The sequence below is a fragment of the Mycoplasma sp. AC157 genome (genome assembly GCF_054343415.1).
The window spans coordinates 1-43507 of the sequence record NZ_JBTGVE010000007.1 but is presented as its reverse complement, the minus strand read 5'-3'; the positions used below and the strand labels follow the sequence as shown (position 1 = coordinate 43507).

Here is a 43507-nt window from a genome sequence, read left to right as displayed (position 1 = left end):
TGTTATATTGATCAATAATTTCATTCTTTTTTCTTGAAATTATTTCTCTTAATTGTTTGTTTCAGGTACGAGCCATCATAATGAATTGAAAATCGTTTTCTACTATAAAATCAAGGTTTTTGGATGAAAAATATCCTCTATCAAGAACAAAAATATGTTTTCTTAGTTCAAAAGAATTCGCTTTTTCCATTAATGAAATACATTGAGATTGGTCTGTTATTGATCCTGAATAAACCTCGTGAAACACAGGAATACCAGTTGATTGTTCGACAATCATATTAATGTTTACAATAGGTTCGCTCTTGTTATTTTTTGAATAACCATATTCAGCCATTTCAATATTTTTAGCTTCAGTTGCGACATTTGTAGAATCAATATTTAGATAAACATCTTTATTTTTCAAATGAAATAATTCTTTTGATTTATTAATTCATTGAAATGAAAAATCGTTAATATTTTGGTTTGTTATATCATTTGTAATAAATTTAGAAATAGATGCTAATGAGTATTGTTTTTGTAATTTTATATAGTTATCAAATGTTCAATCTAAAAATCCTTGCGAAGTTGAATTAGAATCTAATGAATAAAAACAAGCTAATCCTTGCAACAAATCAGATTTCACACCATACATATTTTTTAAGATTGAATCAATCCCAAGTTTCTTAAAAACAAACTGATACACAAAATATTGTCCAATACTCATAGACTCAGAAAATTTTTGTTCTGATTCAACTTCAATCAAAGTTTCTTCACCAAAATAATTAAAGTAATTATCATTTGGTATTAAAAATTTCTCATCTTCTGTTGCTTTTCCGATTAAAACTTTTTTGTCCACTTGGTATTTTTTTACTTTATCATATTTGCTTTCTATCACTAACTGAACATATTTAACATTTTTTTGTCTAGAAATTTTTGCATTTTTAATAGGTAATTTTACTTTAAAATCATTAAAAAACATATAGTTCCTCCTAAGTATTTATATTATACTAAAATTTTGAAAAAATTAAAGAAAAAAATCAAAAATTTTGATAAAAAAACACATTTTTTTGTTGAAAATGTGTCATTTTTTGCTAAGTATAGAAAAATAGTAAAAATTTAGGTTTTGTTCAAATATTTTCACAAAGTGAAATAATTATATTGTATATACATTATGGTTGTATATAAATTAAATAAACAAACAGGAGAATTATGTACCAAGATAAAAAGAAAATTTTAGCATTAGGTTTTCTTTCAAATTTAATGTTAACAATATTTATATTTTTTCTAATTTTATTTATAACATTTAGTGAAAAGCAATTGCATTATTTAGATGGAGGATGACAATTTGTATTAACTCTTTGTATAATTTACTATTCTTTATTCAATTATCTAATTTTCATTATCTATAAGTTTTTGCTTATTAAAAATGCAAAATTAGGTTTTAGCAAAAAAATTATTTTTATATTTTTCACTATGTTATTTTATTTTTTAATTTACAAAAAAGAAAATTTGAACCTAAGTTTAAATGTAAAAAACAAAAAAATAATATTAATTGCTTATGCAGCAATAGTTTTTATTGTTTTTGGTATATTAATGGGCGTTTTATTTATAGGTATACTTAAAATTGGTTTATTTGTTTTACAAATCCCATTTCATTTCACTATTTTTCCTGCCGCTATCAGTGTTTTAATTATTTCAATATTGGAATATTCTAGTTCATCAAAAGAAAAAAGTAAAATAAAAAAGGTTGTTGATAACAAAATTTAAAAAAGTTTATATCCGCTATTTAGTTTTTTAAAATAGCGGATTTTTTATTCAAAAGAATTTTAAATAAAAATTTAAGTAAAAATAATCCCTAATTTATTCAAAATTTTTTATTCTTTTTATAAAAAAAGTGAATTTTTTTAAATAAAATGATATAATTAGAATATATGAGTAAAGTAGTTATCAAAAATGTGAGTAAAATTTATAAGGACAAGAAAATATTAAACAATATTTCACTTAACATCGAATTTAAAAGTTTTTATTTAATAGCAGGAAATAATGGTTCTGGTAAAAGTACACTTTTAAAAATAATTGCTGGAAATGATTCAGATTATGATGGTGAAATTTTTATAGACAATGAGTTTTTAGAAAAAATCAAAGGTAAAAAAGATGTTTTATATTTCAACACTGATTTGAAATTTCCAAGCAACATGAGTGCATTGAAATTTATTGAACATTTTTATTATTATTTTCATCAAAAGAAAATTTCAAAACAAGCAATAAAAGATAAAATGCAAGAATATAAAATATCCTTTAATAAAAACCCAAATAAATTTTCTTCAGGAGAAAAACAAAAATTAATTTTGATATTAGTGGAATTTATTAAGCCAAAATTACTACTAATTGATGAATTAGAAAGTAATTTAGATATTTATTGAAAAGAAAAGTTTTACAAAACTATAGATAATTTAAGAGTTGAAAACGATATGACTATTGTAATCGTTTCCCATGAGATAAATAATATCTTGCCTTATGTTACAGATTTTGTATTGCTTGATTCAGGTGAAATTAAAGAAATCAATTTAAAAGAAAATAAAAACAAAAAAGAAAATTTTACAAAAGTAATTATAGAAACACTCAAAGGAGAATATGAAAACAATTTTAAAAAATAATTTTAAGTATTTATTTAAAACACATACAATTTGAATATTGTTGGTATTTTGTTTTTTATCTTCGTTTTCAGTAATTCCTGTAATTTTAAGTAAGAATAATTTAATAAACTATAATTGATTTATCTTTTATATTAATTTTGTCATTTGTGCAATTATTTCTTTTACTTTGATTTATTTACTTTTTATAGGAACTAAAAGAAATTTCTACGATGGTTTTCAAAACACTTTATTTTCTAGTAAAAGAGTAATTTTATTTTCTAAAATAATAACTATTTATATATTATTTAGTGTTACAAATTTCCTTGTAATATTAAATCAAATAATAATTTCTCTCGCCACCTCTAGTGAGTTAGTTGTAATTTATATTACTTTATTAAATTGACTAGTTAATAACTTTGTTTTTATATTATTTTCCTTTATTTTTCTTTTAATCATCAAAATTTTTAAATCATCTATGAAAAATATTTTGATCAATTCAATGATAACTAGTACTTTTATTTTAATTCCTGTTATAACAAGAAGTACTATTAACTATTCAGAAAATTATAAAAATCCAAATATTTTTCAAGCTATAGAGTTATCAAAAGAAAATAAAATGAATTATTATAATGTTTCTGAAAAGTTTTTAAACTATAAAAATAAAGAATATTTTGATTTTATTGAATCGCTATATTTACTTTCAATTTTAGTATTTAAAGAAAATATGCACAACAATATAAAACATATAGAAAATAAAGGAAATTATAATACTTTATATCAAATAAATCAATTTGACAAGCATGATTGAGATACTACTAACAATGAATATTTTTTATATAAAGAAAATCAAGAAGCACTTTTAATCTTAGATAGAAATTCATTATTGTCTACACTAAATTTTTCTAACATAAATAAGAATATAAATTATGAAAATCTAAAAGTAAAAATAAATAAAGATTTATGAGATGAAAAAGATTTTAGTGATGATGAAATTTTGTTTATAAGACAACTAAATGGTTTAGATAATATAAATATTCAAACTTTTAAAAGAGATTTTATCTATTTTCTAAAAGACCAATTTTTTATAAAACAATTTATTGAACAAAATTCACAAGAATTATTTGATTTTCTGAATTTATTGTTTATAAAAAGAAGATTTATAAATGATAAATTTGTAAATAATAAACTGAGCAAATTTTATGTAGAATCTTTGATTTTAAATAATAAAGAAATAGATTTAAATTCAAAAATAGATAATCAAGATTTTGAATTTATATCTCAAAAATATTTAATATTCAAGGATAATAAAGTTTGAATATTAAATAGTGCATTTAAATATTTTGAAGTAGATTTATCACAATTTCATATTTATTATTCAAATATTAACACAATCGATGATTGAAAAAATTATTTGATTTCTGAGTCATTTTCAATTCAAAATTTATCTGATAAATTGAAAAACTTTAAATATCTATCAAACAATGAAAATAAAAATTATGAATTTGAATTTTTAGCAAATAAACCAAAAATTACTGATTTTCAATATGTTGTAACTAATAAAATATCAGTAAAAAATAAGTTTAATTATTTAGGTTTAACTTTAATAATATTAGTTACATTACTAAATGGTTCATTTCTAATATTTTATTGGGTAAAAAGGAGTAAATAATGAAAAAATATATTAAAAATTTAGGTTTTGGTGCAATAGCAACAGTTTTAGTAGGTTCAGGAGTTGCTGCTGCCATTTTAATGCCTATAAATAAAGAAAATAAGAAAACAATTAATGAAGAAGAACAAATCAAAAGTAGTATTTTAGAACAATTAAAACAAGAAACACAATATCAAAGCAAAGATGTTTTTGTTTCAAAAACATTAGATAAACTAATCGATAATTTTAGTGATTTAAATGTAATGTTAGATCAAAAAATAGAAGCAGTTGAATTCTTTTCTAATAAAGATATTCAAGAACTTGAAAAACAGATTTTACCAAGTAATGAGTTAAATTCTAATTTATTTGGACCAACTCTTGTAAGAAAAGATGAATTAGAAAATAAAGAAGTTTTTCTTGGAAAAGATAATCAAGTTTTTACTGATGAATTAGAAGCAAAACTTTCATATTTTAATGTAAATTCCTTTTATAAATATGAAACAACTTTAGATAAAAATAGCGGCAATGCTAAAATTTTTCAAACTAAAGCCGAATTAATTAATTATTTTGAAAATCTTTATCAAGAGATTGCTACTAAAAATATATCAGATAAGCAAAAATTAAGTGAATTAAAATCAAAAATTAAGTTTGCTAAAACTAATAAACATATTAAAGCACCAAATGATTTAATTTCTTTTTCTGATATTTCAATTAAATCTAATTTAGATAATTTTGTAAAAAATAATTACAAAAAATACATTTATTTTAAAAACAAAATTTATGAATATGATAACTTTATCAAAAATCAAGTATTTGATTCATATTTAAGTGAATTACCGATTTTAAAATTAAATTCAACTAACGGACAAAATAAATTTATTGTTGATTTAGATAAATCAGTAAAAGAAAATTTCTATGGGAAATTATTTTTAGATAGTCCATCAGGTTCTATAAATGACATTGTTGATGTAAATAATTGAAATAAAAAAGAGAGAGAAGAAAAATTATTTACAAACCCAATGGAAGAAACTAAAAAAAGTCTTGTAAATAATTTTGTCTCTCAAATTATTAAACAAAAAAGTGATGCTAATTTTGACAAATTCCTTTTAAATTCCCATTTAAACGAAAATGATAAAGAAAAATTACAAAAAGATTATAATCAAAATTTCTCAATTTTAAATAATTATTTATTAAGAGAAGATCTAGAGAATTTGAAAGAAGAATTTTCTAAAATTAAATATGCTAATTTAAAAGACGTTACTCTTTGAGACAAAATTCAAGATGCAAATAAGATCCTTTTAAAAGGAAAACACGGAACTATATTTAATCAAATTTATTCCTTTTATATTTCTTCTATTTCAGCAATGTTTGAAAGTAAAATTAACTTTAAAACAGTTTATGTATTTAAGAAATATATAAAATCATTTTTAAATACTATTAATACAACTTTAAAAGAAATATTCACAGATGAATTTTATGTTACAGAAAACAACGAACACATTGATTTATTAAAATTGTATGGTTTAAAAGATGATTTAAATATTTCGGTATCAACAAGTCCTGACTACTTTTTAGGTTCGCTTACACAAAGTACTAAATTTATGAATGCAATTAATTTAATAAATTTTGCAACCGCTTCTTTAACTAACACAAATTCAAGTGAAGAATTTGATAGAATCCTTTTATTAAAAGACACTAATAGCGAAGAAGAATTAAGAAAATACAAAGAATTTTTTGAATTGTATTCTTTAACTTCAAAAACCAAAAATGCCTATAATTACAACGAAAACACTTTAGAATATGTTAAAAATGTTCCTGTTTTTAACTCTTTAAACAAAAGCCAACAAGAATTTATTGATGCTACTATTGCAGTTTCAAAAAGCATTAAATTTGTTTTAAAATCTTCAATAGAACAATTATTAACACTACCTGATGTTGATATATTTAACATTGAATATGAAGAAAGTAGTAGTGCTTATATTCCATCCAAAGAAATTAAAACATTAAAAGATCAATATAAAGATTATTTTGAACTAATTAGTTTTGTTAAATTTGCTTCAAATGATTTTGCAAATCACACTTCTTTAATTGATTCTCCAAAGTTTTATGACACTGTTCTAACTTTAAGACAAGAAAAAGATAAAATACTAAAAAAAGTGGATCAAAAAACTCATTGAAAATGAACAAAAAAATTCAAAAGTACGGGAAAATACACAAAACCAACTAAAAAACATATTAGTGAACAAAATCAAAAATTTTTAAATAAAAGTGCAGCACTTTTAGGTCTTGCAACAGATTTCATCTTCTTTGCAAGTACAGAAAAAACACTAGAATCCACCTTATATTTTATTAAAAATGCAGCAGGAGCAATTAAAAACTTAAGTCAAGTTTTAGGACCTTGAGCTTTTGGTGTTGAAATCCTTTTTGACTTTATTATTCAAGCAATAGGAACAGAAGAATTTCATGAATATGTTTTTAAACCAAATTCAGAAGAAGATTATATTTGACAAGGCGGAAGTTCCACAAAACGTTTTTGAGGATTATGAAATAAAGTAAATTCTGACATTAGCAAGATCAAAGATAAAATCTTAACACCAGTAAAAATTTTAAATGCAACAGTAAAAGATGAATTTTATTTTAATAATAAAAAATATGATCAGTATATGTTTGAATACCTTAAAAAAGAAGTAATTCAAGAAATTGAAAAAGGAAATTTACAATTAGAATATATCGATGATTTAAAAATATTATATTCCTTTGAAAAAGAAATTCCTACATCAAATTTTGATAAAAACACTATGCCTTTCTTTGAGAGTGTTGAAGAATTGCAAAATTATTTAGCAAACGAAAATAATCGCGCTAGATACTTAACAGATATTACTTATTTAAAATTTGACTCTGATAATTTTCAATATAAAGTAGATAACTATAAAGAATTAATGAAAAAATTCATTAACTATTTAAATATTAATTTAAAACCAATTTATTTATTACAGGTTCCTGAACTAAAAGATTCTTATCCATTAGAACAAGAAAAATTTTTAGAAAATCTTTCACTAGAAAAATATGATAATTCTTATTTAAGTAGAGAAGAAATTGAAAAATTATTATTAAATAATGATTTAAGTAATAGTGAAAGATTTGTTGTACTTGATACAAATATTCGTTCTAATTCTAAATATGTCTATTTAGATGTTAAAAAAGAAATAGAGCAACTGCTTACTAAATATGCAGACAAATTTAAAGTTAGATCAAAATTTGTCTTAAGAAGAGATATTGACGGTCAATATAAATATAGCGAACTTAAAAGTTATCAAAAAATTATTCTTTATAAAATTTTTGATAAAGAAAATAATGTTAAATACTTTTTAAATTATGACCAGGCAAAAGAGTTTTTAAAAACAGATAAAAGTTTAGATATCAGAAAAGAAGTCTATCGCTATAATCCAAGAACTGTATATTCTTATTTAGGAAAAGAATTTGACTCCAAAGAAGAATTAATAAATTACTTCATAGAAGAATATAGAAAAAACAAAATAAAAGGAGAAAACAATGAAAAAAATAATATTTAGTTTAACAACAGCAGCTTATGTTTCTTTACCGGTAATTTCTGTCTCTGCTTCTGGTGATTCAGAAACAGGACATTTATATGTAATAGAAATAAATGGTGTACCTAAATCATTTAGAAATCATCAAGAAATTTTAAATGAATTATTAAAAATAGGAAACAGAAGATTTACAAGTGCAATTGGTTTAAAAGACACAAATAATCAATATGGTCAAGTTTTTCTTGAACCAGAAAAACTTTATAAATACGATCGAGAAAAAATAAAACCTGCATACAGAGATATTTTTGGAAATTATGTTGATAATCAAAGACTTGCAATTGATTCATACATTTCTGAAAACAGAATAGTTAAAAAATACTTTGATAGTTTCAACAATCCTTTTGATACACAAGAAGAAGCACAGTTAAGTATAGTTGAAGGGATTAAAGAAAATTTAACTTATAATCCGTTTTATGAATTTAAAGTTAAGGAAGTAAATCAACCAGAATACGATTTAAAAATTAATCCATTTATACAAGATGATATAGATAAATTGAGAGATATTTTAGCTAAAGAAAATGTAATTTTACGTCATAAAGACGATTTAGAAAATGTAAAAATTAATCAGGAAAAACAAGGAATTACACTCAATGGAAATGACTATATTTATCATAGAGATAATACTGATTTAGAAAATTATTTAAAAAATATTATGAATAATTTTATTGATGATTTATTTGATATGAAAAACGAAAACGTTTTTAAATTGCAATTTAAATTAGTTGAAACAAAAGGAGATAAAAACAAATCAAACAATGGTTTCGAAGTTTCTATTAATGATGATGAAAGTAATTGATCTATTATGCAAAATGATGAAAATGGTCTTACTTTAGAAAAAAATGTTAGTCAAAATTATATTGATAAATATAATGTTGAAAACGTTTTAGAAACAATGAAAAATTCTGATGACTACTTCACAACAGATTTAGAACAGAAATATAATTTTTTTGTAAATAAAGTTGGAGATGTTACTCTTAGATTAAAAGATAAAAACTTTTTATCAATAAATAATATGAATATAAAAACAAAGACTAAATGAAAACTAGATGAACGAGCAATTGTAAGATATTTTGGTTTTTCTAAAGCCCAGTAAGTATTTTGGATTCTTATGATTCAGCAAGAGCATGAAATAATTTTGATATAGAAGTAAACTTAAAGTTGGATAAATATAAATTAAAAAGAGTTTTTGAAAATAGAGTTAAAAATTTAAACATACAAACTATAAATAATCAAATAGTTTTAACACTCAATAAAATTTTGAAAAACAATCCTGAATTAAAAGAAAAATACAGAGAACTAAATAATGATTTAATCTTAGATATGGAAAGTAAAATTTTATTATTACAAAAAATAAAAGAAACCCCAATATCTATTGATAAAATTTATTATTATTCTCTAAATGAAATTTCTAAGGAATTTATTAAAAAAGATTTTAAAAAAGAAAATAATTTTAATAAAATCATAAAAGATCAAGTTAAGGAATATTTAATTAACTCTTTTAATGCTTTAAATAATTATTATGTCAAAAACAAATTCTTTTCTATAAATGATAAATTTGTTTATAAAAATCAAAATAATATATCAATGTTTGAAAATATAGAAAAAAATGATTATACAATTATTAATCATAAAAAAATAGTAAAAAATCCATTTAATAATCAAAAAATAAAATACATAAATAAAACAGATTCAACCATAAATGGATTAAATCAATTAAGAAGCATTTGATTAGATTATTATAAAAATAATAAAGACAAAAAAGATAAAAAATTATTTAACATTTTGGAAAATTTTAGTGAATATTTTAGAAAAAACAAAGAATTTTTATTCTTAGAAAATACTAAAATAGGAATTTTAAAAAACTTTATTTCTGTAGATGATGCTGAGAAAAAAATCTATAACTATAATTCAAGGTATACAAACATTACAGAATTAGCAAATCAAACCGAAGAATCTAATTTAGAAGAATATCTTTTAAAAAGAATGAAACCTAAAGAAAGATATTACATACCAGGACTAAAAAGTACCCTTATCTCTCGTGGACAACCTTTTAGAGAAGAATTATTTGAGTTTAATGACCCTAAAATTTTTCAATTAAACTATAGACTAATCCTAGGAAAATTAATTCTGCCTGTAGCAGAAAGAAGATTTTATGTAGAAAATAACAAATCTATCGAAATAAAATCTAATTATTATAACTTGTGAACCATAGATTTAAATAATCAAGAACTTTTCTTCGATTCTCAAGAAGGTATGATGTCATATTTAAAAGATTACATAAAATATAGAGCTAAAAAAATAGAAGGGACTAAATAATGAAAAAGAAAATATTATTAACAAGTGCAGCAATCGTAACTTTTGCTTCTGTAAATTTGGTAGTAAGTTGTAATTATGAAGAAAAATCCAAAGAACCAAATTTCCCAAAAACACCTGAAGAGCAAAAATATGATGAACTTTTTAGCAAATATAAAGAAAAATACGTAGGAACTGATAATTATGTATTTGATGATTTTGAAGAATTTGATTTTAATAATATAAATCATTATCAAATAGTTAATGCTAAAAAATTAGTAGAGTTAAATCCTGTATTTCAAATAAAAAATATTAAAATAGAAAATAATCAAAATATTTATTTATTTTTTACTAAAGAAAGTGAAGAAAAATTTTATACATGATTTAATGATTTTGAATTTAAATATAAAGTATATAAAGATGTTATAGATAAATTAGCGCCCGAAAAGAAAATAAAGTATTTAAATAATAAAGATGTCTATTTAGTTAAAGAAAGTAATTATAATTTTACTTTATCTAAAACGAAAGATTATTATAGTGAAATAATGGCTGTTAGTTATTTTGTTATGAACAGACTAGTTCAAATACCTAATGTAAAAATAGAAGGCTTATTTGCTTTAACTTCTGCTATGACTTTTGGTGTAAACGATGAACATAGTTACTTTTCATCACTAGATATAAAATCAAATTTAACTTTCGGAGAAAGAGGATTCAGAGATCATTTCAAAATTTTTTCTATACCTAAACCAAAAATAGAAAAATTATTTCCAAATATGACAAAAAAAGAAATGGAAAAATTTAATGTTACTGCTCCAAACATAAAATTATTAACAACCATAGATTTTGAATTAGATTCAGACAATTATTTAAATGATTGATATAATATTGAAAATGATTTAAGTGCAAGAGAAAATGTTGAAACAATTGCAAATCAATACTCAGAAAACTTCTTTGATTATGATTTAACTTTTTCTAGAGAAAGAAAAGTACAAGATTATGATGTAAAAACAGATGAAAAAAGAGAATATATTAAAAAAGATTCTATTCACTTTATATTGTCAAGACCTTTAAAAATCATATCTACTGAAGGAAAAAATCAAAAACAAAATTAAAATTCTAAATGAATTGTTAAAAATAGGAAACAGAAGATTCACAAGTGCAATTGGTCTTAAAGACATAAATAATCAATATGGTCAAGTTTTTCTTGAACCAGAAAAACTTTATAAATATGATCGAGAAAAAATAAAACCTGCATACAGAGATATTTTTGGAAATTATGTTGATAATCAAAGACTAGCAATTGATTCATACATTTCTGAAAACAGAATAGTTAAAAAATACTTTGATAGTTTCAACAATCCTTTTGATACTCAAGAAGAAGCACAGTTAAGTATTGTTGAAGGAATTAAAGAAAATTTAACTTACAATCCGTTTTATGAATTTAAAGTTAAAGAAGTAAATCAGACAGAATACGATTTAAAAATTAATCCATTTATATAGGATGATATAGATAAATTGTATGAAAAATTATCAAAAAAAGATGTAATTTTACGTCATAAAGACGATTTAGAAAATGTAAAAATTAATCAGGAAAAACAAGGAATTACACTCAATGGAAATGATTATATTTATCATAGAGATAATACTGATTTAGAAAATTATTTAAAAAATATTATGAATAATTTTATTGATGATTTATTTGATATGAAAAACGAAAACGTTTTTAAATTGCAATTTAAATTAGTTGAAACAAAAGGAGATAAAAACAAATCAAACAATGGTTTCGAAGTTTCTATTAATGATGATGAAAGTAATTGATCTATTATGCAAAATGATGAAAATGGTCTTACTTTAGAAAAAAATGTTAGTCAAAATTATATAGATAAATATAATGTAGAAAATGTTTTAGAAACAATGAAAAATTCTGATGATTACTTCACAACAGATTTAGAACAGAAATATAATTTTTTTGTAAATAAAGTTGGAGATGTTACTCTTAGATTAAAAGAAAAAAACTTTTTATCAATAAATAATATGTATATAAAAACAAAGACTAAATGAAAACTTAATGAACAAGCAATTGTAAGATTTTTTGGTACTTCAATAGCACCAGTAAGTATTTTGGATTCTTATGATAGAGCACAAGCGTGAAATAATTTTAATATAGAAGTTAACTTAAAATTAGATACAAATAAATTAAAAAGAATTTTTGAAAATAGAGTTAAAAACTTAACCATACAAACTCTAAATAATCAAATAACTTTAACACTCAATAAAATTTTGAAAAACAATCCTGAATTAAAAGAAAAATATAGAGAATTAAATAATGATTTAATGTTAGATGTGGAAAGTAAGAAAAAGTTTATATCTGAATCAAATAATCAATTTATTTCTTGACTCCCTGAATATATTTATAGTTATGAAAATTCTATTTCTAAACAAAATAATAAAAAAACACTGAATAAAAATTTTAATTTTAATTCACTATCAGTTTTGATTAAATATAGATTATTGGGAATAAATTTAGATATTTATAACATTTTTATGAAAAATAAATTCTTTTCTTTAAATGATAAATTTGTTTATAAAAATCAAAATAATATATCATTATTTGAACATATAGAAAAAGATGATTATACAATTATTAATCACAAAAAATTAATAAAAAGCCCATTTAATAATCAAAAAATAAAATATATAAACAAAACTGATTCTACTATAAATGGATTAAATCAATTAAGAAGTATTTGATTAGATTATTATGAAAATAATAAAACTAAAAAAGATGAAAAATTGCTTAAGATTTTAGAAAATTTTAATGAATATTTTTGAAAAAATAAAGAATTTTTATTTTTAGAAAACACCAAAATAGGAATTTTAAAAAACTTTATTTCTGTAGATAACGCAGAGAAAAAAATCTACAACTATAATTCAAGATATACCAATATTACAAAATTAGCTAACCAAACAGAAGAGTCTAATTTAGAAGAATATCTTTTAAAAAGGATGAAACCTAAAGAAAGATATTATATCCCAGGATTAAAAAGCACATTAATTTCTCGTGGACAACCTTTTAGAGAAGAATTATTTGAGTTTAATGATCCTAAAATTTTCCAATTGAACTACAGATTAATTCTTGGAAAATTAATTCTTCCTGTAGCAGAAAGAAGATTTTATGTAGAAGATAACAAATCTATTGAAATAAAATCTAACTATTATAATTTGTGAACCATAGATTTAAATAATCAAGAATTATTCTTTGATTCTCAAGAAGGAATGATGTCATATCTAAAAGATTATATAAAATATAGAACTAAAAAAATAGAAGGAACTAAATAATGAAAAAGAAAATATTATTAACTAGTGCAGCAATCCTAGCTTTTGCTTCTGTAAATTTGGTAGTAAGTTGTAATCATGAAGAAAAATCAAAAGAACCAAATTTTCCAAAAACGCCTGAAGAACAAAAATATGAAGAACTTTTTAACAAATATAAAGAAAAATATGTAGGAACTGACAATTATGTATTTGATGATTTTGAAGAATTTGATTTCAATAATCATGAACATTATGAAATTGTAAATATGAAAAAATTAATTGAAATAGATGAGTATTTTCAAGATACTTACCCTTCTGAAGAAAATAAAAATATCAACAACAATAATAATATTTTTTGATATTTTAAAAAAGAAGAATTTCAGAAACTTTATGATTGAATAAAAGATTACAATTTTAAATTTAAAGTATACAAGGATGTAATTGATCAATTTGCTCCCAGTAAAAAAATTAAACAAAATAATAAAGAGGATATATATTTAGTTAAAGAAAGTAATTTTGATTTCACTTTTTCTAAAAAACAAGATGATTATTTAATTGTTGTGGCAATGTATCCATTTATTATGGAAAGACTTTTATTAATACCAAATGTTAAAATAAAAGGTTATTTTTATTTTAATTCTAATTTAGTATTTCAAGAAGAATTTAAAAATAATTATTTTTCTGAATTGTCTATATTTTCTAATATAAATTTTAGAAATTTAATTAATTCAAAATACAAACTATTTTCAACTCCAAAACCAAAATTAAACAAATTTTTAGAAGATATATCTAAAGAAGATATTTCTAAATTCAATTCAAATATTCCTAAAATAAATTTCTCTTCTATTTTAGATATTAGCAATAAATCAGAAAATTATTTTAATGATTGATATAATATTGAAAATGATTTAAACTCAAGGGAAAATGCTCAAATAATTGCAAATAAAGATTTAAATAATTTTTACGATTATGATTTAACTTTTTCTAGAGAAAGAAAAGTACGAGATTATGATGTAAAAACAGATGAAAGAAGAGAATACATTGAAAAGGATTCTATTCACTTTATACTTTCTAGACCGCTTAAAATTATATCTACTGAAGGAAAAAATCAAAAACAAAATTAAAATTCTAAATGAATTATTAAAAATAGGTAACAGAAGATTCACAAGTGCAATTGGTTTAAAAGACACAAATAATCAATATGGTCAAGTTTTTCTTGAACCAGAAAAACTTTATAAATATGATCGAGAAAAAATAAAACCTGCATACAGAGATATTTTTGGAAATTATGTTGATAATCAAAGACTTGCAATTGATTCATACATTTCTGAAAACAGAATAGTTAAAAAATACTTTGATAGTTTCAACAATCCTTTTGATACTCAAGAAGAAGCGCAGTTAAGCATAGTTGAAGCAATTAAAGAAAATTTAACTTATAATCCGTTTTATGAATTTAAAGTTAAAGAAGTAAATCAACCAGAATATGATCTAAAAATCAATCCATTTATACAGGATGATATAGATAAATTGTATGAAAAATTATCAAAAAAAGATGTAATTATACGTCATAAAGATGATTTAGAAAATGTGAAAATTAATCAGGAAAAACAAGGAATTACACTTAATGGAAACGACTATATTTATCATAGAGATAATACTGATTTAGAAAATTATTTAGAAAATGTTATGAATCATTTTATTGATGATTTATTTGATATGAAAAATGAAAACGTTTTTAAATTACAATTTAAATTAGTTGAAACAAAAGGAGATAAAAACAAATCAAACAATGGTTTTGAAGTTTCTGTTAATGATAATGAAAGTAATTGATACATTATGCAAAATGACGAAAATGGTCTTACTTTAGAAAAAAATGTTAGTCAAAATTATATTGATAAATATAATGTGGAAAACGTTTTAGAAACAATGAAAAATTCTAATGATTATTTCACAACAGATTTAGAACAGAAATATAATTTTACAGTAAATAAAGTTGGAGATGTTACACTCAGACTCAAAGATAAAAACTTTTTATCAATAAATCATATGCATATAAAAACAAAGACTAAATGAAAACTAGATGAGTATGCTTTTCTAAGACTTTTGGGTTTTTCCAAAGCACCAGTAAGCATTTTGGATTCTTATGATTCAGCAAGAGCATGAAATAATTTCAATATAGAAGTCAACTTAAAATTAGATACAAATAAATTAAAAAGAGTTTTTGAAAATAGAATTAAAAATTTAAACATACAAACCCTAAATAATCAAATAGTCTTAACTCTCAATAAAATGTTTAAAAATAATTCTCAATTAAAAGAAAGATATAAAGAATTTAATAATGATTTAATGTTGGATGTAGAAAGTAAGAAAAAGTTTATATCTGAATCAAATAAACAATTGATTTCTTGACTTCCAGAATATATTTATAGTTATGAAAATTCTATTTCTAAACAAAGTAATAAAAAAACAGTAAATAAAAATTTAAATTTTAGCTCTTTACCTTTTTTAATTAAAGATAGACTTGCAGATAATAAATTACTTATATATCGAATTTTTACTAAAAATAAATTCTTTTCTTTAAATGATAAATTTGTTTATAAAAATCAAAATAATATATCATTATTTGAAAATATCGAAAAAAATGATTATACAATTATTAATCATCAAAAATTAATAAAAAATCCATTTAATAATCAAAAAATAAAATACATAAATAAAACAGATTCAACTATAAATGGACTAAATCAACTAAGAAGCATTTGATTAGATTATTATGAAAATAATAAAACTAAAAAAGATGAAAAATTGCTTAAGATTTTAGGAAATTTTAATCAATACTTTTTAAAAAACAAAGAATTTTTATTCTTAGAAAATACCAAAATAGGAATTTTAAAAAACTTTATTTCAGTGGATGATGAAGAGAAAAAAATCTACAACTACAATTCAAGATATACCAACATTACAGAATTAGCCAACAAAACTGAAGAATCTAATTTAGAAGAATATCTTTTAAAAAGAATGAAACCTAAAGAAAGATATTACATACCAGGATTAAAAAGTACATTAATTTCTCGTGGACAACCTTTTAGAGAAGAATTATTCGAATTTAATGATCCTAAAATTTTCCAATTAAACTATAGATTAATTCTAGGAAAATTAATTCTGCCTGTAGCAGAAAGAAGATTTTACGTAGAAAATAACAAATCGATTGAAATAAAATCTAACTATTACAATTTGTGAACAATAGACTTAAATAATCAAGAGTTATTCTTTGATTCTCAAGAAGGAATGATGTCATATCTAAAAGATTACATAAAATATAGAACTAAAAAAATAGAAGGAACAAAATAATGAAAAAGAAAATATTATTAACCAGTGCAACAGTTTTGACCCTTGCTTCTGTAAATTTGGTAGCAAGTTGTAATGAAGAGAAAACTAAAGAACCAGATATTCCAAAAACGCCTGAAGAACAAAAATATGAAGAACTTTTTAACAAATATAAAGAAAAATATGTAGGAACTGACAATTATGTATTTGATGATTTTGAAGAATTTGATTTCAATAATCATGAACATTATGAAATTGTAAATATGAAAAAATTAATTGAAATAGATGAGTATTTTCAAGATACTTACCCTTCTGAAGAAAATAAAAATATCAATAACAATAATAATATTTTTTGATATTTTAAGAAAGAAGAATTTCAGAAACTTTACGATTGAATAAAAGATTACAATTTTAAATTTAAAGTATACAAGGATGTAATTGATAAATTTGCTCCAAATAAAAAAATTAAACAAAATAATAATAAAGAAGATATATATTTAGTAAAAGAAAGTAATTTTGATTTCACTTTTTCTAAAAAACAAGATGATTATTTAATTGTAGTTGCAATGTATCCATTCATTATGGAAAAACTTTTATTAATACCAAATGTCAAGATAAAGGGTTATTTTTATTTTAATTCAAATTTAATATTTCAAGAAGAAATGAAAAATAATTACTTTTCTGAATTGTCTATATTTTCTAATATAAATTTTCCAAATTTAATTAATTCAAAATACAAATTATTTTCAACTCAAAAACCTAAATTAAACAAATTTTCAGAAGATATATCTAAAGAAGATATGGTTAAATTCAATACAAGTAATCCTAAAATAAATTTCTCTTCTATTTTAGATATTAGTAATACATCAGAAAGTTATTTTAATGATTGATATAATATTGAAAATGATTGAAACGCAAGGGAAAATGCTCAAATAATTGCAAATCAAGATTCAGAAAATTTTTATGATTATGATTTAACTTTTTCTAGAGAAAGATTGGAAAAAGAATATGATAGTGAAATAAAAGATTATAGAAAACACATAGAAAAAGATTCTATTCATTTTATATTGTCAAGACCTTTAAGAATTATATCAACTGAAGGGGAAAACGAAAAAAGAAGACGTTAATTCTTTTTTTGAAAAAACAAAGAATTTTTATTCTTAGAAAATACCAAAATAGGAATTTTAAAAAACTTTATTTCTGTAGATGATGCAGAGAAAAAATCTATAATTACAATTCAAGATATACAAATATTACAGAATTAGCAAACCAAACTGAAGAATCTAATTTAGAAGAATATCTTTTAAAAAGAATGAAACCTAAAGAAAGATATTACATCCCAGGACTAAAAAGTACCCTTATCTCTAGAGGACAACCTTTTAGAGAAGAATTGTTTGAATTTAATGATCCAAAAATTTTCCAATTAAACTATAGATTAATTCTTGGAAAACTAATTCTGCCTGTAGCAGAAAGAAGATTTTATGTCGAAAATAACAAATCAATAGAAATAAAATCTAATTACTACAACTTGTGAACAATAGATTTAAATAATCAAGAACTTTTCTTCGATTCACAAGAAGGAATGATGACATATCTAAAAGATTACATAAAATATAGAGCTAAAAAAATAGAAGGAACATAATAATGAAAAAGAAAATATTATTAACTAGTGCAGCAATCTTAACTTTTGCTTCTGTAAATTTGGTAGCAAGTTGTAATGAAGAGAAATCTAAAGAGCAAGATTTTCCTAAAAGTCCTATTAGACAAAAACACGATGAGCTTTTTGACAAATATAAAGAAAAATACGTAGGAACTGACAATTATGTGTTTGATGACTTTAAAGAATTTGATTTTAATAATATAAATTATTATCAAATTGTTAATGCTAAAAAATTAGTAAAATTAAATCCTGTGTATGAATTAACTCACCTTGAAACAGAAAATAATCAAAATATTTATCTTTATTTCACTGAAGAAAGTCAAGAAAAATTTGCTCAATGAATGATAGATTTTAATTTTAAATACAGCGTATATAAAGAAGTAATAGATAAATTTGAACCAAAGAAAAAAATTAAACAAAAAAATAATAAAGAAGATATATATTTAGTTAAAGAAAGTATTTTTGATTTTTCTATTTCTAAAAAACATGAAGAATATAGTGAAATAATTGCTATGCATTATTATGTTATGGATAAAATTATACAAATACCAAATGTAAAAATAAAAGGATTATTTGCTTTAACAACATCGTTTGCTTTTGGACCAAGCGAAGAACATAGTTATTTTTCTAATTTAGATATAGAATCTAATTATTCATTTGATGAAAGGGAAAAATGAGATCATTCCAAAATATTTTCAATACCAAAACCTAAAATAGAAAAATTAATACCAAACATTCCTAAAAAAGAAATTGATAAATTCAATTCCTCTAAACCTATAATAAACTTAAAAACAACACTTGATTTTGGTTTGAAATCAGAAAACGATTTAAATGATTGATATAACATTGAAAACGATTGAAGAGCAAGAGAAGATGCTCAAATAATTGCAAATCAAGACTCAGAAAACTTCTATGATTATGATTTAACTTTTTCTCGAGAAAGAAAAGTACGAGATTATGATGTAAAAACAGATGAAAGAAGAGAATATGTAGAAAAAGATTCTATTCATTTTATACTTTCAAGACCTCTTCAAATTATATCTACTGAAGGGAAAAACAAAAAAAGAGAATATTAAAACAATTATAAAAAAGAAGCCACAAAATTAAAATATACATTTTAAAAAACTTTATTTCTGTAGATGATGCTGAGAAAAAAATCTATAACTATAATTCAAGGTATACAAACATTACAGAATTAGCAAATCAAACCGAAGAATCTAATTTAGAAGAATATCTTTTAAAAAGAATGAAACCTAAAGAAAGATATTACATACCAGGACTAAAAAGTACCCTTATCTCTCGTGGACAACCTTTTAGAGAAGAATTATTTGAATTTAATGATCCTAAAATTTTCCAATTAAATTATAGATTAATTCTCGGTAAATTAATTCTGCCTGTTGCAGAAAGAAGATTTTATGTAGAAAATAACAAATCTATCGAAATAAAATCTAATTACTACAACTTGTGAACAATAGATTTAAATAATCAAGAACTTTTCTTCGATTCACAAGAAGGGATGATGTCATATTTAAAAGATTACATAAAATATAGAGCTAAAAAAATAGAAGGAACAAAATAATGAAAAAGAAAATATTATTAAATAGTGCAGCAACCTTAACTTTTGCTTCTGTAAATTTGGTAGCAAGTTGTAATTATGAAGAAAAGTCTAAAGAACCGGATTTTCCAAAAACACCTGAAGAACAAAAATATGATGAACTTTTTAACAAATATAAAGAAAAATACGTAGGAACTGACAATTATGTGTTTGATGACTTTGAAGAATTTGATTTTAATAACAGAGATTATTACGAAATAATAAATGTTAATAAATTAATAGAATTAAGACCTACTTATGAAAGCATAAAATTAGAAAATTTTAATAATGAAAACATTTTTATATATTTTAAGCAAGAAAAAACAGAAATTTTCTTTAAGTGATTATTAGACTTTCAATTTAAATTCAAGGTTTATAAAGATGTTATTGATAAATTAGCTCCAAATAAAAAAATAAAATACAAAAACGGAAATGAAATTTATTTAGTAAAAGAGAGTAATTATAAATTTAAATTTAATTTTTCTAAAAGTGATAAAGATTATAATGAAATTTTTTCCATTAATACAACAATAATGGAATACTTATTATCAATTCCAAATTTACATTTAGAAGGACGCTTTGCTTTTAATAAAGCTTTATATTTCCCTGAAGATTATAATAATAACTATTTTTCTAAAATAAATTTATTGTCTAATTTTGGTATTTTTCAGTATAAAGCAAATGAAAATTATAAATGATTTTCTACTCCAAAACCTAAAATAGAAAAAATATTTCCAGGTATTTTGCAAAAAGAAATTGATAAGTTTCACTCATCTTCGCCTATAATAAATGTATTTACAACAGAAAATTTAGGTTTCACATCTCGAAATTATTTAAACGACTGATATAACATTGAAAATGATTTAAGTGCAAGGGAAAATGCTCAAATAATTGCAAATCAAGACTCAGAAAACTTCTATGATTATGATTTAACTTTTTCTAGAGAAAGAAAAGTACAAGATTATGATGTAAAAGCAGATGAAAAAAAAGAATATATTAAAAAAGATTCTATTCATTTTATACTTTCTAGACCACTTAAAATCATATCTACTGAAGGGAAAAACGAAAAAAGAAGAAATTAATAATTTGCATAATTTATTTATAAAAAAATATTATTGGTTTATAATTATATTAATAGTAATAAAAAAATGGTTGCTGTTAGCAACCTTTTCATATATTTTTAAGGAGAAAAATGGATATTTTAGAAAAATTAAAAGAGAATTTTAGTTCAATTTTAGAAGCTTATTTTGAAAAAGAAGGAAGTCTTAATTTTTTAAGAATAAAAACAAATTTTACTGATTTGAATGATATTGAAAAAATTTCAAGAAAAATATCTGACTTTTTAGATAAAGAAGATTCTATAAAAGAAGAATATTATTTAGATGTATTTTCTAAAGGGTCTGATATTGATATAAATATAGAAAATATAGAAGAATTTATCAACAAAAAAATTCAAATTTGATTTAATGAAAAAGATTTTATTATAGGAAAATTAATCCAAAACAATGAAAATACTTTATTACTAGAAATTAATTTAAAAGGCAGAATGAAAAAAGAAGAAATAAACAAAGAAAAAATAGAAAAAATTAATTTATATATAAATATTTAGGAGAAAAATGGCAAGAAAATCTGTAAATTCTAAAAATATTTCAAAGAACAAAATATTTTTTAATCAATTAAAAGAAATTTCAGAATTTAGAAAAATAGATATACAAACAATTATGAAAATTCTTGAAGATTCTTTTATAAAAACAATTACTAAAAACTTAGATCCTGACGCTGAAATAGAACTAATTGTTGATTATGAAAATGAAAATATTAGATTAGTAAACAAAACAGCTTTAGTAGTTTCTGACGAAACTTATAATGAAGATATTGCAGCAGATGAAGGTTTAAAAACTTGTGAAATTTCCATTTCACAAGCAAAACAATTATTTGCACACAAAGTTCAAGAAGATGAAAAAGTTTCTATTGATATTGATTTTGAAACTTTGCCAAAAAATATATTTTCACCAGTTCAGCAACAATTTAAACAAAAAATTGCCGAACTTGTAAGAGAAGCTGTTTATCAAAAATATTCAACTTTAAAAGGAAAAGTAGTAAAAGCAAAATTAATTTCTAAATTAAGAGCAGGATACTTATATGAAATTGAAGACGATCAAGTTCATGCATTTATGCCTAAACACTTAGCTACAAATTCTAAAAAGAAGAATGAGCTTGGTTTAAGCGAAGATGTTTATATTGAAGATGTGCTTGAAGAAGTAAAAGATACACAAATAATTATTTCTAACTCATCAAATAACATCTTAAAAGACTTAATTGAAAAAGAAATTCCTGAAATTGCAGCAGGAGAAATAGAAATCTTTAGAATCGCAAGACACGCAGGTGAAAGATCAAAAGTTGCTATTAAATCTACATCTGGAACAGTGATTAATAATGTTGGAGCATTAGTTGGAAAATCCGGAAGCAGAATTGAATTAATAGTAAATGAACTCGGAGAAGAAAAAGTGGATATTATTGAATATTCAGAAGATTTAAACCAATTTATAGTAAATGCTTTAGCACCAACAAGAATAGTTTCTGTTTTACCATTTAAATCTAAAAAACTTAATAAAATTGTTGTTGTTGTTCCTGATTCACAACATTCGCTTGCTATTGGTAAAAAAGGAATTAATGTTACTTTAGCTTCTGAATTAACAAGATCAAGAATTGATATTTATTCTTATTCAAAAGCTTTAAATGATGGTTTTAAATTAAACTGAAATGGAAATATTAGTTCTGAAAGTGAATTAGAAACAATCGAAAACGAATTTAAAAATAGAACTTCAGCAAATGCTAAAATCAAAAAAGCACCTTATACTACTAATAAAACAAGAAATAGTAAATCTAAAATTAATCCTAATTATTTACTTGATGAATTTGATAAAGATATTCAAAAATATAACGAAGATTTTGGTTTAAATATTTCTGAAGAAACAGCAAATAGCGAACAAAAAGTAGAAAAAAATGATTCAACTTCAAAATCATCAACTAAAGTTGAAAAAGATTCTGTAGTTAAAAATAATAGAAAAGCAAATGTAAATAAATTTGATGGTGATAGCATTTTTGACAATGCATTTTCTGATTTTCAAGATAATATTGATAACAACAAACCAAAAACAGAAGAACTTTATACAAAAGAAGATTTAAAACAAATTAGTGAAGAAATTAAGAATTACAAAATGGATAATGATTTAGCTGAATTTGCTGGTTTAAATGATTTTGATTTTGATATAAATGATGCTGATTGAGATGATGAAGAAAATGAATAATGACTATTCAAGAAAATGCATTTTTTCAAACAATATCATCCCTATAACAAAATTAATGCGTTTTACTAAAACAAAGGAAAATACAGTAATTATAGACAAAAATAAAAATCTACAAGGGCGTGGAGCTTATATAGAAAATGTCAAAGAGAGCATTTTAAAAGCTTTTGAGAAAAAACTTCTTAATAAGTCTTTTAAAATGAATATAACAAAAGAAAATTACGATCAATTAAGAAAGGAAATAGAACTAATTTATGGCAAAGAAACACATTAGAAAATCTAATACAGAAGAAATTAAATCCCAGTTAGTTAGTGTAAAAACTGAATTAAAAGATGGTATTTTTATTTTTACAGGAGCAATGACAATTGCAGAATTTACAAAAAAAATTAATAAACCTGCTAATGAAATCATTACAAACCTTTTTAAAAAAGGAAAAATGTATACTTTAAATCATACACTTTCTGAAGATGAAATAGCTGAATTGTGTATTGAATATGGTTTTGATTTTCAAAAAGAAGTAGAAATAAATGCTTCCAACTTTATGGATGAAGTTGAAATAAGTGATCATGAAAGTGAACTTGAAAATAGAGTACCAATAATTACTATAATGGGACATGTTGATCATGGTAAAACAACATTATTAGATACTATAAGAAAAAGTAATGTTGCAAGTGGTGAAGCTGGTGGTATTACTCAACACACTGGTGCTTATCAAGTTGAATACCAAAACAAAAAAATAACCTTTTTAGACACTCCAGGTCACGAAGCATTTACAGAAATGCGTGCAAGAGGTGCAAAAATAACAGATATTGTTATTTTAGTAGTTGCTGCTGATGATGGAGTTATGCCTCAAACCATTGAGGCAATTGATCATGCAAGAAATGCAAAAGTTCCTATAATAGTTTTTGTTAACAAAATTGACAAACCTTCAATTGATATTGAAAGAGTAAAATCAGAACTTTCTACCCACAATATTCTTCCTGAAGAATGAGGAGGAGACAATATGTTTGTTTATGGTTCTGGTAAAACCGGTCAAGGACTAAACGACTTATTTGAAGCAATTAATTTACAAGCAGAAGTTTTAAATTTAAAAGCAAATAGAAATAGATATCCTATTGGTACTGTAGTTGAATCAAAATTAGACAAAGGTAAAGGAGTTACTGCAACATTAATTGTTCAAAATGGTACCCTTTATCCAAGAGATTTTATTGTTGCAGGTTCTAAATACGGAAAAATTAGAACAATGCATGATGCACATGGACAAATTCTTGAAAAAGCAACTCCAGGTACTCCTGTAGTTGTTACTGGTTTAAATTATGTGCCTTTAGCAGGAGATAAATTCTTTGGTTTTCCAGAAGAAAAATTTGCTAAAAATTTAGCTGAAGAAAAAGCTTTTGTAGATAAACAAACACAACTAAAAGAAAGAAATTCCGTAATTTTTGAAGAAGGTAAAAAAGTTATTAATTTAATTATCAAAAGCGATGTGCACGGAACTTCAGAAGCTATAAAATCATCTTTAGAGAGATTAAAAAACGATGAAGCTTTTGTTAATGTAGTACATGCTTCTGTTGGAGATGTTACAAAAGCAGATATTTTACTTGCAGAAGCATCAAATGCAATTATTTATGTATTTAATACAAATGTCCCAAGCTCTATAAAACAGTTTGCAACTCAGCAAAAAATAGAGATAAAAGAATATTCTGTAATTTATAAAATCACCGAAGAAGTAGAGACTTTATTAAAAGGTTATAAAGAACCAAAATATGAAGAAGTTAATATAGGTGAAGCATTAGTTCTTAAACTTTTTAGTTATTCAAAAGTTGGGATTATTGCTGGATGTACTATGATTAGTGGTAAATTTAAAAATAACTGTAAAGTTAAAGTTATTAGAAAAAATAAAGTTATTTATACAGGAAAATTGGACTCTTTAAGAAAAGGTCCAAATGATGCTAAAGAAGTAGCAATGGGTATGGAATTTGGTTGTCATATTTATAAATATAACGAAATTCAAGTTGATGATACTATTCAAGCATTTGAAGATGTTTTAATTGAAGAATAATATGAACTCAATTACATTAAGAAAAAAAGAATCCCACTATTTTTTACTAGTTTCTAAAATTATAAGTGAAGAAATAACAAATGCTAATATAATTGGAGCAACTGTAAATGATGTAAAACTTTCTAACGATGGTTCACATTTAAAAATTTATTTAAGTTTTATAAAATCACCTCAAAAAGGTTTAGAAGCAATAAATAATGCAAAAGGATTTATTAGAACTCAATTATCCAAAATAGTAAATTCTAGAACAGTGCCACAATTACATTTCTTTTTAGATGAAGTATTAGACAATGCACAAAGAATAGAAGAAATACTTGCTAAAATCAAAGAAAAAGATAACTCTAAGTAAGTTATCTTTTTTTATTTAGGATTATTAATATAAAGTCATAAATTGAAAAAACATTTGGTTAAGCTTTCTCAGTTTAATGTATTAAAAAACTGTTTATGCCTGTTTTATGGGGCAAAACGGTTTTTATTTATCTGATTTAATTACATTTTATTGTGTTTTGATTTTTATTAATTCTCATTTAATTATTTTTTATTTTTCAATAACCCTTTTTTGAACTTCCTATATATTCTATTTTATTTTCTTCTTTTAATTTAGCAATATCACGTTCAATTGTTGTTTTAGACACTCCTAATATATTTTTAAGATTACTTCTTGTTATATTATTATTTACTTTCATTAACTCTAAAATTTTCTCTATTCGTTTTTTAGTATTTTGTTTTAAATTTTGGGCTTCATTTTGGGCTTCATTTTGGGCTTCATTTTGGGCTTCATTTTGGGCTTCATCTTCTATTTTATAATTTCTATTGAATAATGTAACAATCACGCCGTTATCAGAAATATAGTATTTAGGTTGTTTTTTAAAATCAGAATAATCTTCAAATATTCTTCTTACTCCTGTTGCATAGTTTTCTATCATATCAATTTTATCTAATGCATTTACAATGATTTTATTTCTTTTTGCAGCCATTCCCATTTTTATATTTTCAAGAGTTAAACCATCAGGTAAACTACCTGGTGAAAAAATTTGAACTCTATCTATATAAAATTCAATTTTTACATCACCGCTTAGTGTATAGTCTCTATGGCAATAACAATTTACAATAGCTTCTCTCAATGCTCTCTTAGGAATGTCTAAATACTCTTCTCTATCTGGTTTACCTGAAATGGTAACTCTTTTTCTATTGGATAAACTAGAAAAATACAATATCTCATCTAGCTGTTTTAAAATTGACCCAGTAAATTCTTTTTTATCTAAAAATTCAATAACTCCCTTATCTTGAAACACTGCGAATTTACTTATTGTTGGATTTTGATCACTTAACAACAAAGCAGCATTATTATATTTATCATTTTTGCCTTTTAACGATAAAGCATATATATCAAATTTTATATTTTTTTCTTTAAATCTATTTTCAATATATGTAAAAGTCAAATCATTTCTATCAATACTATTTGATTCAAAATCATTTGATGGATGATTTCTAATCATTCTTTCAATTTCATTAAAACTTGCAACTCTTTTTGTACTACCAACTCGAATAAAAATCCCTTTAGAATTAAATCCTTCTCCTTCTTTATAAAAATAAGGTTTCTCCTTACCTTCAGTTATTTTAATTTTAAAAGGTATTTCATTAGGAAGAATATCAATTAAGTTTATAACATTTGGACTAAAAGCATTTGACACTCAATTAGATAGCAATTGTTCTCATTCTTGTTTTTTATTTTCTATCAATTCTTTATCAATACTACCATCATCTCTAACTCCTAGATGTATTTCTCCACCCTTGCTGTTTAAAAAAGAAACTATTTCTGCTTTTAGTTTATTTGCTTTATCTGGAATATCAATTTTATATTCAATTTTACTATTTTCCATATATCTCCCTATTTATGCGTTTGTTGTTTTCAAATATCATTCAATGAATTTATTATATCCAACACTTTATTTATTATATTTAAATTTTAATATTGTTTTAAAATTCAGAAATAGTTGATTTATTATACTTTTTCTTTTAATTAAATTATACATAACATAACTTATTTTAGTTTAAATCAATTGAAAATTTAATTAATTTTCTAAATCTATGTTTTTAAATTAATTTTTATTTATTTTTTTATATTAATTTATAAATAGGGACTTTAATAATACTTCAATATTTAAAATTTTAGGAAAAACGAGCTTATTTTCCTAATTTTTTTCTTTTTTATTTGTTTTTTATAAAAAAAAGAAACTTTTAGATGGAGGAAAAAAATGGAAATTTATAAAATAGGAAAAATAGTTTCAAAAAACAAAAATTACATTATATTAGAAAGTTCATCAACAGGACATCTTATATATGTTGTCAATAGCGATAAATTTGAAAAAGGAGAAAATAGAAAAGTTTATATTTACAATTGAGAAAATGATTATCAAAAAACAACATATGGATTTGAAAATTTTAGAGAAAGAATTTTATTTGAAGATTTATTAACAATATCAGGTGTTGGTCCTAAAACAGCATTATCCTTTATTTCTGAAGGATGAGAAAAAGGAATTAATTTAATTGCAGAAGGTGATTGAGAAAGACTTTCAAAATATACTTATATATCACAAAAAATAGCAAGACAAATTGTTTTTGATTTTCAAAATAAATATAGAAAAATATTAAGTAATTTAAAATCCAAAGAAGAAAAAGTAGATGAAAACAGCACAGAAAATGAATCTCATGAATTTGAAAATGAGTCTAATTCAAAACTTGATTTTAAGGTAATGAGTGAATTAGAAGATACACTTAAAGTCCTTGGTTTCCAAAAAAGACAAATTGATTATGCGATTTCATCTTTAGAACCAAGTGAAAATTTTGAATTCTTAGTTGAAGAAGCTATTAAATTAATTTCTAATGCAAGAGAATTTAGAAATTAGACCAAAAAATTTCGATGAATTTATTGGTCAAACAGAGCTAGTTAATACAATTAAAGTTTTAATAGGTTCATCAAAAAAGCGTAAAAAAACTCTTGATCATTTATTGTTTTTTGGACCACCAGGTCTTGGAAAAACAACTTTAGCAAAAATTATTTCAACGGAATTAGATGGTCAAATTAAGTTTATACAAGGTTCTTTAATAGAGAAAAAATCAGATATTCTTTCAATTTTTGGTTCTGTTAAAAAAGGGGATTTAATTTTTATTGATGAAATTCATTCTATGAATAAAAATATGGAAGAATTACTTTATACAGCAATGGAAGAATATGTAATTGATATTCAAATTGGAGTAGATGGAGAAAATAAAATAATGAGAATGAAATTACCTGAGTTTACTTTAATAGGTGCTACAACTAAATTTGAAAGATTAAGTCAACCATTAAAAGATCGTTTTGGTTTCATTGCAAAATTACAAAAATATTCTCCAGAAGAAATGAAAATCATTGCAAAAAATTCTTCATCAAAATTAAATATAGAAATTTCAGATAATGATATAAGATATATCACTAAATTTGCTAATAGTACACCAAGAATTTTAAACAATATTTTAAAAAGAATCAGAGATTTTTATATTTTTTCTCAAAAATCTAAAATTGATAAAAATTTAATTGATGAAACTCTTAAAAATATTGGAATTCATCATAATGGTTTAACTCATTTACATGTTGATTATTTAAAACTTTTAGGTAATATTTTCAAAAGAAAAAGTGTATCTTTGGATGTAATTTCAGGAATTTTAAAAGATAATAAAGATAACATATTGTTAAATATAGAACCCAATTTATTAGAATTAAATTTAATTGAAAAAACTAGTAGAGGGAGAAGAATTACGATTGAAGGAGAAGAATATTTAAAAAAATATAACTATATTAGTTAAAAATAACTAAAAATACCTTATAATATAAAATATTATTATGAAAAAGTTTTTTAGAAATATATTTAGTGCTAAAAATTGAAAAAGGTGATTTATTGCTTTTTTCACTTTTTCAACAGTCATAGTTTCAATTACATTAGGAAGCAAATATTATATTTCAAAAAATATTAATAAATCTATTGAATACGGTGGTGGTGCTGAAGTTCTTGTTCAAGTTACTTCAGAAGATAAAAATAAACCAATCGATAATGAAACAATAAAAAGGGCAGACCAAGCAATATTTAATCGTTTAACCGGTGGAGTCGGTTTAAATGGTACACAAGTTGCAATTGAGGGCGAAGGTAGAATAAGAATTTCTCGAAGTGGAATAACCACTAATGAAGAAATTGTTGATTTTACAAATGAAGTTATTGCAAAACAACAAATTATAATCACAGACATAAATAATAAACCTTTATTTTATAATGGAAAATTTACTACAGGACAAACTTTAGATTTTGAAAACGTAGATAAATGAAACGAAAGAGATTATGTTGCACCATTTAAATCAGGTGGAGCAAAAGAACAAATTGATAGCAATAATAGAAATCAAGTATTAATTAATTTAGCTGATAAATCTGGTGAGTTAGAATGAACAAAAGCTACTGACTATATTTCTAAAAGACCAGCAGGACAAAATTTAATTTTAGTTTGATTAAACTTAAAAGATTTAATTCATCTTGCTAATACTAACTTTAGAGATGAATGAGTTCATTCTGGATTTAATCCATATAAATTTGTTCATGTTAATGAAGAAACACAACCAAAAACTGTAACAAATCCTGAAACACATCAACCAACTGTATTTCAACCAATTTTAAAAGAAGCACAATTTGATGCTAAAAAATATTTAATTTCATCTGCTCAAGTCAATAGTGCTTTATCTGGTGAATCTTTTGTTATTCAAGGAAATTTCACATCAAGTGAAGCAAAACAGTTAGCTTTAAATATAAATTATGGAACCGATAATTATTCATTAAAACTTTTATCTTCATCATTTGTACCTAGAGATTTAGGAGAGAATGCATTTAATGGAGCTTTAATTGCAGGAATAATTTCAATTTCTATAATTGCTTTATTTATGATATTTAATTATGGACTTCTTGGTTTCTTATCTACAATTTCTTTAAGTTTATATATATTTCTAACTTTATTATTATTCACAACAGTAAGAGGGGAATATTCACCTTCTACTATTGCTGCTTTAATAATAGGAATTGGTATGTCTGTCGATGCGAATATAATATCGTTTGAATCGATTAAAAAAGAAATTTATATGGGTTCTAGCAGCATTAAAGCAAATAGTAAAGCAAATAAATTTTCTTTTTCTACAATTCTGGATTCGAATATAACGACATTAATTGTTGCTGTAATTCTCTTCTTTTTTGGGACCAAAGATATTAAAGGTTTTGCAGTAACTTTACTATTTTCTGTGTTATTTACATTGTTAATTATGCTGTTCTTTACAAAATGAATTACAACAATGCTTGTAAAAACGGGTGTATTTGATAAAAATAAATTTTTATTAGGGGTTAGAAAAAAATACATTCCTTTATATGCAAGAGGTTATGTTGCAAAAATAGAAAGACCAGAATACCTAAATTATGTTAAATTTACTCACTACATTCCAGTTATTATTTTTATAGCTGCTTTTATTGTATTTACCACATTTGCAGTAATAAATAAGGATTTTATAAAAGGATTTAACCTTTCTTTAGAGTTTAGTGGTGGAACAAATATTTTAGTTGAAACTAAAGATAAAGATTTTGATTTTCTAACTTTAAATAAAGCAAATGAAATCAAAGACTTTCTTGAAAATAAAGGAATAATAAACGATAATCATCAAATTATTATTCAAAAAGTAGATCAACAAGCAGATATTTATAATGTTATAGTTAGAACTAATCAAAATATAACTAATATTCTTAATGAAATTAGTTCAGAATTAAATACTAAGTTTCAAAATATAAATATTATTACATATAGTATTTCTTCAGAAGAAGCAAGAAGTTTAGTAAATAATGCTATTATTTCTGTATTAGTTGCACTATTTGCTGTTATCTTCTATATAATTTTAAGATTAAGATGAACATTTGCAATAGCTGCAATTATTTCGCTAATTCATAATGTTATAATAGTTTTCTTAATCTTTATCATTTTCAGATTACAAATCTCACCAATTTTTATAGCCGCTATACTTTCAATAATTGGTTACTCTATTAACGATACTATAGTTGTTTTTGATAGAATTAAAGAAATCTTTAAAGAATTACCATATAAAGAAGTTAACGACTATAATAGATTAAGATTTATAGTTAATAAAACTATTAAAGAAACTATAAAACGTTCAATCTTTACTTCTTTAACAACAATTTTAACTGTATTAATTTTAATTATTTTTAAAGATTCAACTGATTTATACTTTAACATTGCATTGGTAACTGGTGTTGTGTTTGGAACATATTCATCATTATTTATCGCAAGTCATATTTGATTATTAGTTGAGACTTGAAGAAACAAAAGAAAAGCAAAAAGAATTGCAAATAAATACTGAAATACTCAAAAAATAAAAGAACAAACTTTTGTTGGTATTAATGATTTTGAAGCATAAAAAAGGAAAAAAATGTATATAAAACCAAAAGGCACAAAAGATATATACGATAAAGAAGTGTTCTTGTTACAAAAAATACAAGAAACTTTTTTTAATATTATAAAAAATTGAAATTTTAAATATATAGAAACTCCAATTTTTGAATATTCAAATTTATTTATTAGAACATCTGGAGAAACATCGGATATAGTAAATAAAGAAATGTATTTATTTAAAGATAAATCCGATAGAGAGTTAGCTCTTAGACCGGAAGGAACCGCTTCAACAGTAAGGGCTATTTTGGAAAATAAGTTATATATAAATAATAATAAGTTTGCTTATTTTGGACCTATGTTTCGTTATGAACGCCCACAAAAAGGACGTTTTAGACAATTTTATCAAGCTGGAATTGAATATATTAGCCAAAGCAATTATCTATATGATTTTGAAATTATAAGTTTTGCTACAAGATTTTTAGAACTTTTAAAAATTAAAGAAGTAAAGTTAAAAATTAACTGTTTAGGTTCAAGAGAAGACAGGAAAAAATATTTAGTTGAATTAAAAAAATATTTGATTACTCATCAAGATGAATTAGAAAAAGAATCAATTATTAGATTAGAAAAAAATCCTTTAAGAATTTTAGATGATAAAATAGAACAGACTAAAACATTTATCAAACAAGCACCAAAAATTTTAGACTTTATTAATGAAAAATCAAAAAATGAATTTAATAAATTGCAGGAGTTGATGCAAAAACAAAATATTGATTTTGAAGTAGATGAATTTTTAGTTCGTGGACTTGATTATTATGATGATTTTGTTTTTGAGTTTGAGTCAAGTTCAAAAGCTCTTGGTTCTAAAAGTACATTAATTGGTGGTGGAAGATATAATAATCTTTTTTGAGAACTAAATGGTCCACAAATGTCTGCAATTGGACTTGGAATTGGAGTTGAAAGAATTATTGAAATTTTAGACTTTAATAATGATTTTAATTATAATTCTGGAATTGATATTTATGTAGCAAGTTTTAATGAAGATGAATTTAATATAAATAATAAACTAATTCTAGAATTAAGAAAACACAACTTTAAGGTAGAATCCAATAAAGAAATTCAAAAAATAGCTAAAATTTTTGCAAAAGCAGAAAACATTAAAGCAAAATATATTTTATTTAAAGAAAAGAATCAAAAAAATACAGAACTAACATTAAAAAACCTTAGTACAAATGAAAAAAAGATTTTGCAAATAGTTGATATAAAAGCTTTTATAAAGGAAATACACAATGAAATTAATTAATAATAACGAATTAAATATAAAAAATGTAGGACAAACAGTTACTTTATATGGTTGAGTTCATAACATAAGAAAATTTAAAAATTTCACTTTTATTGATTTAAGAGATCGTTGAGGAATTACACAAATTATCTTTAATAATGAAGAAAAAAACTTGTTTATTGCTAAAGAGTATGTAATCCAAGTTACAGGAAAAGTTTTTGAAAGAAAAGAATATAATGATAATTTAGCTACCGGACAAATTGAAGTTATTGCTGATGAATTAATTATTCTTTCTAAATCAAAAGAATTGCCTTTTGAAATTAATGATAAAATTAATGTATCTGAAGAACTAAGATTAAAATATAGATTTTTAGACTTAAGAAGAAATATTTTAAAAGACACCATTATTTTTAAAAATAAAGTTTTTAAATATTTAAGAGATTTCTTAGATGAAAATGATTTTATCGATATCGAAACCCCAATTTTATCTAAATCAACACCAGAAGGAGCAAGAGATTTTTTAGTACCAACAAGAACTAAAGGAAAATTCTTTGCTTTACCACAATCACCACAATTATTTAAACAAATTTTAATGGTTTCTGGATTTGAAAGATACTTCCAATTTGCAAAAGTTTTTAGAGATGAAGATTTAAGAAAAGATAGACAATTTGAATTCTTTCAACTTGATCTTGAAATGTCTTTTATAGATGAAAAAGATATTCAAAATCTTGTAGAAAAAATGATGAAATACCTGTTTTCAAAATTAAATATTCCTTTAGAAATTCCTTTCCAAAGAATTGATTATGATTATGCAATCGATAATTATGGTAGCGATAAACCTGATTTAAGATACCAAAATAAATTAATTAATGCAAACATTTTAAATAACGAAAATGAATTTTTATTTAGTAACTCTACAACAAAAACTCTTTTTTTAGAAAAAGAAACAATTTCAAAAAAAGATTTCAAACATTTAGATGAAATAGTTCGTAAAAATAAAGGAAATAGATTACTTTATTTAATTTTAGAAAAAGGTCAAATAACATCTACTTCTTTTAAAATTGCTGATTTTTCAAAAATAAACAATTTTATACAAGAGCAAAAATTTAGTGATGGAACATTATTTATAGTTAATGATGAATATGAAAAAGTTTGTCAATCACTTGGAGCTTTAAGAGTAGAATTAAATAATTTATTTAAACTTGCTGATGAAAGTCTTTATAAATTTGCTTGAATAGTAAATTGACCAATGTTTGAATACGATGAAGAAAACAAAAGATATGCAGCTGCTCACCATCCTTTTACAATGTTTCAAGAACAATCAATTGACACTTTCCAAAGTGATCCAAAATCAGCAAAAGCTAAAGCATATGATTTAGTCTTAAATGGTTTTGAAGTTGCAGGAGGTTCTATTAGAATTCACGATAGTGAAATTCAAAGAAAAATGTTTGAAACCATTTCAATGTCTAAGGAACAAGCAGAAAGTCAATTTGGATTCTTTTTAAATGCTTTAGAATACGGTGTTCCACCTCATGGAGGAATTGCTTTTGGTTTAGACAGACTAATTATGATTTTAACAAAATCAGAATCCATTAGAGACGTTATTCCTTTCCCTGTAAATTCAAAAGGTATAAACTTAATGATTGATTCACCTTCAGAAGTTACACAAGAACAACTAGATGAATACTTTTTAGAACCAAAGCAAAAATAACGAAAATAAAGAAAAATCACAAAAATTCATCTGTGATTTTATTTTTTAAACTCCTTCAGGGAATAAAGCAGTATGAGTAAATCCTTCATAATCTGCTTTCATTTTGGTAAGATTTTCTTTATAAGATTTTGTTTGTTTTGGATATTTTTGTTTATTTGATCCATCGATTAAATTATGAGCTGGTCCGTAGAAAGCATCGTCTGCATATTGCGTTAGAAAGACAACGCCACCTTTACCAGAAATATCTTTTCAATCTCCTTTATTGGCTGTTGTTGCAAAAATTCCTACTGCAATACCATATTCATTAAGAGCTAATGAGCCAGAAGAACCTCAAAAGAGACCGGAATTACTTATAAGACCTTGATAACCAATCCCTTTCATTGTTCTATTATTATCAAGTTCAGATTTAACATCTTGGCCATTAGTAAAGTTTGCTCTTTGTGCAAATGCTGCACTGTCTCTTTCTATATTTTTGGAGTAATTACGCATTCAAAATTGTTGATTGTCTGTTGATGGATAACCAGCAATGTATATTGATTTAAGATTTGCGTGAGAACGATTTTTAGAATTATATTGATTAATTTTAGCATCTTCTTTATTTAATCATTGACTTGCATAATCAATATCAAGATAAGGAATAGAATTATTTTCAACATTAGGTATATTATTTTTACCTTTTGATCTTGTGATACTATTTTTTAATGCAGCAATTGCATTATCTATTTTAGTTTTAAATTGAGTTAAATTAGCATCTGTTGCATTTTTCAAATTATTATAGTGAATTTTTAATGAAAAGACTGCAAAATCTTTTCCTACAACTAAATCTTTATTTTTGTCTTCTTCTTGTTTTTGAGCACTTTCTACTAATTTTTTATTTGTTTGATCATCAAAGAAATTTGTAGCAACAAAGACTGTTCTTGGATTATCAAAAACATTTGTAGTTTTAATAAAACTATTTAATGTTGTGTCATCATACTTTGTAGTTTGTGCTGATGTTGCATTAGTATAATAGATTGCTTTATTACCTTGTCCAGGGTGTTCCAAATTATTTATTGAAGCATTATTTGCTATGTTTTTAGGAGCAAAACCGATGTTAAAACTTTCAATTGAATCTGTAGAATTTTTAGAGAAATAATCAGGAAAATCAGTTTTTCATTTTTGATCTAAAGCATTATATGCACGTTGATACACGTGAGCATTAGCAGCAAGGAAAAGAACTAATTCATCAGAATTTTCTTGATTATTTTTTCAAGCATAATCCAATAATCAAGCAGTACCATTTGGATTATTTGCTATTACACCAGATTGATTATCTTCAGGATCAACACCTTTAGAATTAAAGGAAATTGCGAAACTTCTATCTAAAATTTCATTATAAGCTTCACTTTCAGAAATAATTAAATCAGAATCTTGTGGACCTAAATCATCCCTTTTTATTTGATCTTCTCTTTCTCGTTTTTCTCTAGCTTCTCTTAATTGTTTTTCAACATTGGAAGGATCAAAATAAGGTGGCATTCCGTTGTTTGGGTTTTCTTTTGGTGTTTCGGTTTCTGGGGGATTATCTTTAGGATTTGTAACTGGCTGTGTTGGTTTGGGTTCTTTTGAAGGAGGATTTTGAGGGTTTTCTGGTTTGTTTTCTTTACTTTTTTGTTTGTAAAAGAAACCAAAACCAAAGGATTCTTCTATATTTTTGATTTTAAAAGCTCAATACATTCTTGTTGGTTGGAGAGTTACAGAACTAACAGAAATATCACTAGAAAGTGTTAAATTTTGTTCTTGTAAAAATTCTTTTAATATTTCTAATTGTTTTGCATGAGAGATTTTATCAATCTTTTTTTCAAAAAATTTAGAAATATTTTTTTCTTCATCAGAGAATGTTTTCTTAGCATTCTTTAGAGTTTTATAGTCATTGGATTTTTCATATTGATGTTCATTGGTTGGTTTCACAGAAATTTCATTTTTAGTGTTTGAGCAAGAAAAAAGCATTAATGGAGTAAAAGAAGCAAGTGGAATAAATAACTTTTTAATAAATTTTTGTTTTTTCATTTTTGTAAAATATAAAAATAAAATCTAAAAAAATAGATTTTATTTAGTTAATTATTTATTTTGAATTGCTTTAATTCCAGGCAATTCTTTCCCCTCTAAGAATTCAATAGAAGCTCCACCACCTGTTGAAATATGACTAAATGCTTGTTCAAAACCAAGTTTTTCAACTGCTGCTACAGAGTCTCCCCCACCTATTACAGAGTAAGCATCATTTAGTTTAGAAATTGCTTTTGCAATTTCTTCTGTTCCATATTTAAAGTTGGAAAATTCTGTTACTCCCATTGGTCCATTTCAAAGAACTGTTTTAGCACCTTCAAGTTCTTTTTTAAATAATTCTATTGAATATTTGTCAATATCTAGTCCCATTGTGTTATCAAGAATTTGTAAAGGATTTGAGTCATTTAAAATTCTTGGTTGATCTTCAAAAGATTTACCCATAGCGTGATCAACTGGTAAAATAATTTTGTTTTTGTATTTATTTAAATATTCTTTTGCTAACTCAATCTTATCTTCTTCAACAAGAGAAGTTCCAATATTAAAACCTAAAGCTTTATTGAATGTATAAGCCATACCACCACCAATAATAACTTTATCAGCTTTTTCTAAAAGTGATGATACAACACCGATTTTGTCTGAAATTTTAGCCCCACCTATAATTGCAACAAAAGGTTTTTCTGGATTTGTAACAATTTTGGAAAGTGCTTTCACTTCTTTTTCTAATAAGTAACCCATTGCAGATTCTTTGATGTTAGAAGCAATACCCACATTTGAAGCGTGTGCTCTATGAGCGGTTCCAAAAGCATCATTAATAAATACATCACCTAAAGAAGCTCAGTATTTTCCTAATTCTGGATTATTTTTTGATTCAGCTTTATCATTTAAATCTTCAAATCTTGTATTTTCAAATAATAAAATTTGCCCATCTTTTAATTTTTTAATTGCATCTTCAAGTTTTTTTCCTTTAGTTTCGCTAATAAAAAGAACTTCTTGATTTAATTGTTTAGAAAGTTCAATAGCAACTGGTTGAAGAGATTTTTTTGCTTTATCTGCTTCTTCTTTAATTCTTCCAAGGTGAGAAAAGACAATTGCTTTTCCCCCTTCACTAATAACTTTTTTAATTGTTGGAAGAGAAGCTACAATTCTTTTTGTAGAAGTAATTTTACCATCTTTAATTGGAACGTTAAAATCTACTCTTATTAAAACTTTTTTACCTTTTAATTGTAGATCATCAATTGTTTTTTTAACTGTTGATTTCATTTATTCTCCTATTTTTTATTTTTATTAATAATATTATAAAACTTTTTTATTATTATAGTTATTTTTTATCTTTAATATTTAAATTATTTCACTGGTCAATGTTGTTTTCAATTTTGGCAAAAATAGTTTGTTTATGATCTATTTTGGAACTTAAATAAGTAAAAATTATGTCTGCAATGATAAAGGCAGAAATTTTTGAACCAATTGAACCAATTCTGTAATTTTGTTCAATACTATCTAAAAATATTACGTTTTGCACATTTTTAGTAACAGTTATTTTGCTATTTTTAGTTCATATGCTTGTAGCAATGGAAAATTTGTCTAAATACTCCTTTATTTGTTTAATTTCTAATGTTTTGCAACTTTTAGAAATTAAAGTAATATGCATATGGTCTTTTAATAAGTTACTAAAAGAAAAAAATTCATGGATATCATTGATAAAAATAGTATTAAAACCTATTTTTCTTAAATTGGTTGCAAGGTATTTTGCTACAAGAGCAGATTCTCCAACACCAAAGAAAATTGTCATTTTCCTGTATTTTAAAAGGGTATTAATATAATCTGTAATGTTTTTTTCTAGATTTAAATTAGTTAAAGTGCTTTCTAAAGAAAAAAGATAATGTGATTTTATATTATTCATTACTTGAGTTAAAGTTAAATTATTTTCATCTTTAATATCTATTTCTAAATCTTTTTTATATTGAATTCTTTGAGATACATAAATTTGTAAATCTTTAAAACTAGCAAACCCTATTTTTGTTGCAAAACGCGAAACAGTAGATTGAGAAATATCTAATTTTTTAGATAAATCCGTTGAATTTGTTTTAATAAAGTTAAAAGGTTCTTTCTCGATAAAATTTCAAATTTTTTTAAAAGAAGAAATAGAAAAGTTCTTTTTATCAATTTCTTCAATTAAATCCTTGTCAAAAATTAAAATGTTTTTATTCATATTGCTTTAATTATATTCATAACTTAAGAATTTGATTAAAAAATTCAAGTCTTTTTATAACTTGAACTTTTTAATTATTCTAAAGGAGCACCGATGTTTGCGGTTATTTGGTTATTTAAAAGTTCTGCTTCAACACCAATAATTACTTGGAATGAATTTTCAGAAATTTTAATTAATCCAAAAGTTCCAGCGCTTTTCATCAGTTTTTCATCGATTTTAGAACCATCTTTAACAATATATCTTAATCTTGTTGAACAGTTATTGTATTCTACAATATTTTCTCAACCACCAAATGCTTTTATGATGGTTACTGCTTTTTTAGATAAAGTACTTTTAGATTTAGAATCTGTTTGTTCTATTTTGCTTGATTTTTGGTTTTCTATTTCTTCATCAGCAATTTTTCCTGTACCTCTACCTGGGGTATTTAGATTTAATTTTTTAATTAATAGTGTTCCAACAAAGAAATATGTAGTTGCTGTTAAAGCACCGATAGGAATTATTCAACCTGGGTTTGCAAATACTTTATTTGCACCAGTAAATCCTGATTCTTTAATTATAGCAAGTGATTTGGGAATACTTAAAATATAATCCATCAATCCAGCTGAAAAACCAAATCCTAATTGAATTCCAAATGCACCTGTTATAAAGGCAAAAATACCAGTTAAAACAGCATGTACAACAAATAATAGTGGTGATGCATAAAGGAATGCAAATTCCAGTGGTTCTGTTATTCCTGAAAGGAAACTTACAAGTGCAGCAGAACCAAGAAGTGCTATAACTCTGATTTTTTGTTCTTTATTTTCTGCTGTATATACAAAAGCTCCAACTAATGCAGGTAATCCAAACATCATCATTGGGAAGAATCCTGATTGGAATAATCCACCTGGGTTGTTTTTAGCAACTCCTTGTAAGAAAATAAAGATATCTCCGTTTACAACTTCATCTGCTTTTCCACCTTCTTTAGCAAAACTTCCTAATTGGAATCAGAATAAATTATTTGGGATATGATGTAATCCAAAAGGGATTAATAGTCTATTTAAGAAACCATAAACCCCTTCAATAGAAGCTCTTGTGAATCTGACTGAAAGTGTATTTGCTTCTCCTGGACTTGTTGCATCAGAAAGCAATTTAGATAGTTTGAATATTACAAATGCTACTCAAGGGAAAATTAGTGAATAAACAACTGAGAAAATTACTGCAAAAACAACAGCTAATGAAGGTATTAGTCTTTTTCCTGAGAAAAATCCAAGCACTTTTGGTAATTCAACCATATTAGTTTTATTATAAATTCAAGCAACAAAAGAACCAACTATAATTCCACTTAAAACATTGTTTCCAAGAATTGCTTCGTATTTACCTCTAAATAACGCTTCAAATCCAAGCACTATAGTTTTTGAATCTTTTGCTCAAGATTCTCCTAAATTAATTTGAGAATATAAAGCTGTAGTTAAAATAGGAACGAGTTTTGCAACTATAAACATTGCAACAGCTCCTGAAAAAGCAGCTTCTCCCCTTCTTGATTTAGTAAATCCAAATGCTAAACCAATAGCAAATAGCAAGTAAAGATTTGAAAAAACAAGATCTCCAGACTGAGTTACAATATTTTGAATAAGTTTAGAAAATGTAGTATCTTGCGGAACATCAGCTCCGATTCTTAATAAAATAGCAGCTATTGGTAAAATAGCTATAGGGAATAATAAAGCAGTACCAATTTTTCCAAGTCTTTCTAACATTTTTTTGAAAAAACCTGAACTTGCTTTTCCAGCATTCATTGTTTTTAAACTATTCATTTTTTTGTTTTACTCCTTTCACTTTTTTAATAAAGAATCCATGTATAATAACAGTTGAAAGAATTGATCCAAAGAAAACAATTACAAAAACCAAAACAAAAGAAGCAATTACATCTGCTCTAACTTTTAATGCTGCTGCTTGAAGTTCAGCATTGTTTAAATTTGGTTTTGTGTAAAGAGTTAGCAATAAAACAACAGTTATTAGTAAAATTGAAAACAAAATTCATAGTGAAATGTATATTCATTGAATTTTTTCAATCTTTTTAAAGTCAATTTTTTTGAAAAGAGACATTTACTTTTCCTCCTTAGTGTTAAATAAGTCTTTAACAATTAAATTATTATACATTTTGAACTTTAATGAAATAAAATAAATATTTTATGCATTTTTTTTGAAATTTAATGAATATTTATAAATTCTTATGCATAATTTATGCAACTTTTTTTTATTTTGTTGATAAATTGTAAAATAAAATAAGGTGAAATATGACAATAATAAAAAACTGCAAAATAATTAATCCAGAATATACTATTGACAATGCAAATATTTATTTAGAAAAAAATAAAATATTAAAAATAGAACCAATAGAAGGACAAGGAAGTAATTTAATAGTTCCTGGTTTTGTGGATTTACATATTCATGGAATAGCAAATTATGATGTTATGGATAATAAAGAATCTTTATATAAAGTTTCTAAAAAATTAGCTAAACTAGGAACAACTTCATTTATGCCTACTGCAATGTCTAAACAATGAACTAAAATTTTGGATTCCTTAAATTCAATGTCCCTAGTAGAAAAAACAGTTTCTAGAAATTTAGGAATTCATTTAGAAGGTCCTTTTATTAATTTTGATAAAAAAGGAGCTCATAGTGCTGAATTTTTAAAAAAAGCAACTAAATTTAAAATTCAAAAACTATTATTTGCTTCCAATAATAAATTGAAAAGAATTTCCTTTGATCCTACAATGGCAAATTTAGATATTTTAAAATTTATGAAAAAGAAAGAAATTCTTCCTTCTATAGGTCATTCATCCGCATCATTCACTTTAGCTTCTAAATATTTTGAAAACGGGTGTGATTCAGTTTGTCATTTGTGAAATGCAATGTCTGGAGTTGATTCAAGAAATCCCGGAATAGTGCAAGCAGCTTTATCAAATAAAAATGTTTATAGTGAAATGATTATTGATTTTATTCATATTAAAAAAGAGACTGTAAAATTCACAATTGATATAAAGGGAGTGGATAAAGTTATTGCAATTTCTGATGCTATTAAACCTGCTTATTATAAAGATGGAGAAAGTGTTTCTGGTGATCTTGTGGTTTATAAAAAGGCAAAAGTTATCAAATTACTTGCAACAAATACAATAGCAGGTTCAGGAATAGTAATACATGATGCATTTAAAAATATTTTAAAATTAGGTTATTCTTTAAATGAAGCTGTAAAAATGACTTCATATAATGCTTTTAGATATCTTGGAATTCAAAATTTAGGTAAAATTGAAGAAAATTATTTAGCAGATTTTTTAATTTTAGATTCAAAAAATTATTCAATAAAAAAAGTTTATATAAATGGAGAAGTGGTGAAATAATGAAAATATTTATTAAAAATAATGAAGAAAAAGTAGCAGAATTTACTGCTAATTTAATAAAAGAACAAATTTTTAAAAAAGAGGATTTAAAAATTTGTTTTGCTACAGGAAATTCACCTATTTTAACATACAAAAATCTTATTAAAATGTATAAAAATAAAGAAATTTCCTTTGCAAAAGTCACATCTTTTAATTTAGATGAATATGTTGGAGTTTCTAATGAAAATCCTTGTTCTTATCATTATTTTATGTATCAAAATTTATTTAATCATATTGATATTGTTAAAAAAAATATTAATTTACCTAATGGAATTGGTGATATTAAAAAAAATTCACTTATCTATGAAGAAAAAATAAAAAATAGTGGTGGAATTGATTTAATGATTTTAGGAATAGGAACAAATGGACATATTGCATTCAATGAACCGGGTTCTCAAATTTATGATAGGACAAGAGAAGTAACATTAACAGAAAGCACAATTCAATCTAATAAAATATATTTCAATAATGAAAATGAAGTTCCTAAAACAGCTATTTCCATGGGGATTGGAACTATATTAGAAGCAAAAAAAATTCTTTTAATTGCGACTGGAAATTCCAAAGCAGAAGCAATTAAAAGAATGATAACAGAAGAAATTTCTGGTAATTTACCTGCAAGTTTTTTAAGATTACATAAAGATGTAACTATTATTTTAGATGAACAAGCAGCTAAATTATTGGACTTTCAAAATAAAGAAAAATAAAAATTTTAAATTATACTATTTTCTTTCCCAGTTGAAAGTTTATATTATCGATTTTACTTTATTTTAAGGCATTTTAGTCTTTTTCTCTTTATACTTTACTTGTTAAATTAGTAAATATTAAAATAATAAAAAAGATATAAATTTGTAAAATTTAACCTATTAATAAAGATGATATTAAACAACTTTGCAAACCTTGAATTTAAAAACACCACATACTTTTGTGGTGTTTTTGAAATTATAATAAATCTGC

Annotated in this window: 35 protein-coding genes; 28 read left to right on the top strand and 7 right to left on the bottom strand. The window is 23.6% G+C overall.

The features are described 5' to 3' along the window. Positions 1 to 958, bottom strand: a 958-nt coding sequence (locus tag ACXX84_RS01955; protein WP_458572800.1) for an IS1634 family transposase, incomplete at its 3' end; no start/stop codon positions are given. A gap of 230 nt (positions 959 to 1188) precedes the next feature. Between ACXX84_RS01955 and ACXX84_RS01950 the strand changes: the two genes are divergently transcribed. The 21 genes from ACXX84_RS01950 to rbfA all read left to right on the top strand — a co-directional run bounded on the left by ACXX84_RS01950 (position 1189) and on the right by rbfA (position 25776). Next, positions 1189 to 1746 (top strand): hypothetical protein, encoded by a 558-nt coding sequence (locus ACXX84_RS01950; protein ID WP_436358567.1) that lies wholly within the window; start codon positions 1189 to 1191, stop codon positions 1744 to 1746. A gap of 164 nt (positions 1747 to 1910) precedes the next feature. Continuing rightward, on the top strand, positions 1911 to 2636 hold the full coding sequence (locus ACXX84_RS01945; protein ID WP_436358566.1) for an ATP-binding cassette domain-containing protein: 726 nt from the start codon (positions 1911 to 1913) through the stop codon (positions 2634 to 2636). Next, the gene (locus ACXX84_RS01940; protein ID WP_436358564.1) at positions 2614 to 4284 is read left to right on the top strand and encodes a hypothetical protein; all 1671 of its coding nucleotides are present in this window, start codon (positions 2614 to 2616) and stop codon (positions 4282 to 4284) included. Before ACXX84_RS01945 ends, ACXX84_RS01940 begins: the two co-directional genes overlap by 23 nt. Further along, positions 4284 to 7835, top strand: coding sequence for a hypothetical protein (locus ACXX84_RS01935; protein ID WP_458572799.1), 3552 nt, complete (start codon positions 4284 to 4286; stop codon positions 7833 to 7835). The genes ACXX84_RS01940 and ACXX84_RS01935 overlap by 1 nt, the downstream gene beginning before the upstream one ends. Continuing rightward, on the top strand, positions 7816 to 8964 hold the full coding sequence (locus tag ACXX84_RS01930) for a hypothetical protein (protein ID WP_458572798.1): 1149 nt from the start codon (positions 7816 to 7818) through the stop codon (positions 8962 to 8964). Before ACXX84_RS01935 ends, ACXX84_RS01930 begins: the two co-directional genes overlap by 20 nt. Before the next feature lie 5 nt (positions 8965 to 8969). Then, positions 8970 to 10187 (top strand): hypothetical protein, encoded by a 1218-nt coding sequence (locus tag ACXX84_RS01925; protein ID WP_458572797.1) that lies wholly within the window; start codon positions 8970 to 8972, stop codon positions 10185 to 10187. Beyond that, positions 10187 to 11275, top strand: coding sequence for a hypothetical protein (locus ACXX84_RS01920; protein ID WP_458560649.1), 1089 nt, complete (start codon positions 10187 to 10189; stop codon positions 11273 to 11275). Before ACXX84_RS01925 ends, ACXX84_RS01920 begins: the two co-directional genes overlap by 1 nt. Positions 11276 to 11288: 13 nt before the next feature. Next, positions 11289 to 11663: a hypothetical protein gene (locus ACXX84_RS01915; RefSeq protein ID WP_458572796.1), complete on the top strand. Its 375-nt coding sequence runs from the start codon at positions 11289 to 11291 to the stop codon at positions 11661 to 11663. Between the two features lie 15 nt (positions 11664 to 11678). Further along, entirely contained in the window at positions 11679 to 13502 is a 1824-nt protein-coding gene (locus ACXX84_RS01910) for a hypothetical protein (protein ID WP_458572795.1), read from the top strand. Further along, entirely contained in the window at positions 13502 to 14602 is a 1101-nt protein-coding gene (locus ACXX84_RS01905) for a hypothetical protein (protein ID WP_436358560.1), read from the top strand. Before ACXX84_RS01910 ends, ACXX84_RS01905 begins: the two co-directional genes overlap by 1 nt. Next, positions 14502 to 16829, top strand: coding sequence for a hypothetical protein (locus ACXX84_RS01900; RefSeq protein ID WP_458572794.1), 2328 nt, complete (start codon positions 14502 to 14504; stop codon positions 16827 to 16829). The genes ACXX84_RS01905 and ACXX84_RS01900 overlap by 101 nt, the downstream gene beginning before the upstream one ends. Beyond that, positions 16829 to 17932 (top strand): hypothetical protein, encoded by a 1104-nt coding sequence (locus ACXX84_RS01895; protein ID WP_458572793.1) that lies wholly within the window; start codon positions 16829 to 16831, stop codon positions 17930 to 17932. The genes ACXX84_RS01900 and ACXX84_RS01895 overlap by 1 nt, the downstream gene beginning before the upstream one ends. An 8-nt stretch (positions 17933 to 17940) precedes the next feature. Beyond that, on the top strand, positions 17941 to 18447 hold the full coding sequence (locus ACXX84_RS01890; protein ID WP_436358556.1) for a hypothetical protein: 507 nt from the start codon (positions 17941 to 17943) through the stop codon (positions 18445 to 18447). Positions 18448 to 18449: 2 nt separating this feature from the next. Further along, positions 18450 to 19541, top strand: coding sequence for a hypothetical protein (locus tag ACXX84_RS01885; protein ID WP_458572792.1), 1092 nt, complete (start codon positions 18450 to 18452; stop codon positions 19539 to 19541). A gap of 170 nt (positions 19542 to 19711) precedes the next feature. After that, entirely contained in the window at positions 19712 to 20044 is a 333-nt protein-coding gene (locus ACXX84_RS01880) for a hypothetical protein (RefSeq protein WP_458572791.1), read from the top strand. After that, complete coding sequence (locus ACXX84_RS01875) at positions 20044 to 21141, top strand: hypothetical protein (RefSeq protein WP_458572790.1); 1098 nt, start codon at positions 20044 to 20046, stop codon at positions 21139 to 21141. The genes ACXX84_RS01880 and ACXX84_RS01875 overlap by 1 nt, the downstream gene beginning before the upstream one ends. Positions 21142 to 21251: 110 nt before the next feature. Next, positions 21252 to 21668, top strand: coding sequence for an LSm family protein (locus tag ACXX84_RS01870; protein ID WP_436358550.1), 417 nt, complete (start codon positions 21252 to 21254; stop codon positions 21666 to 21668). Between the two features lie 7 nt (positions 21669 to 21675). Beyond that, positions 21676 to 23370: a transcription termination factor NusA gene (nusA, locus tag ACXX84_RS01865; protein ID WP_436358549.1), complete on the top strand. Its 1695-nt coding sequence runs from the start codon at positions 21676 to 21678 to the stop codon at positions 23368 to 23370. Next, a complete protein-coding gene (locus ACXX84_RS01860) occupies positions 23363 to 23641 on the top strand; it encodes a YlxR family protein (protein WP_436358547.1) in 279 nt (92 codons plus the stop codon). The genes nusA and ACXX84_RS01860 overlap by 8 nt, the downstream gene beginning before the upstream one ends. Beyond that, positions 23622 to 25427 (top strand): translation initiation factor IF-2, encoded by a 1806-nt coding sequence (gene infB, locus ACXX84_RS01855; RefSeq protein WP_458572789.1) that lies wholly within the window; start codon positions 23622 to 23624, stop codon positions 25425 to 25427. The genes ACXX84_RS01860 and infB overlap by 20 nt, the downstream gene beginning before the upstream one ends. Before the next feature lies 1 nt (position 25428). After that, on the top strand, positions 25429 to 25776 hold the full coding sequence (rbfA, locus tag ACXX84_RS01850; protein WP_436358544.1) for a 30S ribosome-binding factor RbfA: 348 nt from the start codon (positions 25429 to 25431) through the stop codon (positions 25774 to 25776). Positions 25777 to 25954: 178 nt separating this feature from the next. Here the strand turns inward: rbfA and ACXX84_RS01845 are convergent, their stop codons facing one another. Further along, on the bottom strand, positions 25955 to 27310 hold the full coding sequence (locus tag ACXX84_RS01845) for an ATP-binding protein (protein WP_436358542.1): 1356 nt from the start codon (positions 27308 to 27310) through the stop codon (positions 25955 to 25957). A gap of 375 nt (positions 27311 to 27685) precedes the next feature. Between ACXX84_RS01845 and ruvA the strand changes: the two genes are divergently transcribed. From ruvA to aspS, 5 genes are read left to right on the top strand one after another with little or no spacing between them, the layout of a single operon-like run. Next, positions 27686 to 28336, top strand: a complete 651-nt coding sequence (gene ruvA / locus ACXX84_RS01840; RefSeq protein WP_436358541.1) for a Holliday junction branch migration protein RuvA — start codon at positions 27686 to 27688, stop codon at positions 28334 to 28336. Continuing rightward, positions 28314 to 29273: a Holliday junction branch migration DNA helicase RuvB gene (gene ruvB, locus ACXX84_RS01835; RefSeq protein ID WP_458557246.1), complete on the top strand. Its 960-nt coding sequence runs from the start codon at positions 28314 to 28316 to the stop codon at positions 29271 to 29273. The genes ruvA and ruvB overlap by 23 nt, the downstream gene beginning before the upstream one ends. Positions 29274 to 29310: 37 nt before the next feature. After that, entirely contained in the window at positions 29311 to 31920 is a 2610-nt protein-coding gene (gene secDF / locus ACXX84_RS01830; RefSeq protein ID WP_458572788.1) for a protein translocase subunit SecDF, read from the top strand. Between the two features lie 12 nt (positions 31921 to 31932). Beyond that, a complete protein-coding gene (gene hisS / locus ACXX84_RS01825) occupies positions 31933 to 33195 on the top strand; it encodes a histidine--tRNA ligase (RefSeq protein ID WP_436358538.1) in 1263 nt (420 codons plus the stop codon). Beyond that, a complete protein-coding gene (gene aspS / locus ACXX84_RS01820) occupies positions 33182 to 34885 on the top strand; it encodes an aspartate--tRNA ligase (protein WP_436358537.1) in 1704 nt (567 codons plus the stop codon). Before hisS ends, aspS begins: the two co-directional genes overlap by 14 nt. 45 nt (positions 34886 to 34930) lie before the next feature. Here the strand turns inward: aspS and ACXX84_RS01815 are convergent, their stop codons facing one another. The 5 genes from ACXX84_RS01815 to ACXX84_RS01795 all read right to left on the bottom strand — a co-directional run bounded on the left by ACXX84_RS01815 (position 34931) and on the right by ACXX84_RS01795 (position 41219). Next, positions 34931 to 36931, bottom strand: coding sequence for an MIP family Ig-specific serine endopeptidase (locus ACXX84_RS01815; protein WP_458572787.1), 2001 nt, complete (start codon positions 36929 to 36931; stop codon positions 34931 to 34933). 51 nt (positions 36932 to 36982) lie between these two features. Beyond that, positions 36983 to 38188 carry a phosphoglycerate kinase gene (locus ACXX84_RS01810; RefSeq protein WP_458572786.1) on the bottom strand — a complete coding sequence of 402 codons (1206 nt, stop codon included), beginning with the start codon at positions 38186 to 38188 and terminating at the stop codon, positions 36983 to 36985. Between the two features lie 58 nt (positions 38189 to 38246). After that, positions 38247 to 39137 carry a MurR/RpiR family transcriptional regulator gene (locus ACXX84_RS01805; protein WP_436358534.1) on the bottom strand — a complete coding sequence of 297 codons (891 nt, stop codon included), beginning with the start codon at positions 39135 to 39137 and terminating at the stop codon, positions 38247 to 38249. A 74-nt stretch (positions 39138 to 39211) separates the two neighbouring features. Continuing rightward, entirely contained in the window at positions 39212 to 40927 is a 1716-nt protein-coding gene (locus tag ACXX84_RS01800) for a PTS transporter subunit EIIC (protein ID WP_458572785.1), read from the bottom strand. Beyond that, a complete protein-coding gene (locus tag ACXX84_RS01795; protein WP_458557239.1) occupies positions 40920 to 41219 on the bottom strand; it encodes a hypothetical protein in 300 nt (99 codons plus the stop codon). Before ACXX84_RS01795 ends, ACXX84_RS01800 begins: the two co-directional genes overlap by 8 nt. A gap of 191 nt (positions 41220 to 41410) precedes the next feature. On the opposite strand from ACXX84_RS01795, the gene nagA reads away from it, so the two are divergent. Next, on the top strand, positions 41411 to 42514 hold the full coding sequence (gene nagA, locus ACXX84_RS01790) for an N-acetylglucosamine-6-phosphate deacetylase (RefSeq protein ID WP_458572784.1): 1104 nt from the start codon (positions 41411 to 41413) through the stop codon (positions 42512 to 42514). Beyond that, a complete protein-coding gene (gene nagB, locus ACXX84_RS01785; protein ID WP_436358530.1) occupies positions 42514 to 43257 on the top strand; it encodes a glucosamine-6-phosphate deaminase in 744 nt (247 codons plus the stop codon). Before nagA ends, nagB begins: the two co-directional genes overlap by 1 nt. Positions 43258 to 43507: the final 250 nt, after the last annotated feature.